At 72.5% G+C, this 57,671-nt stretch carries 29 protein-coding genes, 60 pseudogenes and 5 riboswitches (2 of these 94 running past the window's edge); of the genes and pseudogenes, 53 read left to right on the top strand and 36 right to left on the bottom strand.

Annotated features, from left to right (window positions below):
• From UK94_RS48905 to UK94_RS11925, 11 genes and pseudogenes are all read right to left on the bottom strand, one after another.
• Positions 1-195: pseudogene (locus UK94_RS48905) on the bottom strand (hypothetical protein); its annotated part reaches 54 nt to the left of the window's first position; the annotation flags it as partial.
• Positions 196-202: 7 nt separating this feature from the next.
• A pseudogene (locus UK94_RS48900) lies at positions 203-432 on the bottom strand (hypothetical protein); the annotation flags it as partial.
• 387 nt (positions 433-819) lie between these two features.
• A complete protein-coding gene (locus tag UK94_RS11955) occupies positions 820-1,065 on the bottom strand; it encodes a hypothetical protein (protein ID WP_157734209.1) in 246 nt (81 codons plus the stop codon).
• 979 nt (positions 1,066-2,044) lie between these two features.
• On the bottom strand, positions 2,045-2,397 hold a 353-nt coding region (locus UK94_RS48895; RefSeq protein WP_235487624.1), incomplete at its 3' end, for an ATP-binding protein.
• A gap of 1,705 nt (positions 2,398-4,102) precedes the next feature.
• Positions 4,103-4,494, bottom strand: a pseudogene (locus UK94_RS48890) (SAM-dependent methyltransferase); the annotation flags it as partial.
• Positions 4,495-4,524: 30 nt separating this feature from the next.
• Positions 4,525-4,756, bottom strand: a pseudogene (locus UK94_RS48880) (SAM-dependent methyltransferase); the annotation flags it as partial.
• Between the two features lies 1 nt (position 4,757).
• Positions 4,758-4,835: pseudogene (locus UK94_RS48875) on the bottom strand (hypothetical protein); the annotation flags it as partial.
• A gap of 1 nt (position 4,836) precedes the next feature.
• The coding region (locus UK94_RS73550; protein WP_268761312.1) for a hypothetical protein at positions 4,837-4,906 on the bottom strand (70 nt) is incomplete at its 3' end.
• Between the two features lie 559 nt (positions 4,907-5,465).
• Positions 5,466-5,870 (bottom strand): annotated as a pseudogene (locus UK94_RS48870) (SAM-dependent methyltransferase); the annotation flags it as partial.
• A gap of 1 nt (position 5,871) precedes the next feature.
• The coding region (locus UK94_RS48865) for an SAM-dependent methyltransferase (RefSeq protein WP_235487622.1) at positions 5,872-6,287 on the bottom strand (416 nt) is incomplete at its 3' end.
• Positions 6,288-6,508: 221 nt separating this feature from the next.
• On the bottom strand, positions 6,509-7,054 hold the full coding sequence (locus UK94_RS11925; protein WP_055749860.1) for a hypothetical protein: 546 nt from the start codon (positions 7,052-7,054) through the stop codon (positions 6,509-6,511).
• 662 nt (positions 7,055-7,716) lie between these two features.
• Between UK94_RS11925 and UK94_RS48860 the strand changes: the two are divergent.
• The 14 genes and pseudogenes from UK94_RS48860 to UK94_RS48805 all read left to right on the top strand — a co-directional run.
• Positions 7,717-8,016: pseudogene (locus UK94_RS48860) on the top strand (replication-relaxation family protein); the annotation flags it as partial.
• 527 nt (positions 8,017-8,543) lie between these two features.
• A pseudogene (locus tag UK94_RS48855) lies at positions 8,544-9,120 on the top strand (helix-turn-helix domain-containing protein); the annotation flags it as partial.
• 35 nt (positions 9,121-9,155) lie between these two features.
• A pseudogene (locus tag UK94_RS48850) lies at positions 9,156-9,645 on the top strand (short-chain fatty acyl-CoA regulator family protein); the annotation flags it as partial.
• A 1-nt stretch (position 9,646) separates the two neighbouring features.
• Positions 9,647-9,959, top strand: a 313-nt coding sequence (locus UK94_RS48845; protein WP_235487567.1) for a short-chain fatty acyl-CoA regulator family protein, incomplete at its 5' end; no start/stop codon positions are given.
• A 220-nt stretch (positions 9,960-10,179) separates the two neighbouring features.
• Positions 10,180-10,364 (top strand): annotated as a pseudogene (locus tag UK94_RS48840) (3-hydroxyacyl-CoA dehydrogenase NAD-binding domain-containing protein); the annotation flags it as partial.
• A gap of 1 nt (position 10,365) precedes the next feature.
• A pseudogene (locus UK94_RS48835) lies at positions 10,366-10,680 on the top strand (3-hydroxyacyl-CoA dehydrogenase NAD-binding domain-containing protein); the annotation flags it as partial.
• A 1-nt stretch (position 10,681) separates the two neighbouring features.
• Positions 10,682-11,259, top strand: a 578-nt coding sequence (locus tag UK94_RS76040; protein ID WP_313949488.1) for a 3-hydroxyacyl-CoA dehydrogenase family protein, incomplete at its 5' end; no start/stop codon positions are given.
• Positions 11,256-12,460 (top strand): annotated as a pseudogene (locus tag UK94_RS11900) (MmgE/PrpD family protein); the annotation flags it as partial. The gene UK94_RS76040 and the pseudogene UK94_RS11900, both read left to right, overlap by 4 nt.
• A 1-nt stretch (position 12,461) precedes the next feature.
• A pseudogene (locus UK94_RS48825) lies at positions 12,462-12,767 on the top strand (MmgE/PrpD family protein); the annotation flags it as partial.
• A 13-nt stretch (positions 12,768-12,780) separates the two neighbouring features.
• Positions 12,781-13,014 (top strand): annotated as a pseudogene (locus UK94_RS48820) (methylisocitrate lyase); the annotation flags it as partial.
• Between the two features lies 1 nt (position 13,015).
• Positions 13,016-13,071: pseudogene (locus UK94_RS48815) on the top strand (hypothetical protein); the annotation flags it as partial.
• A gap of 1 nt (position 13,072) precedes the next feature.
• Positions 13,073-13,695, top strand: a 623-nt coding sequence (locus UK94_RS11895; protein ID WP_235487563.1) for an isocitrate lyase/phosphoenolpyruvate mutase family protein, incomplete at its 5' end; no start/stop codon positions are given.
• A gap of 1,443 nt (positions 13,696-15,138) precedes the next feature.
• Positions 15,139-15,411 (top strand): annotated as a pseudogene (locus tag UK94_RS48810) (enoyl-CoA hydratase-related protein); the annotation flags it as partial.
• Position 15,412: 1 nt separating this feature from the next.
• A partial coding sequence (locus UK94_RS48805; RefSeq protein WP_235487561.1) for an enoyl-CoA hydratase-related protein occupies positions 15,413-15,642 on the top strand: 230 nt, incomplete at its 5' end.
• 29 nt (positions 15,643-15,671) lie between these two features.
• On the opposite strand, the pseudogene UK94_RS48800 reads toward UK94_RS48805, so the two are convergent.
• The 9 genes and pseudogenes from UK94_RS48800 to UK94_RS48755 all read right to left on the bottom strand — a co-directional run.
• Positions 15,672-16,011 (bottom strand): annotated as a pseudogene (locus tag UK94_RS48800) (ribonucleotide-diphosphate reductase subunit beta); the annotation flags it as partial.
• A gap of 1 nt (position 16,012) precedes the next feature.
• Positions 16,013-16,071: pseudogene (locus tag UK94_RS48795) on the bottom strand (hypothetical protein); the annotation flags it as partial.
• A 28-nt stretch (positions 16,072-16,099) separates the two neighbouring features.
• Positions 16,100-16,181: pseudogene (locus UK94_RS48785) on the bottom strand (hypothetical protein); the annotation flags it as partial.
• Between the two features lies 1 nt (position 16,182).
• Positions 16,183-16,362 (bottom strand): annotated as a pseudogene (locus UK94_RS48780) (ribonucleoside-diphosphate reductase); the annotation flags it as partial.
• Between the two features lies 1 nt (position 16,363).
• Positions 16,364-16,628 (bottom strand): ribonucleotide-diphosphate reductase subunit beta (locus UK94_RS48775; protein WP_235487620.1); only part of this gene is annotated, 265 nt, incomplete at its 3' end.
• 192 nt (positions 16,629-16,820) lie between these two features.
• Positions 16,821-17,323: pseudogene (locus UK94_RS48770) on the bottom strand (ribonucleoside-diphosphate reductase subunit alpha); the annotation flags it as partial.
• A gap of 1 nt (position 17,324) precedes the next feature.
• Positions 17,325-17,866 (bottom strand): annotated as a pseudogene (locus UK94_RS48765) (hypothetical protein); the annotation flags it as partial.
• Between the two features lies 1 nt (position 17,867).
• Positions 17,868-18,661: pseudogene (locus tag UK94_RS48760) on the bottom strand (ribonucleoside-diphosphate reductase subunit alpha); the annotation flags it as partial.
• Position 18,662: 1 nt separating this feature from the next.
• On the bottom strand, positions 18,663-19,258 hold a 596-nt coding region (locus UK94_RS48755; RefSeq protein ID WP_268761306.1), incomplete at its 3' end, for an ATP cone domain-containing protein.
• A gap of 239 nt (positions 19,259-19,497) precedes the next feature.
• Positions 19,498-19,725, bottom strand: a riboswitch (cobalamin riboswitch).
• Positions 19,726-19,876: 151 nt separating this feature from the next.
• Positions 19,877-20,065: riboswitch (cobalamin riboswitch) on the top strand.
• Between the two features lie 509 nt (positions 20,066-20,574).
• Between UK94_RS48755 and UK94_RS48750 the strand changes: the two are divergent.
• The 8 genes and pseudogenes from UK94_RS48750 to UK94_RS11850 form a co-directional block, all read left to right on the top strand.
• Positions 20,575-20,634: pseudogene (locus tag UK94_RS48750) on the top strand (hypothetical protein); the annotation flags it as partial.
• A gap of 1 nt (position 20,635) precedes the next feature.
• Positions 20,636-21,038: pseudogene (locus tag UK94_RS48745) on the top strand (ABC transporter substrate-binding protein); the annotation flags it as partial.
• A 1-nt stretch (position 21,039) separates the two neighbouring features.
• Positions 21,040-21,385: pseudogene (locus UK94_RS48740) on the top strand (ABC transporter substrate-binding protein); the annotation flags it as partial.
• Positions 21,382-22,515: an iron ABC transporter permease gene (locus tag UK94_RS11865; protein ID WP_235487560.1), complete on the top strand. Its 1,134-nt coding sequence runs from the start codon at positions 21,382-21,384 to the stop codon at positions 22,513-22,515. The pseudogene UK94_RS48740 and the gene UK94_RS11865, both read left to right, overlap by 4 nt.
• Positions 22,515-22,830, top strand: a pseudogene (locus UK94_RS48735) (ATP-binding cassette domain-containing protein); the annotation flags it as partial. The gene UK94_RS11865 and the pseudogene UK94_RS48735, both read left to right, overlap by 1 nt.
• Before the next feature lies 1 nt (position 22,831).
• Positions 22,832-24,578 (top strand): ATP-binding cassette domain-containing protein (locus UK94_RS31830; RefSeq protein WP_235487557.1); only part of this gene is annotated, 1,747 nt, incomplete at its 5' end.
• Positions 24,575-25,135: a hypothetical protein gene (locus tag UK94_RS11855; protein ID WP_055749852.1), complete on the top strand. Its 561-nt coding sequence runs from the start codon at positions 24,575-24,577 to the stop codon at positions 25,133-25,135. The genes UK94_RS31830 and UK94_RS11855, both read left to right, overlap by 4 nt.
• A gap of 138 nt (positions 25,136-25,273) precedes the next feature.
• Positions 25,274-25,450: riboswitch (cobalamin riboswitch) on the top strand.
• 371 nt (positions 25,451-25,821) lie between these two features.
• A pseudogene (locus UK94_RS11850) lies at positions 25,822-26,868 on the top strand (5-methyltetrahydropteroyltriglutamate--homocysteine S-methyltransferase); the annotation flags it as partial.
• 135 nt (positions 26,869-27,003) lie between these two features.
• Here the strand turns inward: UK94_RS11850 and UK94_RS73545 are convergent.
• From UK94_RS73545 to UK94_RS48705, 6 genes and pseudogenes are all read right to left on the bottom strand, one after another.
• Positions 27,004-27,069 (bottom strand): annotated as a pseudogene (locus UK94_RS73545) (5-methyltetrahydropteroyltriglutamate--homocysteine methyltransferase); the annotation flags it as partial.
• A 43-nt stretch (positions 27,070-27,112) separates the two neighbouring features.
• Positions 27,113-27,300, bottom strand: a 188-nt coding sequence (locus UK94_RS48725; RefSeq protein ID WP_235487555.1) for a hypothetical protein, incomplete at its 3' end; no start/stop codon positions are given.
• Between the two features lies 1 nt (position 27,301).
• Positions 27,302-28,737: pseudogene (gene metE / locus UK94_RS48720) on the bottom strand (5-methyltetrahydropteroyltriglutamate--homocysteine S-methyltransferase); the annotation flags it as partial.
• 1 nt (position 28,738) lies between these two features.
• Positions 28,739-29,085, bottom strand: a pseudogene (locus tag UK94_RS48715) (5-methyltetrahydropteroyltriglutamate--homocysteine S-methyltransferase); the annotation flags it as partial.
• A gap of 1 nt (position 29,086) precedes the next feature.
• Positions 29,087-29,193: pseudogene (locus UK94_RS48710) on the bottom strand (hypothetical protein); the annotation flags it as partial.
• Between the two features lies 1 nt (position 29,194).
• A partial coding sequence (locus UK94_RS48705) for a hypothetical protein (protein ID WP_235487618.1) occupies positions 29,195-29,325 on the bottom strand: 131 nt, incomplete at its 3' end.
• Positions 29,326-29,491: 166 nt separating this feature from the next.
• Positions 29,492-29,704: riboswitch (cobalamin riboswitch) on the bottom strand.
• Between the two features lie 188 nt (positions 29,705-29,892).
• Positions 29,893-30,094: riboswitch (cobalamin riboswitch) on the top strand.
• 99 nt (positions 30,095-30,193) lie between these two features.
• Between UK94_RS48705 and UK94_RS48700 the strand changes: the two are divergent.
• From UK94_RS48700 to UK94_RS73540, 4 genes and pseudogenes are all read left to right on the top strand, one after another.
• A pseudogene (locus UK94_RS48700) lies at positions 30,194-30,602 on the top strand (methylenetetrahydrofolate reductase); the annotation flags it as partial.
• Between the two features lies 1 nt (position 30,603).
• Positions 30,604-30,736, top strand: a pseudogene (locus UK94_RS48695) (methylenetetrahydrofolate reductase); the annotation flags it as partial.
• A gap of 1 nt (position 30,737) precedes the next feature.
• Positions 30,738-30,973: pseudogene (locus tag UK94_RS48690) on the top strand (methylenetetrahydrofolate reductase); the annotation flags it as partial.
• 1 nt (position 30,974) lies between these two features.
• On the top strand, positions 30,975-31,138 hold a 164-nt coding region (locus UK94_RS73540; RefSeq protein WP_268761311.1), incomplete at its 5' end, for a hypothetical protein.
• Between the two features lie 1,302 nt (positions 31,139-32,440).
• On the opposite strand, the gene UK94_RS76035 is transcribed toward UK94_RS73540, so the two are convergent.
• Positions 32,441-32,668, bottom strand: coding sequence for a hypothetical protein (locus tag UK94_RS76035; RefSeq protein WP_313949487.1), 228 nt, complete (start codon positions 32,666-32,668; stop codon positions 32,441-32,443).
• 2,177 nt (positions 32,669-34,845) lie between these two features.
• Here UK94_RS76035 and UK94_RS73535 point away from each other — a divergent pair.
• The 18 genes and pseudogenes from UK94_RS73535 to UK94_RS11780 all read left to right on the top strand — a co-directional run.
• Positions 34,846-35,171, top strand: a pseudogene (locus tag UK94_RS73535) (DUF2127 domain-containing protein); the annotation flags it as partial.
• 1 nt (position 35,172) lies between these two features.
• A pseudogene (locus UK94_RS48675) lies at positions 35,173-35,302 on the top strand (DUF2127 domain-containing protein); the annotation flags it as partial.
• Between the two features lies 1 nt (position 35,303).
• Positions 35,304-35,541: pseudogene (locus UK94_RS48670) on the top strand (DUF2127 domain-containing protein); the annotation flags it as partial.
• 461 nt (positions 35,542-36,002) lie between these two features.
• Positions 36,003-36,493, top strand: a pseudogene (locus UK94_RS48665) (amidohydrolase family protein); the annotation flags it as partial.
• A gap of 1 nt (position 36,494) precedes the next feature.
• Positions 36,495-36,788 (top strand): annotated as a pseudogene (locus tag UK94_RS48660) (amidohydrolase); the annotation flags it as partial.
• Between the two features lie 24 nt (positions 36,789-36,812).
• A pseudogene (locus UK94_RS11805) lies at positions 36,813-37,176 on the top strand (MSMEG_0572 family nitrogen starvation response protein); the annotation flags it as partial.
• 1 nt (position 37,177) lies between these two features.
• Positions 37,178-37,334 (top strand): annotated as a pseudogene (locus UK94_RS48655) (sulfur reduction protein DsrE); the annotation flags it as partial.
• Positions 37,335-37,338: 4 nt separating this feature from the next.
• A pseudogene (locus UK94_RS73530) lies at positions 37,339-37,417 on the top strand (hypothetical protein); the annotation flags it as partial.
• A gap of 1 nt (position 37,418) precedes the next feature.
• A pseudogene (locus tag UK94_RS48650) lies at positions 37,419-37,864 on the top strand (radical SAM protein); the annotation flags it as partial.
• 1 nt (position 37,865) lies between these two features.
• A pseudogene (locus UK94_RS48645) lies at positions 37,866-38,397 on the top strand (radical SAM protein); the annotation flags it as partial.
• Positions 38,397-39,848, top strand: coding sequence for an AIR synthase related protein (locus UK94_RS11795; protein ID WP_055749931.1), 1,452 nt, complete (start codon positions 38,397-38,399; stop codon positions 39,846-39,848). The pseudogene UK94_RS48645 and the gene UK94_RS11795, both read left to right, overlap by 1 nt.
• Positions 39,845-39,941, top strand: a pseudogene (locus tag UK94_RS48640) (carbon-nitrogen hydrolase family protein); the annotation flags it as partial. The gene UK94_RS11795 and the pseudogene UK94_RS48640, both read left to right, overlap by 4 nt.
• A 1-nt stretch (position 39,942) precedes the next feature.
• Positions 39,943-39,987: pseudogene (locus UK94_RS48635) on the top strand (hypothetical protein); the annotation flags it as partial.
• A 1-nt stretch (position 39,988) separates the two neighbouring features.
• A pseudogene (locus tag UK94_RS48630) lies at positions 39,989-40,046 on the top strand (hypothetical protein); the annotation flags it as partial.
• Between the two features lie 31 nt (positions 40,047-40,077).
• A partial coding sequence (locus tag UK94_RS11790) for a carbon-nitrogen hydrolase family protein (RefSeq protein WP_235487553.1) occupies positions 40,078-40,765 on the top strand: 688 nt, incomplete at its 5' end.
• A pseudogene (locus UK94_RS48620) lies at positions 40,752-41,028 on the top strand (FAD-dependent oxidoreductase); the annotation flags it as partial. The gene UK94_RS11790 and the pseudogene UK94_RS48620, both read left to right, overlap by 14 nt.
• Before the next feature lies 1 nt (position 41,029).
• Positions 41,030-42,161, top strand: a 1,132-nt coding sequence (locus UK94_RS11785) for an MSMEG_0569 family flavin-dependent oxidoreductase (RefSeq protein WP_235487551.1), incomplete at its 5' end; no start/stop codon positions are given.
• 90 nt (positions 42,162-42,251) lie between these two features.
• Entirely contained in the window at positions 42,252-43,382 is a 1,131-nt protein-coding gene (locus UK94_RS11780; protein WP_055749840.1) for an MSMEG_0565 family glycosyltransferase, read from the top strand.
• 165 nt (positions 43,383-43,547) lie between these two features.
• Here UK94_RS11780 and UK94_RS76030 read toward each other — a convergent pair.
• The 3 genes and pseudogenes from UK94_RS76030 to UK94_RS76020 all read right to left on the bottom strand — a co-directional run.
• Positions 43,548-43,949, bottom strand: a pseudogene (locus tag UK94_RS76030) (DUF2231 domain-containing protein); the annotation flags it as partial.
• Between the two features lies 1 nt (position 43,950).
• Positions 43,951-44,003 (bottom strand): annotated as a pseudogene (locus UK94_RS76025) (hypothetical protein); the annotation flags it as partial.
• A gap of 1 nt (position 44,004) precedes the next feature.
• Positions 44,005-44,051 (bottom strand): hypothetical protein (locus UK94_RS76020; RefSeq protein ID WP_313949489.1); only part of this gene is annotated, 47 nt, incomplete at its 3' end.
• Positions 44,052-44,192: 141 nt separating this feature from the next.
• Here UK94_RS76020 and UK94_RS11770 point away from each other — a divergent pair.
• The 3 genes and pseudogenes from UK94_RS11770 to UK94_RS11760 form a co-directional block, all read left to right on the top strand.
• Positions 44,193-44,633, top strand: coding sequence for a BlaI/MecI/CopY family transcriptional regulator (locus UK94_RS11770; protein ID WP_011607024.1), 441 nt, complete (start codon positions 44,193-44,195; stop codon positions 44,631-44,633).
• Between the two features lie 1,124 nt (positions 44,634-45,757).
• Positions 45,758-45,808 (top strand): annotated as a pseudogene (locus UK94_RS73525) (hypothetical protein); the annotation flags it as partial.
• A 1-nt stretch (position 45,809) separates the two neighbouring features.
• The coding region (locus UK94_RS11760) for a TIGR03620 family F420-dependent LLM class oxidoreductase (RefSeq protein WP_235487549.1) at positions 45,810-46,633 on the top strand (824 nt) is incomplete at its 5' end.
• 2,387 nt (positions 46,634-49,020) lie between these two features.
• On the opposite strand, the gene UK94_RS11750 is transcribed toward UK94_RS11760, so the two are convergent.
• Positions 49,021-49,905, bottom strand: a complete 885-nt coding sequence (locus tag UK94_RS11750) for an LLM class F420-dependent oxidoreductase (RefSeq protein WP_055749836.1) — start codon at positions 49,903-49,905, stop codon at positions 49,021-49,023.
• 920 nt (positions 49,906-50,825) lie between these two features.
• Between UK94_RS11750 and UK94_RS48610 the strand changes: the two are divergent.
• The 3 genes and pseudogenes from UK94_RS48610 to aat all read left to right on the top strand — a co-directional run.
• A pseudogene (locus UK94_RS48610) lies at positions 50,826-51,970 on the top strand (GGDEF domain-containing protein); the annotation flags it as partial.
• A gap of 1 nt (position 51,971) precedes the next feature.
• A partial coding sequence (locus tag UK94_RS48605; RefSeq protein WP_235487547.1) for an EAL domain-containing protein occupies positions 51,972-52,999 on the top strand: 1,028 nt, incomplete at its 5' end.
• Positions 52,990-53,862: a leucyl/phenylalanyl-tRNA--protein transferase gene (gene aat, locus UK94_RS11740; RefSeq protein ID WP_055749835.1), complete on the top strand. Its 873-nt coding sequence runs from the start codon at positions 52,990-52,992 to the stop codon at positions 53,860-53,862. The genes UK94_RS48605 and aat, both read left to right, overlap by 10 nt.
• A gap of 28 nt (positions 53,863-53,890) precedes the next feature.
• On the opposite strand, the pseudogene UK94_RS48600 reads toward aat, so the two are convergent.
• The 4 genes and pseudogenes from UK94_RS48600 to UK94_RS48585 form a co-directional block, all read right to left on the bottom strand.
• A pseudogene (locus UK94_RS48600) lies at positions 53,891-54,082 on the bottom strand (pyridoxal phosphate-dependent aminotransferase family protein); the annotation flags it as partial.
• Position 54,083: 1 nt separating this feature from the next.
• A pseudogene (locus tag UK94_RS48595) lies at positions 54,084-54,264 on the bottom strand (pyridoxal phosphate-dependent aminotransferase family protein); the annotation flags it as partial.
• Position 54,265: 1 nt separating this feature from the next.
• Positions 54,266-54,454: pseudogene (locus tag UK94_RS48590) on the bottom strand (aminotransferase class I/II-fold pyridoxal phosphate-dependent enzyme); the annotation flags it as partial.
• Position 54,455: 1 nt separating this feature from the next.
• Positions 54,456-55,024, bottom strand: a 569-nt coding sequence (locus UK94_RS48585) for an aminotransferase class I/II-fold pyridoxal phosphate-dependent enzyme (RefSeq protein WP_313949486.1), incomplete at its 3' end; no start/stop codon positions are given.
• Positions 55,025-55,646: 622 nt separating this feature from the next.
• Here UK94_RS48585 and UK94_RS48575 point away from each other — a divergent pair.
• The 3 pseudogenes from UK94_RS48575 to UK94_RS48565 all read left to right on the top strand — a co-directional run.
• Positions 55,647-56,104, top strand: a pseudogene (locus UK94_RS48575) (methyltransferase type 11); the annotation flags it as partial.
• 1 nt (position 56,105) lies between these two features.
• Positions 56,106-56,505: pseudogene (locus UK94_RS48570) on the top strand (methyltransferase domain-containing protein); the annotation flags it as partial.
• Position 56,506: 1 nt separating this feature from the next.
• Positions 56,507-56,630 (top strand): annotated as a pseudogene (locus tag UK94_RS48565) (methyltransferase type 11); the annotation flags it as partial.
• A gap of 159 nt (positions 56,631-56,789) precedes the next feature.
• Here the strand turns inward: UK94_RS48565 and UK94_RS48560 are convergent.
• Positions 56,790-57,671, bottom strand: a pseudogene (locus UK94_RS48560) (3'-5' exonuclease) (its annotated part continues 179 nt past the right edge of the window); the annotation flags it as partial.

Raw genomic sequence — 57,671 nt, 5'->3', positions numbered from 1 at the left:
GATTCGGGTGGACGTGTGCTGGATCTGGCCAGTCTGCCCAAGGATCAGATGGTCGGCGGGGGTGAGGTGTTCGCGGTCGTCGAGGTCGATCAGGTTGTGGATGCTGGTGTCGTAGACCTCGGCGAGCAGCGCGAGGAGCTGGGGGGTAGGCCGGCGGCGGTTGTTCGGCAGCGGCCAGTTCTCCAGCTCCGACAACCGCGGNGCGGTCATCGGAGCGGCGCCCTGGGGATCGAGGCCGACGCGGGCGGCGTGGGCGTTGATGTGGTTCGCGGCCTGCGCCTGGGTCCAGCCGCGGGCGTGGCGGTGGGCGGCGCGGGGGCGCAGCTTGTAGCGGCGGGCGAACTCGACGGCGATCTCGTCGTGCGACATGCCGACCGCACGCATCCGCGCCCGCAGCTCATCCTGCTCCACCCGCAGACTGGGTCTACTCACGCCGCATCCCCTCCAAACCCGCCTCGCAGACCGGCGCCGGTCCGCCGTTCCAGGATCAGCAAGATCGTCTCAATGATCCACCACCGCCGGGCCAGAGTCGATGGCGCACCTGTTATCTAGAGCGCTGTCCGCTCCACGGGAAAGCCGAGCAACCATAATCATCGCGTGGCCTGGGGGTGCACGTCATTCCCCCCGCCACGAACATGTTCTTCGGCTGCCGAGAGGCCCCTGAGCTGCGGAAATGGCGCCAGGNGGTGCGATCTGTTCGGCGCCAGGCGGTGCGTCAGTTCGCACGGCAGGCCGCAGATGCGGGCAAACGAGTCGCCATCGTTGCCGTCAGGTAACTCGACTGCGGTTTCGCGGTGATTGACGCGATGTGCGGGGCGTCTATCGGGCCGCTCGGTGCTCGTGGATGCCACTACTCGATTGGGGGTCAGCGCCGCCGCAGCGAAGGTGGAAGATCACGGCAGCGGCGTCGACCTCGTTGCGGGCCTCCTCCGCGCTCAGGCCGAACCGTGCCGCCTGGTCGTAGGCGTCCAGCGCCGAGCACAGGTCTGTCCCTTCTGGAGCCGTCGGGTCGACAGGCGGGGCGAAGGTGGCGAGTAGATCTGCCAGCCGCGCTGACGGGAGCATGTCGCGCATCCTGGCGAGTAGCACGATCGGACGGAGCGCGGGTGGGACGGTGTGGCGGTGAAGTGACATGCGGGCCGTTTCGTCGTCGCAGGTCTGCGGTCGTGAGGACGTCTCGCCGGAGGAGGCCGGCGGCCATGCCGGGACCGACCGCAAAGGGCAGTCCGCTGAGATCGGATTCCTGTCGGAAGCTGTGGGTTGAGTGAGTGGCGGCGCACCGCTGTTTGCTGGCTGGCTACCGTCTCTCCGGCCGCCGGAAGCGCCCGCAGTCCGTCAGGCACGCCGGGCGCGTTAGGCGCGGCCATCATCGTTGGGGGGCTGGGCTGTCTGACTGTTGCGGGCGGCGGCGACCGCGCGGGTGAGNGCCGCAGCGAGGGCGTCGGCTTCGTCGAGGGTGAAGGCTTCACTGTCGGGGTCTTCTTCCCCGACGCCGAGGGAGATCACCGGTTGGTAGGTGGTCGTCGCGGTGACGTACTGTTCGATCGCCACCTGGATCGCCGTCTGGTCACGCACCCCGGGGATGCCCGGCAGGTCGATCACCGTGAACTCGGAGACGTGGTAGTCGCCAGGGCCTGCGGGCTCGACATGGNGGTGGCCGGCGGGCTGCTCGCACCATGTTGGGCAGGAGCGGTTGACAGGGTCAGGCATGGCGTGCCCTTTCGGCTAGGTGGGTAGGCCGCGATGGGCAGAGCCCATAGGCGTGGTGTGGACGTCGAGCTTGCGCANGCCGTCGCGGACCCGGTGCAGCAGGTCGAGGTCGAAGACGTCCGGGCTGGCCGTGGTCTCGGCGTGCGTGACGAATCGTTCACGTCGTGGTAGGTCGTCGGTCAGGGTGGTCCAGACGTGCTGAGGGGGTGGGGTGTTGTGGGGCAGAGNGGCCCAGACGACCTTCCCCTTCCTCTGGAAGCTCCCGTCAGGGGTACGGACCCGGGCCCGGTAGTGTCCGGTGCGCCGGGCCAGGGCGGTGACCAGGTGCAGGCCNCGGCCGTCCTCGGCGTCGGGGTCACCGGCCCGGCGGGTCGGGTGGCCCGGTCCCCCGTCCCAGACCTCGACGATCACATGGTTGTCGCTGTAGGTCAGGCGCATCGCGATCTGGGACGTCAGGTCGCCGTCGCCGCGCAGGCTCGCGGTGAGCGCGTTAGTGATCAGTTCCGAGGTCACCAGGATGATCGTGTCGACCACATGGTCAAGGCTCCACCGGTGGAGTTGTGCGACGACGTTGTGGCGGGCGGCACTGGCGGACTGGGGTCTGATCGGGTAGTGCCAGACGCGATGCGGTAGCAGATGGACGGCCGGTTCGGGTGTGGTGGACGGGGCGATGGTCACGGTGGTCATGCGGCTCTCCCTGCTGCGGAGATCTGGACTGGCCTCGCCCTCGCGTCGAGGGGGCGTGGGCGGGTGGGACGAGATGCGGCTGCCCGCAGCCCTCAGCGGCACTGCTGCGCGGCCGACGCTGTCAGAGATGGCGGGGGCGGAGGCGGTGTCCTGCACGAGCGCGAGGTTGTTCTCGGCGAGCATCACGATGCAGCACGGCCACGCGCACCCGCACTCCTCGCACGCACCGTCCCGCTGGACGTGCCGGTTGACGAGGCGTACCGCCGTGTCGCGCAGCAGGTCGAACGCACGCTCGGGCGGGTGGTCGGTCGTCTTCCGACCGAGAGTGATCAACGAGTCGGTGGTTCGGCTGCGAACAGCGACGACCTGGCCGGGCGGAGAGGCGGGGGCGGAGCCAGACGGCGCAGGATGGGCGGGGTGTGATCGGCTGCCGGGTGGCCGGCTCAGGCTTATAGCCATGGACGTGCACCTTCGGTCTGCGAACGAGTGAAAGATCAGTGATCGGTGGAGTCGAGCTGCTGCACCGGCTGGCCGGCCGGGCTGTCGGCGAGCGCGCCGAGAGCGGCGTTCAGCGCCGCACCAGCCCCGCGGCGGCGTAGCTCGCGGGTGAGCACACCGAGGACGGACAGCGCCGACAGCGGCGGGGCCGGCAGATCGGCCGCAGCCGGGCCGAGGCGGAGGGCGACCGCCGGCAGCGTCAACTCGGTGACCACCTGGTCGTAGACGGTGGCCGCCCAGACGGTCAGGACGACGGACAGCCAGCCACGCCACTGCTCCCGGCAGGCGGCCAGCCGGCCGGACAGCCACGCCTCGACACCTTCGACGAGTTCCGCCCGGACCGGCGGCCAGCAGCCGAGGATCAGCAGGTGCAGATGACCGAGCAGTGTCCCGGTGTCCANGAGGTCCCCGCCAGGTTCGAGCGCGGGTGACACGAACACCGCCCGTGACGATCCGTCGGGATACAGCACGCCGCGCGGGCTGAGGTTCCCGAACGCGATGCCGCCGCGGCTGAGCACCATCGGGTCCAGCCAGGCGNCCAACCGGCCGAGCCGCGCCGACAGGCTCCCCGCGAGCGCCCGAAGCTCCCCGATCTCGCCTGCCGTCGTTCCGTCGGCGTGGAGGTGTTCCACCGGATGGCTCAAGGCTTCGGCGACGACCCGGGGCAGGGCATTGGCGGGCGCCGCGGCATGGCTCAGGTGCGCGGGNGGATCGCGGTGCAGCTCGCTCAGGTCGTCCATCAGCGCCGTCACCACCCCGGTGAGCCCTGTTGGCCGGGTCTGGAGCCGGCTGGCCAGGGTGGCGCCGTCCACCCAAGGGGTGAACATCACGCCCTTGGCCGTGGCGGTCGGGGCGGCCACCCGTAGGCGGGTGTAGGTCGCCAGCGCCGTGAGCTGTTCGGCCTGGCCGACTGCCGCGTTCACCGGTGCCCCGTCGCCGTCGGCCAGCACGGTAGCGAGATCGCCGTGGTCGCCGCGGACGAGGCGCGACAGTGCCCGGCCCGCCGGGCGGACCGTTGCGCACAGTGTCTCTTCGGCGGTCCGGACCTGCCGATACAGTGCCCCGCCCGCGGTGGCCATCGCCCCGAACGCCACCTCGGTGTGCGGCCACAGCTGAGCGGTCGCGGCGGTGATCCACCTGTCGGCGTAGAGGAGCAGATCGCGGATGTCGGCGTCTCGCCAGCAGGTCGAGCAGCCCGCGGGCGGGCTCACCGGAGGCGACCGACACCGGCGTAGACCGGCAGCCGACCCTCAGCCGTCGTCTGACGACGCTGCCGGTCCTGCGCCCAGCCCGGGAGCAGGACCAGGCCGGGCTCGACCAGCGCGCAGTCGTCGAAGAACGACAGCACTTCCGCGCGGCTGCGCAGCTGGAAGGGCGCGGTCGTGCGCCGGTACGCCTCGGCCGCCTCGGTGACCTCCTGGGACTGCCCGTCGCCGGTGGCGTGGGTCACGACCAGGTAGCTGCCCGCTGGCAGGGCGTCGCGCAGCTGCGCGACCAGGCGCCGCGGGCCGGAGTCGTCGGGGAAGAAGTGCAGGACCGCGACCAGGAGCAGCGCGACCGGCTGCCCCAGGTCCAGCAGCCTGGACACCTCCGGATGGTNCAGGATCTCGTCCGGCCGCAGCAGATCCNCCTCCACGGCCACGGCCAGCGGGTTGGGCGCGAGCAGGATCTGGCTGTGCGCGACCGCGACCGCATCGTTGTCCACATAGACGACCTGGGTGTCCGGGGCCAACTGCTGGGCGACCTCGTGGACGTTGCCCATCGTCGGCATGCCCGACCCGATGTCGAGGAACTGGCGGATGCCGACCTCGCCGGCGAGGTACCGGACCGCCTCCCCCAGGAACAGCCGGTTGACCCGCGCNCTGTCGCGGATCTGCGGCCACGTTTGCTCGACCTTCGCCGCCGCTTCCCGGTCGGCCGGGAAGTTGTGTGCGCCACCGNGGAAGAAGTCGTAGACCCGTGCCACGTTCGGCCCCTCGACCCCCACTGCGGCCACGCCGTCCGCCCGCATCAGGACCGCCCCCGCGACCAGCGCGNCGTTGTGGCGATGCCTCTCCTCGGCTGGCGTAGCCGGCTTGACCGGCGGTCGATCAAGCCGGGTCTGGGATTGGAGAGGTGGTCACGGTGCGTCGCCCAGGTGATCCTCAACATGGGAACGTTCCTCACTGACGGTAGGCAAATCGAACCGTTCCACCATCGTCCAAGCGGCGTCAGNCAGTCGTCCCCCTCACCACGAAGAAGCTGTTCACCCGTTCCAACCCCGCTTGAGCTGGGAAAACGCCGAGAGGAACGGCAGTCGTTTCGCGCGCTGTCGGCCCCAACTCCCCGAAGCGTGATCGATTCACTACCGTGGAGGTGTTGCGTGCACGGCGTGGAGCGGGTTCGGACCGGCTGGCCCTGTCAGGGCACCGTGCCCGACGACCACCCCGGACGGGCCGACCAGGGACANGGCCGCCNGCGTCTGCATCCCCTCGTCAGCACCGGGGCCGAGCACTTCGAGCGGTCCCCGGGACCGTGCGTCGTCTCTGGAACCTGGTCCGTCACCTTTGACGCCCTCGCGGACAGGGGGCTCACGAGACTCGGGCCACCGCGCCGAGCAGCCACACCGCCCGCTGCGCGACGTCTGGCTCCCCCTCCGGGCGCCACAGGGCGATCGGCACCACGCCCGGCTCCTCCAGAGTGCATCCGGCCGCCTCCACGATCCCGGCGAGTTGCGCGGCCGTACGCGCCTTCAGGGGAATTCCCGCAGCCTCATAGCGGCGGGAAACCTGCTCCGCCGTGGCGGGATTCATCTCCGGGGTGATGTGGGACAGCACCAGGTAGCTGCGGGTCGGCAATCCGGCCACGAGCCCCGCGACGATGCCCGCCACTTCGTCGTCGTCTACGACGAAATGCAGGATCGCGTTGAGGGATAGCGCGACCGGCCGCTCCAGATCGAGTGTCTCACGCAACTCGGGAGCGTTGATGATCGACTGNGGGTTTTGCAGGTCGGCGTCGAGGCAGGCCGTCCGTCCCTGCGGCGTACTGGTCAGCAGCGCGCGGGCGTGCACGAGGACGATCGAATCGTTGTCTACATACACGACCCGGGCCTCCGGGGCGATGCCCTGGGCGATCTCGTGCAGATTCGGCGACGCCGGAATTCCCGTGCCGACGTCCAAGAACTGGCGGACCCCGACCTCCCCCGCGAGCCACCTGGTGGTACGCGCGACGAAGGCCCGGTTCGTCCGCGCAATGAAACCCGCGTCAGGCTCCACGGCCAGAATCTCCTCGGCCGCCTCCCGATCGGCCGGGAAGTTGTCCTTCCCACCGAGGAAATAGTCGTAGATCCGCGCCGAATGCGGCTGGCCGACGTTCAGATCCGAGGGCTGCTTCACGGCGGTGGACTCGTCCATGATTTCTTTCTGGTCGTGGGTGGAAGGCATCGCGGAGTCCACGAGCCTCGGCGGGGGTGGGTGGGACGCCGCCCCCGGCTCTGACCGGGGGCGGCGGTCCTGGGGAGCAGCCCATCCCGCTGCTACAGCGATGCTCCAGCGACCAGGGGACGCTGCGGCGCGGAACGGGCGGGCACGTCCGCCCGCCGCCCTCGACGAGTCAGCGACGCCGTGCGCGGGGGTCAGACGAGCGCGGGAAACACGCCCGTCGGCTCGTCGTCGTAGGGGTCGACCGGCCGATGGACCCCCTCGGGGTCCTCGGCCAACAGCGCGAACGCGGGCGCGACCCCGGCGGCCAGCGCCGGGCCAAGACGGTTCAGCCGTGCGGTCACCTCATCGAGGTACACCGACAGCAGGTTCGCCCACCCCTGCTCGCCCAGGATCGTCCTCACCCGGTCGTAGTAGGTCTCGGCGCGCCTGTCATCCTCGGCGAACAACGCCGCCCGGCGGGCGAAGTGCTCGCGGCGTTCGGCGGCCTGCTCGGGACTGGGCGGCGTCGGCACGGGGCTGACCTTGTGTCCGAGCAGCGCGAACTCGTCCTCGGCCGCCGTCCTCTCCTGGCGGTACTCGCCGGCCAGGTCGAGCAGCTGACGGATCGTCTCGTCCGTCAGCCCAATCAGCTTGTAGTGGACCAGCACCCGGTCCACCAGGAAGTCCGGCGACATGCTCCTCATCCGCTGGTCCAGCAGACCCAGGCGGTGCGGAGCCTTCTCATCGTGCGGAGGCATAGAACCTATCCATCTCGCGATCAGGGGTGTGATGTGCCGATTCCGACCCGCCCACGGCAGCCGCGCCGGAGGTGGCGGGAGGCGTCCGGCCGTTCGCTCGGAGGGTGCGAGCGACCGGACGGATCACAGAATGCCCGGATCTGCCGCGGCAGAGAATCCACGCGCAGCGAACATCCAATTCGATGATCGATATCTCTGTGACCTGCAAGAACGAGGCCGCCCGAGGTGACTTCTTCGTCGTCGAACCCGTGATNTGAACGGGACGGTGCAAGCCGGTGAGGGTGAGGTGCATCGCCGCGTGGTCGCCGAGGCCCCTGCGGCGAGGGGTATGAACGTAGTCGCACGCGTTGACGGTTGAGCGGTGCGCGGCGGGAATGAACGTGTGGTCGAAGCGGTAGCCGTTTCCACTGCGGCTGAATACCGGGGGTGCGGGACGCGGCTCGACGACGTTGAGATCACCGGTCACGACGACCGGGCCATCGACCCCGCTGAGGAACCCAAGCAGCGCCCGGGTCACGACACGTGGGAAGGCACGCTTGCTCTCGTTGCGGCGGCGCTGCGGGCTGTAGCCGGCGCCGTCCGGCCGTAGGCCACCGGCCGGACGGAGAACTACGCTGCCTGGAAGATGATCACCTACGCCCGGACCTAGCCGGAGTTCCGCTGGGTGCCGATCCCGCAGAAGACCGGCTCCAGACCACAGCGGGCGGCGCGTCGCGGTCAACGGGATGTTCACCCGACTCATCCACCACGCCCGCCAGCCCGAGGCGCCCGGCCGACTCACGGCATGGTGGTCGGAAGAACGGTGCGCAGGACTGTACGGGTACATCGTCCGCCCGGACGGCTACGGCCGGTGGGCACAGCGCGGCGCCGAGATCGAATGGTTCCTCGAACTGGACTTCGGCACCGAACCGCTACGCCGCCTCACCCTCAAGCTCGACGCCTACCACCAGCTCGCCAAGGAANCCCGGATCACCACGCCGATCCTGATCTGGACCACCACGACCCGCCGCGAAGCCCGGATCCGCGAAGTGCTCGCCGAGGCGCTGCGCCACCTCGAACAGCCCGCGCGGGTACCCGTCGCGACCACGGCCGCGGACATCGCCGAACCCGACCACCACCTGGACGCCACCCTCGCCCGCTGGCTCCCCTTGACCCGAGCCGGCACAGGCCGACTCGGACTCGGCCAGCTGGCCGCCGTCTGGCCACGCCCAGCCGGCGCCAAAGATCACCAAAAGAAGATCGACATCGCCCAGCGTCCCAACCGGCTCCACCCGCCGCAGCCCATGCCTCCCACCGACACCGACCGCCAGCAGCACGCAGCCTGATCCCGGGCACCTCCCAACGGTGGTCCTGTCGGTATCTACTCGCCTCGCTGAAGCCTGCGAAGTCTAGACAAACCGGGCGTTGAATTAGCCAATCTTGTTAATCCGAGGGTTCGCTACCGAGGGGTAGCGTCGGCCGCGGAGCGGGTAGATCGAGGGAGGGGTGGGTGGAGAAGACGTTCGCCGGCGCTCGGCTGCGTCGGCTGCGGGAGGGCCGGTCGATGAGCCAGGTCGATCTGGCCCGCGTCCTGGCGATCTCGCCCAGCTACCTGAACCAGATCGAGCACGACACCCGGCCGTTGACCGTGCCGGTGCTGCTGCGGATCAGCGAGGTCTTCGGCGTCGACGCCGCGTTCTTCGCCTCCCAGGACACCGCCCGCACCCTGGCCGAGCTACGCGAGGCCCTGCTGGGCGAGTCGCGGGGCGGCGAGATCTCGGCGTCCGATCTGCACGACTTCGCGACAGGTCAGCCGGAACTCGCCGAGGCGGTGCTCGGCCTGCACCGCCGCTACCGGCACCTGCTCGATCAGGCCGAGACACTCGCCGAGTCCCGAACCATGGTGTTCGAGGCCGATCCGCACCAGCAGGTCCGGGACTTCTTCTACCGACACCAGAACCACTTCGCCGAGCTCGACCAGGCGGCGGAGGCCACCGCCGGGCGCATCGGGGCCCGCCGCGGGGAGGTCCGGACCGCGCTGCGCCGCCACCTCGAGGAGGCGCACTCCATCCGATCCACCCACCTGANCCGAACGGCCGTGNAGACCGGCGCCGGTCCCGACATGCACTACTATGACGAGGCTGATCGCACCCTGCATTTCTCCCCCCACCTGCGTCCAGGCCAGCAGGCTTTCCGGATGGCGACACAGGTCGCCTTCCTGGAGCAGGACGGGCTTATCGAGAAGGTTCTGAACGCGGAGCACTTCGAGTCGTCCGAGGTCCGCCAGCTGGCCCGGATCGGCCTGGCCAACCATTTCGCCGGAGCGATGATTCTCCCTTACACGGCGTTTTATCGGGCCGCCGAACATTTCCGGTACGACATCGAACTTCTCGCCGAGCACTTCGGGGTCGGCTACGAGACGATCGCCCACCGGCTGAGCACCTTGCAGCGGCCCGGCGCCCGGGGAGTGCCGTTCATCTTCGTTCGCGTCGACCGGGCCGGCAACATCTCCAAACGCCAGTCGGCGACCGGATTCCACTTCTCCCGCACCGGCGGCACCTGCCCCCTCTGGAACGTCTACGAGGCGTTCGCCGCACCCGGACGGGTCGCGGNGCAGATCGCCTCCATGCCCGATGGGCAGCGCTACCTGTGGGTCGCCCGCACGGTCACGCGCCACCGTGGTGCCTTCGGTGAACCGGCGAAGACGTTCGCGATCGGCCTCGGGTGCGAACTGCGGCACGCCCCGCGGCTGGTCTACTCCCGGGGCATGTCGCTGGACGACCCGATGGCCGCCACTCCGATCGGCCCTGGCTGCCGCACCTGTGACCGCCCTCGGTGCCCGCAGCGCGCGGCCGCGCCCATCGGCCGGCCGCTGGCGATCGACGAGTCCCGCAGCACCTTCGTCCCCTATCCCGTCCAGTCCTGATCGTCCGTCCCGTACCCGTCCAGGCCCGCCCGCCGTCGCGGCGCCGGGATCCGCCCGGGCGCCGCCATTCGCGAAGCCGATCTTCACAAAGTTGGNAGTTCCGGTCCCCACATTCACAAAATATTACTTCTTCACTTTCTGGACCGACCTCCCGACCGCGTGCCACAGTGAGTCCCGTCGCCGACGAATTCATTTGTTGGCAGAGGATCGNAGTAAGTAGATGTCCGGGATCGAAAGGATCGGCGTTGTCGGTGCCGGTGCCATGGGTGCCGGGATCGCCGAGACATGTGCGCGGGCCGACCTCGACGTCCTGGTGTGTGAACGCGATGACCGGGCCGCATCGGCCGGGCGGCGCCGCGTGTTGGAATCGCTGGAGCGTGCGCTGCGCCGGGGGGGTCTGACGGCNCATGAGCGTGATCGGTCCACCTGGCGGTTGCGGTTCACCGCGGACCTCAACGATCTTTCCGACCGTCAGCTCGTCATCGAGGCCGTCACCGACGACGCGCCACTGAAGCTGGAGATCTTCTCCGCCCTCGATGAGGTGGTCAAGGACGAGGAGGCGATTCTCGCCTCGACGACCTCCGCCATGTCGATCACCAAGCTGAGTAGATCGACGACGCGGGCCGCGCACGTCCTCGGGCTGCACTTCTTCAATCAGGTACCGATGATGCCGCTCGTCGAGGTGGTGAGCACCGTGCTCACCAGCCCAGCGGCGCGCGTCNCCGCCGAGGACTTCGTGAACATGCTTGGCAAGCAGGTGGTGCGGTCGGGGGACCGAGCCGGCTTCGTCGTGAACGCGCTGATCATCCCCTATCTGCTGGGTGCGATCCGGATGGTCGAGGCCGGCCACGCCACGGTGTCCGATGTGGACCGGGCAGTGGTGCTGGGCTGCGCCCACCCGATGGGCCCGCTGCGGCTCGCGGACCTGATCGGCCTGGACACCCTGCACGCCATCGCCACCGCCATGTACGACGAGCTGCGTGATCCGGGGCTCGTCCCGCCGCCGCTGCTCACCCAGATGGTCGACGCCGGACTGCTCGGTGGGAAGGCCGGGCGCGGCTTTCATGTGCATCCGGGCCCGGACCCGACGGCCGCGCCCCGCCTGCGCCGCGAGGCCGGGCTGTGGGCCGACGGCCGCGATGACAGCACGTTCGTGATCGCGGCGCCGGATCCCCGCACCCGCGGGGATCCGGCCGCCCGGTCCGGAGTCCGGCTGACTGAGCGGAGCCCCGAAGCAGGGGTTGCCGCCCCGTCGTGGGCCGAGGCCCACGTCAATGTGAGGAACGAGGTGCCCGCATGATCGAGCACAAAGTGCGTGTCCACCGCAGCGAGGAGCGGCTGTCCCGGGAGGAGCAGCTCGCCTGGAAGATCGCCGAAGTCGCGGCGGACCCGGTGGAGGTCACCGAGGACGTCGCCGAGATGGTCGTCAACCGGGTGATCGACAACGCCGCCGTGGCGGCCGCGTCGCTGGCCCGAGGGCCGGTCACGGCGGCACGGGAGCAGGCGACGCGGCACGCGCCGCCGTCCGGCCGGGCCGGCGCCACGGTGTTCGGCCTGCCGCCCGCGACCCGGGTCTCGCCCGAGTGGGCGGCCTGGGCCAATGGCGTCGCGGTGCGTGAGCTGGACTTCCACGACACGTTCCTCGCCGCCGAGTACTCCCATCCCGGCGACAACATCCCACCGATCCTCGCGGCCGCCCAGCACACCGGGCTCGGGGGGCGCGAGCTGCTGCGCGGCATCGCGACCGGCTACGAGATCCAGGTGGCCCTGGTCCGGGCGATCTCCCTGCACAAGCACAAGATCGACCACATCGCGCATCTCGGCCCGTCGGCCGCGGCCGGGATCGGGACGGCGCTCGGCCTGCCGACGGAGACGATCTACCAGGCGGTCGGGCAGGCGCTGCACACCACGACGACGACCCGCCAGTCCCGCAAGGGCGAGATCTCGAGCTGGAAGGCGTACGCCCCCGCGTTCGCCGGCAAGATCGCCGTCGAGGCGGTCGACCGGGCGATGCGCGGCCAGGGCGCGCCGTCGCCGATCTACGAGGGCGAGGACGGCGTGATCGCCTGGCTGCTCGACGGCCCGCAGGCGCAGTACGTCGTCGGCCTGCCCGGGCCCGGCGAGCCCAAGCGGGGCATTCTCGACACCTACACCAAGGAGCATTCGGCCGAGTACCAGAGCCAGGCTCTCATCGACCTGGCCCGCCGGCTCGGCCCGCGCCTCGGCGACGCGCTGGCGAGTGTGCGGTCCATCGTCCTGCACACCAGCCATCACACCCACCACGTCATCGGCTCGGGGGCGAACGACCCGCAGAAGTACGACCCGACGGCGAGCCGGGAGACCCTCGACCACTCGATCCCGTACATCATCGCCGTCGCCCTGCAGGACCGGGACTGGCATCACGAGCGCTCCTACACCCCCGAGCGGGCCGCCCAGCCCGACACCGTCGAGCTGTGGCAGAAGATCACCACGGTCGAGGACCCGGAGTGGACGCGCCGCTANCACGCGACGGATCCCGCGGAGAAGGCGTTCGGAGGTCGGGTCGTCGTGACCCTGGCGGACGGTTCGATCGTCGAGGACGAGATCGCCGTCGCCGACGCGCATCCCCTCGGCGCCCGCCCGTTCGGACGGGCCGAGTACGTGACGAAGTTCCGCCGCCTCGCCGAGGGCATCGTCTCCCTGCACGAGCAGGACCGTTTCCTCGACGCCGCGGTCCGGCTCGGGACGCTGCATCCCGACGAGCTCGGTGAACTTACCCTCGCCCCAGCCTGGCCGCAGCCCACCGGGTCCACCAGCGGGCTCTTCTAAGAAGGGGATCGTCATGCTGCACGCCCAGACGACGGCGGCGAGCCGGCGGGTGACGCTGCGCGAGGCGCTGGCTGCCTCCGGGGGCCCGGACGGCGGGGTGCTGCGTTTCCCCGGAGCGTTCAACCCGCTGACGGCGCTGCTCATCGGGCAGCTCGGCTTCGACGGGGTGTACGTGTCCGGGGCGGTGCTCTCCGCCGACCTGGGGCTGCCCGACATCGGGCTGGCCACGTTGACCGAGGTCGCCGGGNGGTCCGGTGCGATCGCCCGGGTCACCGACCTGCCGGCGATCGTCGACGCCGACACCNGGTTCGGTGAGCCGATGAACGTCGCGCGGACCGTCCAGGTGCTGGAGGACGCCGGTCTCGCCGGCTGCCACCTGGAGGACCAGGTCAACCCGAAGCGGTGCGGCCACCTCGACGGCAAGTCGGTCGTCGGCACCGAGGAGATGGTCCGCCGGATCCGGGCGGCCGTCGCGGCGCGGCGCGACCCGAACTTCGTCCTGTGCGCCCGCACCGACGCCCGTGCGGTCGAGGGCCTGGGCGCGGCGGCCGAGCGGGCGAAGGCCTACGTCGACGCCGGCGCCGACATGATCTTCCCGGAGGCGATGACCGGCCTGGACGAGTTCGCGGCGATGCGCGCAGCCGTGGACGTGCCGATCCTCGCGAACATGACCGAGTTCGGGAAGAGCGAGCTGTTCACGGTGGAGCAGCTGGGCTCGGTCGGCGTGAACCTCGTGATCTATCCGGTGACCCTGCTGCGTCTGGCGATGGGCGCCGTCGAGGACGGCCTGCACCGGATCCGCGACGAGGGCACCCAGGCCGGGCTGACCGACCGGATGCAGCACAGGGCCCGGCTCTACGAGGTGCTCGACTACGCCAGCTACAACGTCTTCGACGACTCGATCTTCAATTTCCGGCTCTCCGACTGAGCGCCGAGCATGTTCCCCTCCGAGAGGAAGCACTGCCATGGCCGCCGCTGACGCATCCGTACGCAAGGGCCTTGCCGGCGTCGTCGTCGACACCACGTCGGTCTCGATGGTCAATCCGGAGACGAACTCGCTGACCTACCGCGGCTATCCGGTCCAGCAGCTCGCCGCCGAGTGTTCGTTCGAGGAGGTCGCCTATCTGATCTGGCACGGCGAGCTGCCGAGCACCGAGCGGCTGCGGGCGTTCGCCGACGCCGAGCGGGCCCGCCGGCAGATCGACCGGACGCTGATCGGTCTGCTCGCCCGGCTCCCCGAGACCTGCCATCCGATGGACGTGCTGCGCACCGCCGTCAGCTACCTCGGCGCGCAGGACCCCACTGAGGACGACGGCTCGGTGGCCGCGAACCAGATCAAGGCGCTCGACCTGCTGGCCAGGCTGCCCACGGTCGTCGCCCTCGACCAGCGGCGCCGGCGCGGCCAAGACCCGATCCTGCCGGACCCGGCCCTCGGTTTCTCGGAGAACTTCTTCCACATGTGCTTCGGGGAGGTTCCCGAGGCGGACGTCGTCCGCGCCTTCGACATCTCGCTCATCCTCTACGCCGAGCACAGCTTCAACGCGTCCACCTTCACCGCCCGGGTGGTCACCTCCACGCTGTCCGACCTGTACAGCGCGGTGACGGCGGGCATCGGCGCGCTGAAGGGCCCGCTGCACGGCGGCGCCAACGAGGCCGTCATGCACATGATGGACGAGATCGGCGACCCGGCGACGGCCGAGCAGTGGATGCTCGACGCCTTGGCGAACAGGCGCACGGTCATGGGCTTCGGTCACCGGGTGTACAAGTCCGGCGACTCCCGGGTACCGACGATGCGCGCCGAGCTCGAACGGCTCGCCAAGGCCCGCGGCGCCGACGGCGAGCGGCTGCTGGCCATCTACGAGTCCCTGGCGGCGGTGATGATCCGAGAGAAGAACCTGCACCCGAACCTGGACTTCCCGACTGGCCCCGCCTACCACCTGATGGGTTTCGACATCCCCACCTTCACCCCGATCTTCGTGATGTCCCGGATCACCGGCTGGACCGCGCACATCATCGAGCAGCTCGCCGCCAATGCCCTCATCCGCCCGCTGTCGACCTACGTCGGCCCGAACGAGNGCAGCGTCCCCCTCGCCGCCCGCCGCCTCGCCGGCTGATCGCCTGCCGGNTGACCCCCTGGCCGGCCGCAAGATCGGCCCAGGAAGACCCGCTCAGCCCGGGACGCCGCCCACAGGCTCCAGACCTGTCGGCAGCGCCCCGGGCTGAGTGCTGTCCACCTGCTGTCCACCGCCCCCTGACCGCCACGCCGCGAGGTATACGACGTCTCCTCGCTTTCGACCGGGGCACGCCTCGACGCGCGGCGCCGGCGACTGGACATGGTCGGTGCTCTCGCCTACGGTCCCCAACCAGGTCCATGGTGCAGGGAAGCCCGCTGGTCGCGGCGGTCGCGGGCTACGCCCTCGGCGGTGGCTGCGAACTGGCCATGATGTGCGACGTGCTGCTCGCCGCCGACACGGCACGGTTCGGCCAGCCGGAGATCACCCTGGGCGTCCTGCCCGGCATGGGCGGCTCGCAGCGCCTGACCAGGGCGATCGGCAAGGCCAAGGCCATGGAGCTGTGCCTGACCGGGCGGACGATGGACGCCGAGGAAGCCGAACGCGCCGGCCTGGTCTCCCGAATCGTGCCGNCCGACCACCTGCTCGACGAGGCCGTCGCCGTCGCGTCCACGATCGCCGGCATGTCCACCCCGGCGGCCATGATGGTCAAGGAGGCGGTCAACCGCGTCTTCGAGACCTCGCTCGCGGAGGGCATCCTCTTCGAGCGACGGCTGTTCCACGCGACCTTCGCCACCGCCGACCAGAAGGAGGGCATGTCAGCCTTCCTCGAGAAACGCACGCCGACCTTCCGCGACGCCTAGCGCGCCCTCGCCGGCCGCCCGGACGCGGGTCAGAAGTCCTCGTCGAAGGAGACCGTGCCGACGACGCCGACCTGGTAGGCGGAGACGCGACGTTCGAAGAAGTTCGACAGCTCCTGCACGTCCTGCAGTTCGAGGAACGGGAACGGGTTGGCGGAGCCGAACATCGGGGCGAAGCCGAGCTGGCCGAGCCGGCGGTCGGCGACATGCTCCAGGTAGGTCCGCACGTCGGCGACCGTCATCCCGGCGACGCCGCCGGCCAGCAGGTCTTGGGCGAAGACGGTCTCGGCGTCGACGGCCTCGGCGATCATCCGCCGGACGGCGTCCTCCAGTTCGGCGTCGACGAGGTCCGGCTCCTCCGCCCGGACGGTGNGCACCACGTCGAGGGCGAACTCCATGTGCATCGACTCGTCGCGGAACACCCAGTTGGTGNCGGACGCCAGCCCGTGCAGCAGGCCCNGGGACCGCAGGAAGTAGACGTAGGCGAACGCGCCGTAGAAGAACAGCCCCTCGATGCAGGCGGCGAAGCAGATCAGGTTGAGNAGGAACGCACGGCGATCCGCGCGGGTGCGCAGCCGGTCCAGACCGCCCAGCGAGTCGATCCACCGGAAGCAGAACCGGGCCTTCGCCTGGATGGACGGGATGGTGTCGATCGCGGCGAACGCCTCGGCCCGCTCGTCCGGGTCGGGCAGGTAGGTGTCGAGCAGGGTCAGGTAGAACTGGNCGTGCACCGCCTCCTCGAACAGCTGGCGGGACAGGTACAGCCGCGCCTCGGGCGCGTTGACGTGCCGGTAGAGGTTGAGGACCAGGTTGTTCGCGACGATCGTGTCGCCGGTGGCGAAGAACGCGACCAGCCGGTTGACCAGGTGCTGCTCGGCGGGGCTCAGCCGGTGCAGGTCGGCGAGGTCGGCGTGCAGGTCGACCTCCTCCACTGTCCAGGTGTTGCGGATCGCTGCCCGGTAGCGGTCGTAGAAGTCGGGGTAGCGCATCGGGCGCAGCGTCAGGCTCATCCCCGGGTCCAGTAGCAGCGCTCGCGCGGACGGGTCCGGCAGGGCGGGCGTGGAGGTGGTCACTGGCATGCCTCGCAGATCTCCGGGTTCTCCAGCGAGCAGGCGACGGACGCGGCGCCCCCGCCGCCCGCCGGCGCCCCCTGGGCGAGCGGCGGTCCCTGCACCTGGGGNGATCCCGGGGCCTGGGGTGATCCCTGGAGCGGGATGGTGTGGGCGGCGTCGGTGGTGACCGTCGCCTGCTGGATGCGGGTGGCGGGGCGCGAGCGCAGGTAGTAGGTCGTCTTCAGGCCGACCGACCAGGCGTGGGAGTACATCGACGACAGCCGGCCGATGTTCGGGTCGGCCATGAACAGGTTCAGCGACTGGCTCTGGTCGAGGTAGGGCATCCGGGCCGCGGCCAGGTCGATGAGCGCCCGCTGCGGCAGCTCCCAGGCGGTGCGGAACACCGTACGGACGTCGTCCGGCAGCTCGGCGAGCCCCTGTACCGAGCCGTCCGCCGCCCGGATCCGCTCCCGGACCCGCTCGGTCCACAGCCCGCGGCGGCGCAGCTCCTCGACGAGGTAGGTGTTGATCTGCAGGAACTCGCCCGACAGCGTCTCGCGTTTGAACACGTTGGACACCTGCGGCTCGATGCACTCGTAGCAGCCCGCGATGGACGCGATGGTGGCGGTCGGNGCGATCGCGAGCAGCAGGCTGTTGCGCAGGCCGTGCTCGGCGACGGCGGCCCGCAGCGCCGCCCATCGCTCCGGCTGTGTCGGCGTCACGTCGAAGTGGTCCGGGTGCAGCACCCCGCGGGCGGCCCGGGTCTGGGCGAACGCCGGATGGGGGCCGTGCTCGCGGGCGAGCTCCACGGACCGCTCCAGCGCGGTGAGCGCGATCTCCTCGGCCAGTCTGGTGGACAGCTCCCGGGCGGCGGGGGAGTCGAACGGCAGCCGCAGCGCGAAGAACACGTCCTGCAGGCCCATGACGCCGAGGCCGACCGGCCGCCAGCGGGGGTTGCTCGCGGCGGCCTCGCCGGTCGGGTAGTACGTGATGTCGATCACCCGGTCGAGGAACGTCACCGCCGTGCGGACGGTGGCGCGCAGCCTCGCCCAGTCGATCCGCGTCGCGGGGTCCGTGGGCGGTCCCGCCGCCGCATCCCCCGCCGCATCCACCGTCGGGTTTGCGATCGGGTCCGCCGATGCTGACGGGTCGCCGTCGCCGGGCGACAGCGCCAGNAGGTGGCGGGCCAGGTTCACCGAGCCGAGGTTGCAGACGGCGGTCTGGCTGTCGCTGGTGACCTCGAGGATCTCGGTGCACAGGTTCGACAGGTGGATGACGTTGGCGGGCTCGGCGGTCTGGTTGCCGGTCCGGTTCGCGGCGTCCTTGAAGGTCATCCAGCCGTTGCCGGTCTGCGCGAGGGTGCGCATCATCCGGGCGTAGAGGTCGCGGGCGGGCAGCTGGCGGACGTAGCGCCCGGCGGCCTCCGCGGCCCGGTAGGCGCGGTCGAACGCGTCGCCCCACAGGTCGGTCAGGTCGGGGACCTCGTCGGGATCCATCAGCGACCAGGTGTCGTCGGCGTGGACGCGGCGCATGAACTCGTCGGGGATCCAGTGCGCGAGGCTGAGGTTGTGGGTGCGCCGGGCGTCCTCGCCGGTGTTGTCGCGCAGTTCGAGGAACTCCTCGATGTCGGGATGCCAGGGCTCCAGGTACACGCAGGCCGCGCCCTTGCGCCGGCCGCCCTGGTTGACGGCGGCGACCGACGCGTCGAGGGTCCGCAGCCACGGCACGATGCCGTTGGACCGGCCGTTCGTGCCGCGGATCAGCGCGCCGCGCGAACGCACGCGGGAGAAGCCGATCCCGATGCCGCCGGAGAACTTCGAGAGCCGGGCGACCTGCCCGTACCGCTCGTAGATCGACTCCAGCTCGTCGCGCGGCGAGTCGACCAGGAAGCAGCTCGACATCTGCGGATGCGCGGTGCCCGCGTTGAACAGCGTCGGTGAGCTGGGCAGGTAGGCGAGCGACGCCATCAGNCGGTACAGCTCCCCGGCCTCGGCGACGTCGTGGGCCAGCCCGCAGGCCACCCGCAGCAGCCAGTGCTGCGGCGTCTCGATGACGAGGCGAGTGCGCGGGTGGCGCAGCAGGTAGCGGTCCTGCACGGTCCGCATGCCGAAGTACTCGAAGGCCCGGTCGGCGGATGGGTCGACGAGTGCGTCGAGCTCCGCGGCGTTCGCGGCGACGAACGCGGCGGTCGGGTCCCCGACGAGGCCGAGCCGATGGCCGTGCGCGACACCGAGGCTGAACGAGCTGATCCCCTGGCCACCGACCTCGTCGGCGATCAGGGCGGCAAGCAGCCGGGCGGCGAGGCGGGAGTACTGCGGTTCCGTCCCGATCAGCTCGGCGGCGGTCTGCACCGCCAGCCGGTTGACCTCCTCGGTCGTCACCCCGTCGTAGAGGCCGCCGGCGGTGCGGGCCGCGACCCGCTGCGGGTCGACCCGGTCGAGGTCGCGCGCGCAACGCGCCACCGCGGCGACGATCCGGCTCACATCGACGGGTACGAGCGCGCCGTCGCGACGGCGGACACGCAACGCCTGGGTACCGATCGGGGACGACTCGGTGACGGTCAACATCGCTCCTCGCGCGGGTCCGGGGACGGGCTGGACCGGCGGCACGAGGGAGGCGGCCACCGCCCGGCAAGCTCCGAGGAGCGGGCACCTGACGGTTTGGCACACGGCGGCGACGCGGCGCGACGCGTCCGGCGTACGCGACAGCGCCGGGCCACGGCGATGACCGGCGAGGTGCCCGTGCCCGGGCCAGCTCCGGCACGGTGATCCAGGCCCTCCCTCGGGGCCGGCGGACCGCCGCACGCCTTCGCGCGCGGCACGCTGGCAGGTCTTCGGACTCGCGGGCTCCCGCCGGCATCCCTCTACGCCGACGGACCTACTGGCCGTCGCTTCCCAGACGCTCATCGCGTCCAGTGCACCTGACGGCGGTCGTTCCCACTTACCGCTGCGGGGCAGCCCCGGCCTTCCACCGGATTCCCTCTTACGACGACCACCCATGGCGGAGCGGCCGAACCAGCGCGAGGCACACCCTACATATGCGAGTCACACGCCTGCAAGTAACCCACATGTTGTGTCGAGCGGGCGCCGGGGTGAGAGCGCGACGGCAATCCGTATCCGGTGGCCCGGNGCCTCTCGCCCGAGGTCTCCCGTCCTGGGCGACCTTGCCAGCGTTGCGAGGCACGCGTAGTCTTCGGTCGCCGTGGTGCTCGGGAATCCGGTGTGACACCGGAGCGGCCCTCGCCACTGTGATCGGGAAGTCTCCGGCNCTGTCCGCAATGGTGCGGAAGTCACTGGACGTTTTTCGTCTGGGAAGGCTGGTCCGGAGGCGTCGACCCGTCAGCCAGGAGACCGGCCACGGCACCGAGAGTCCTTCCACGAGGTGCTGGAAAGGCGGTCCGCGTGCGCGCGCCCGTTCATGCCGTCCCCAATCGTCGCCGTCACCTCTCCCGTCCGTTCGGCGGCCCAAAGCGGCGTCCCGGTCGCCGCGCGGCACTCGGCGCCCTGGTCACGGCGCTGCTGGCCGCTCTCGGGCTCGTCGCCTGCGGCTCCTCCACCACGGGCGGACCCGCGGCGGCCGGCGCCGGCACCGACTCCCGAGGCTGCGTCAACCACTTCAACCCGGACACGGACTATTTTCCGGAGAAGTCGACGTTCACCCGCGCCAAGAACGTCACCCTGAGCTACCACAAGAGCTATCAGGTGCTGACCGTCAANCAGCCGTTCCCCGGCGGCCGGCCCGAGTCGTACGTGCTCGTTCGCTGCGGCGCGCCCGCCCCCGCGCTGACCGGCGACCTGGCGAAGGCCCAGCGGATCGAGGTGCCGATCCGCAGCCTGTACTCGGGATCGACGACCCATCTCCCGCTGCTGGTCGACCTGGACCNCACCGACGTGCTGACCGGCGTCGCCAGCGCCACCACCGTCGTCAACGCCGACATCCGGCGNCGGATCAGCGAGCACAAGGTCACCGAGTACGCAGCCGGCGGGAAGATCAACGTGGAGAAGGTCGTCACCGGCCATCCCGACGTGCTGCTGACCGACGGCACCGACATGCCGGAGTACTCCGCCGTGCGCCGCGGCGGTGTCCCCGTCGTCGCGGACGCCGAATGGCTGGAGGGCGACCCACTCGGCCGCGCCGAATGGATCAAGGTGATGGCCGCGCTGACCGGCGACGAGGCGAAGGCCGCCAAGGTGTTCGACCGGATCGTCGGTGACTATCAGGCGGTCGCGCGGACGGTCAGCGACGCGCACGAGCCGCCGGTCGCCATCCTGCCGGGCTCGATGTACCAGGGAACCTGGTACATGCCGTCGGGCGCGAGCTACGTCGGCCGGCTGCTCGCCGACGCCGNCGCCAGCTACCCGTGGTCGGGCAGCCGGGACAGCGGCAGCCTGGAGCTCGCGTTCGAGGCGGTGTACGCGAAGGCCGGCACCGCGCGGATCTGGCTCGCCGACGGCGAATGGCACACGCTCGGCGACGCGACGAAGGAGGACACCCGCTACGGCACGCTCGCCGCGACCCGCCCCGGCGGCCAGGTCTGGACGAACACGCTGGTCATAGGCCCCGGCGGCGGCAACGACTACTGGGAACGCGGCGTGACCCGCCCCGACCTCGTCCTCGGCGACCTGGCCGCGATCCTGCACCCCGACCTCGCAAAGAACCACACGTTCGCCTTCTACCGCCGGCTGTCCGGGTGACGCGCGCCCCCAAGGCGCCCGCCGCGCGCGGCGGCGGCGCCGTGGTGGACCCGGCCGAGAGCGCGCCCCCGGTCGACGCCGCGGAATGGGGCGGGCGGCGGGTGATCGTGGCGCTGGTGGGGCTCGGTGCGACGGCAGTGGTGATGTTCCTGCTCGCCGTCGCGGTCGGATCGGTGTGGGTGCCGCTGCCGGACACCCTGCGTGTCCTCGGCGGGGCGGATCCGTCGGACCCGCGCTGGTCAGTGGTGATCACCCAGGTCCGGCTGCCGCGCGCGGCCACCGCGGCGCTCGCCGGGGCGGCGCTCGGCGTCGCCGGCCTGCAGATGCAGACCCTGTTCGGCAACCCACTGGCCGACCCGTACTCGCTGGGAGTGAGCGCCGGGGCCAGCCTCGGGGTGGCGCTCGTCGTCACCGGGGCCGGCGGGTCGGCCGGGGCGTTCACCGCGGGCGCGCTCGGTACGGGCCGGGTCGGTGTGGTCGCCGCCGGCGCGCTGGGGGCGGCGGTCGTGCTCGCCGCGGTGCTGCTCCTCGCCCGCTGGGTCCGTTCGATCGTCACCCTGCTGGTGATCGGGGTGCTGGTCGGCGCGGCGGTGTTCTCGTTCATCGGGCTGCTGCTGACCTGGACGGCCCCGCAGCGCGCCATCCAGTACTGGACCTGGCAGCTCGGCAGCTACTCGGGCGTGTCCCCGGGGGATCTGGTGGTGCTCGCGCCCGCCGTCGGCCTCGGTCTTACGGTCGGGATCGCGTCGATGAAGCCGCTCAACGCGCTGCTGCTTGGCGAGAACTACGCCCGCACCCTCGGCGTGCGCGTCCGCCGGCTGCGCAGCGTCACCCTGCTCGGCGCGTCCCTGCTCGCCGGGTCGGTCACCGCGTTCTGCGGGCCGGTCAGCTTCCTCGGCATCGCCGTGCCGCACCTGGCCCGCCGGCTGCTCGACACCGCCGACCACCGCGCCCTGCTGCCCGGGTGCGCGCTGGCCGGCGCGGTCGTGTCGCTGTTCTGCTCGATCGTCACCCAAATGCCCGGCACCGACCTGACCCTGCCCGTCAACATCGTGACCTCGCTGATCGGCGCGCCGATCGTCATCGCCGTCCTGCTGCGGGCCAGCTCCGCCGTCGCCCGGACCGTCTGATGACGCGCCAGCCGCACGGCGGCCGCGGACCGGACGTCGGATCTGGACTGATCGGCGAGGACGAACCGAACGCCGGGCCGGGGACCGAGCCCGGACCGGCCGGCGACGGGCTCGTCCTGGCCGATCTCGCTGTCGGCTACCGACGGGGACGGCGGCAGCGGGTGGTGCTGCGCGGCCTCACGGCCGCCGCGCGCCGCAGTGAACTCACCGTCCTGGTCGGCCCGAACGGCACCGGCAAGTCGACGCTGCTGCGGACCATCGCCGGCCTGCAACCGCCGCTCGCCGGACAGATCAGCCTCGACGGCGCCGACCTCGNCGCGTCGCAACCCCGGGAACGCGCCCGGCGGGTCGGCGTCGTGCTCACCGACCGCGTCGACATCCCGCTCGCCCGCGGCCGCGACCTCGTCGCCCTCGGCCGCCATCCCCACACCGCTCTCACCGGCCGGCTCACCGAGCACGACCGGCGCCGGGCGGACTGGGCGATCAGCGCGGTCGGCGCCGCGGCGCTCGCCGACCGCCGGCTCGACGAACTCTCCGACGGCGAGCGGCAGCGGCTGTTCGTCGCCCGGGCGCTCGCCCAGGAGCCGTCCATGATCCTGCTCGACGAGCCGTCCGCCTTCCTCGACGCACCCTCCCGCGTGGCGCTGACCGCGCTGCTGCGCCGCCTCGCCCGCGACCGCGGCCTCGCCGTCGTCGTCTCCACCCACGATCTCGACCTCGCCCTACGGGTCGCCGACCACGCCTGGCTGCTCGACCGCGCCGGCACCCTGCACGCGGCGAGCCCCGAACAGCTCATCCTCGACGGCCGGGTCGGCGCCGTCTTCGACACCGACGAGCTCCGCTTCGACCTGGTCACCGCCTCCTTCGTCCCCCGCCCCCGAACCATCGGCACCGCCCGCGTTCGCCGCGCCGCCCCCGTCGAGGCGCCCACCGACGCCGCGGTGGAGGGAGCCCTCGACCGTGCGCTGCGTCGCGACGGCTGGCTGCCCGCGGCCGACGGCCCGGTGGACCTGGAGATCGCCGTGGCCGGCGGCACCGAGCCCGGCCGCACCGGCGCCTTCCGGTGTGCGGCGGGTGGACAGGTCACGACCCTGCCCGACCTGGCGGCCGTGCTGGACTGGCTTCGAAAGCGCACCACCGCGCGCCCCGCGGACGGCTGGCCGGTGCGACGCGCCGACCCCGCCGACACCCGCGCGAGGCTCACCGAACTCGCCGCCGCCGGCCCCTACTTCGCCGTCGACACGGCGCCGCCGCCCACCAGCGCCCCGCCGTCCGGCGAGGTGCTCGCCGGTGGCCCGCGGTCCGGCCCGATTCCGATCGGGGAGCTCTACCGGGACACCGGTCGGCTCGCCCCCGCCCTCGACGATCTCGGCGTCCGGCTCGGCAGCAGCGAGCGCCGGGTCGCCGCGTCCACGCTTCAGCTCGGCCACGCCGCCCGGCTGTGGTCGATCGCCCTCGGCTGCTGGGTGTCCGGCGGAGTCGTCCCCGACCTGGACGCCGAGCGTCTCCTGCTGGTCTCGATGACCAGCTCGCCGATCCGCCTGCGGCTCACCGACGCCGGCGGCTGGCAGCCGCGCGACCCGGGCGATCTCGCCACCGTCGCCGATCTGCTCACCCGCGCCATCCTCGAGGCCCATCTGCGCCCCTTCGCCGAGGCCCTGCGCGCCGAGACCCACATCGCGTCCGGCCTGCTGTGGGGCAACGCCGCCTCCGCCCTCGTCGGCGCCGCCCGCGTCCTCGCCGCTGGGCCGTCCCTCCCGGACCGTCCCGCCGGACACGAGGGGCCGCCCGGGCCACCGGCTGATCCGGACGGCCGGCGGCGGCTCACGGAGCTGGCGCCGCTCGTCGCGACGGTCCTCTCCCGGCCCCCGCTCGCGGACGCCGGACGCTTCCTGCGCCTGGGCGCGGGCAGTACTCCACAGCTGGGCTCCTTCCGGCGTCGCAGCTGCTGCCTGTTCTACCGGACCCCGCGGGGCGGCACCTGCGGCGACTGCCCCCTGCTCGCCACAGCCACCACTGCCACCACAGCCACCGATCGCCGGCGGCGAAGGGAGACCGCGTGACCAGCCCCGCCGCCTATCGCACCGTTGAGGAGTTCGGGACCGGCACGCTGCACGTGTTCGCGCTGCCGATCGACGAGCGCACCTTGCTCGACATCATCGGCTACCTGTTCACCGAGCAGTGGGCGCACATCAGCTTCGGCGTCCTGGTCCAGGGCGCCGCCTGGGAGATCACCATCGCGGAGCCCGCCCGACGGATCTCCACCTACGACGGGTACGCCACCGTCGACCTCGGTCGCTGGCACTTCCACCTGTGCGTCGGCGAGCACACGGCGAGCGGTCCGGAGCTCGGCCGTGCCCGCCGCTGCGCCCGCGCCGAGCTCTACCGCCGCGTCGACGCCGCCGGCACTCCGATGAGCTGGGCGTTTCGCATGGTCAACGGCATCGGCGAACAGATGATGACGGTGTTCCTGCCCAACCCGTTCCTCGGCGACGACCAACACCCCCTGCGCCCGCCGGACTTCGGGCGCCTCGCCGCCTGGGACCACCTGCGCGCCGTCCACCTCGGCCTGCCTCCCGACCCCCTCGACCGTGCGGGCACCGGCTTCCACCACGGCTGATCCCCGACGGCCGCCGTGGGACGCACCCGTGGTGCGGGCCCGGGCGGTAAGATCAGCGGCGCGGTGGGTTCGCCCCTGAGTTGTACGCCGGCCGCCGTGGATGCGGGTAGACGACGCGTCGCACGGNGGCGGGCGGTCGTGCGCCTCGGTGGCGTCGCAAGAGGGAACCCGGTGTGAGTCCGGGACTGCCCCGCAGCGGTGAGTGGGAACGAGCGTCGTCACAGCGCACTGGGCGGAAGGTTCCGCCTGGGAAGCGACGGCCAGTAGGTTCGCCGGCCAGCAGGCCGGCGGTCGCCCGCGAGTCCGAAGACCTGCCCCCGCCCGTGCGCGGCCAGCGCGCGGTGGTCCGTGACCTCGCGGGTGGGTCGACGGCCGACGGTGGGTGCTCTGAGGCAGTCGGCCGGCGTCCATCAGGCGCGGCTTCGCCCGGCAGACCTGTCCGGCGCGCATCATCCGCGCCGGTCACGGCAGCGCCACCCGGCCGGTCGGTGTCGCGTTCTCCCACGATCTCGGGCCCAGGGCGTTTCCCGAGGGAGGAAACCATGCCGGCCTTCGCGAGCGATGGCGGCCGCCGCAGGGCAGGGCCGGGCCGGGTGGGTACGGTCCGCACGACGGTCCTCGGCTACCCACATCTGGGCCGCCGCGGGGAACTGTGCGCGGCGATCGAGTCCTACCTGGAAGGGTGNATGGACGCCGCCGTGTTGGAGCGGACGGCCGCAGCGCTGCGCGCCGACGTATGGACCGAGCTGGCCGGCGCCGGGCTCGACAGCGTCCCGTCCAACATGTTCACCTACCATGACCATGTTCTGGACACGGCGGTCCTCTTCGGCGCAGTTCCGCGGCGTTATCGTGCCGTCGGCACGTTGCGAGCCGCAGGCCGATCCCCGGCGCTGGACGTCTACTTCACAATGGCCCGCGGCGCGGGTGGACTGCCGCCGCTGGCCACCGCCCGGTGGTTCGGCAGCAGCCTGCGGACCGTCGTCCCCGAACTGGACGAGGGCACCCGGTTCCGACTGGCCGAGGACGTTCCCAAGCCGTTACGGGAGTTCTTCGAGGCCCGCCGGCTCGGCCTGTTCACCCGCCCGGTGCTGCTCGGCCCGCTCACGTTCCTGCTGCTCGCCAGACCATCGCCGGCCGCCTCGCCGGACTTCACACCGCTCGACCTGCTCGACGATCTGGTCGCCGCGTACGTCGAGCTCCTCACCCGTCTTGGCCGGGCGGGCGTCGAAGGGGTGCAACTCGACGAGCCGGCGCTGACGGCCGGGCCCGGTACGGCGGATCTCGCCGGCCTGCGTCGGGCCTACCGCCGGCTCGTCGACACCCCCGGGCGCCCGCGCATCCTGCTGTCGACCTTCTTCGGCGAGCTCGGTCCGGCGCTACCGGTGATCGCGGACGTCGGCGTGGAGGCGGTGGGGCTGGACTTCGTCGCCGGCCCGGGCAACCTCGCGACACTGGCGGGTGTTGGCGGCCTGGGCTCCACCACCGTCGTCGCGGGCGTCGTCGACGGGTACACGACCCAGGCCACGGACCTGCCATCAGCTCTGTCAACCTGCGCGGTCCTGCTCGGGCTCGCCGGGGATGTCGTGGTCAGCACGTCCTGCTCGCTGGTGCACCTGCCGCCCGAGGCGGACCCGCGGGTGGTCGACCTGACGGCGCCGGCACGGCGAAGGGTGGACGAGGTGATGCGGCTCGGCCGCGCGTTCCACGAGGATCGCCCGGCGCCCGCGCCGTGATGCGACGTGACGTGACGTGATCCTCGGATTGGGGGTCCGATGCTGGGCGGCATGGACGGCGTGGGTGGGGCCGGGACGCGCGCAGCCGCGCCCCGGCCCCTCACTGACCGGCCCCCAGTGCTGGGGCGGGATCGGTCAGAGCTGGGCCCGCAGCTGGCGGGTGGCGGCGACGAGGTTGGTGAGGGTCGCGCGGACCTCGGGNNNNTCGCGNNNCTTCAGGCCGCAGTCGGGATTCACCCACAGNCGCGCGGCGGGGAAGGCGTCGGTCGCGACCCGCAGGTGCTCGGCGATCTCCCCGACGGACGGGACGCGCGGGGAGTGGATGTCCCAGACGCCGGGGCCGACCTCGTTCGGGTAGTCGGCACGGGCGAGGTCCGCGACGATGGCCATCTTCGAGCGGGCCGCCTCCAGGCTGATGACGTCGGCGTCCATNTCGATGATGGCCTGCAGCACGTCGCCGAACTCGGCGTAGCACATGTGCGTGTGGATCTGCGTCTCGTCGCGTACGCCGGAGGTGGCAAGGCGGAACGACTCGACCGCCCAAGCCAGGTAGCCGGACCGGTCGGCCTGGCGCAGCGGCAGGGTCTCGCGCAGGGCCGGCTCGTCGACCTGGATCACCCGGATGCCGGCGGCCTCCAGGTCGCGCACCTCGTCGCGCAGGGCGAGGGCGACCTGGCGGGCGGTGTCGGCGCGGGGCTGGTCGTCGCGGACGAACGACCAGGCCAGCATGGTGACCGGACCGGTCAGCATGCCCTTGACCGGCTTGTCGGTGAGGCTCTGGGCGTAGGTGGCCCAGCCGACGGTCATCGGCTCCGGCCGGGACACGTCGCCGAGGATGATCGGCGGGCGGACGTAGCGGGAGCCGTAGGACTGCACCCAGCCCTGCGTCGTCGCCAGGTAGCCGTCGAGCTGCTCGGCGAAGTACTGGACCATGTCGTTGCGCTCGGGCTCGCCGTGCACCAGCACATCGAGGCCGAAGTCCTCCTGCGCGGCGATCACCTGACGGATCTCGGCGCGCATCGCCTCGACGTAGCGGTCGGAGCTCAGGGTGCCGGCGCGCAGCGCGGCGCGGGCCTGGCGCAGGCCGGTGGTCTGCGGGAACGAGCCGATCGTCGTCGTCGGCAGCGCGGGCAGGGCGAGCCGCTCGGCCTGCACCTGGTGGCGCTTGCCGTAGGGGCTGGCGCGGTGCAGGTCGTCGTCGGTGACGGCGGCGGCGCGTGCCCGCACCGCGTCGACGCGGACCAGCGGCGAGGCGGCCCGGGCGGCCAGGCTCTCGGCGCGCGCCCGCAGCGGCTCGGCGACGGCCGCGCGTCCGGCGGTGAGCCCGGTGGTGAGCAGGACGATCTCGTCGAGTTTCTGGCGGGCGAACGCCAGCCAGCCCGCGACCTGTGGGTCGAGGTCGCGTTCGAGGGCGACGTCCAGCGGGACGTGCAGCAGCGAGCAGGACGCGGCGACGTCGACCCGGCCGGCCAGCCCCCGCAGGGCGTCGAGCGTGTCGAGCGCGGCGGCGAGGTCCGCGGCCCAGATGTTGTGCCCGTTGACCACACCGGCGACGAGACGCCGCTCGCCGAGCCCGCCGAGCGCCCGCAGGTCGTCGAGGTTCGCCGCCGCCGGCCCGACCAGGTCGAGCGCGACGCCCTCGACGTCGCTGTCGCGCAGGACGCCCAGCGCGTCGCCGAGACGGTCGAAGTAGGTGGCGACCAGCAGCTTCGGGCGCCGGTCCGCCGGCACGGAGGTCAGCCGGGCGTAGGCGCGGGTGAGTTCGGCCAGGACGTCGGCGGGCTGGTCGAGGACCAGCGCCGGCTCGTCGAGCTGCACCCACTCGGCGCCGGCGGCGCGCAGCTCGCCGAGCAGCTCGGCGTAGAGCGGNAGGATCCGGTCCAACAGCGACAGCGGCTCGAACCCGGCGGAGCCGTCCGGAGCCGCCTTGGCCAGCAGCAGGAAGGTGATCGGGCCGACCAGCACCGGGCGGGTGATCACTCCGGCCTCGCGGGCCTCGGTGAACTCGGCCAACGGCTTGGTGGCGTCCAGCGCGAACGCCGTCTCAGGGCCGAGCTCGGGCACCAGGTAGTGGTAGTTGGTGTCGAACCACTTCGTCATCTCCAGCGGGGCGGCCTGCGCCGTGCCGCGCGCCATGGCGAAGTAGCGGTCAAGCCTGCCCTTCGCCGTGCTCACGTCCGGCACCGCCTCGCGGTGGCGGGCCGGGATCGCGCCGAGNAGGACGGCGGTGTCGAGCATGTGGTCGTAGAGGGAGAAGTCGTTGCTCGGGATCTCCTCGATCCCGGCATCGCGGAGCAGGGCCAGCCGCTGGCGGCGCAGGTCCCGNGTGGTCGCCAGCAGCTCGTCGGCGCTGACGGTGCCGGCCCAGTAGGCCTCGGTCGCCTTCTTCAGCTCGCGGTCGTCGCCCTGGCGCGGATATCCGTACACCGTCGCGCGGCTGGTCTGGGTGGTGCTCATCGGCTCTCCTTCGCGAGTCCGCTTCACCCCGNGACAGGCCCCGACACGACAGCGCCACCCTGGCCGGACCTCGACGAGCACAGGCCTGGATGGTGCCGACGGCGCGGACCCGCCCACGAGGTCACAGCCAGGNGCGCCCACACGGCCGCGGGCACGCACAGCGGGCAGGTCTTCGGACTCGCGGGCGTTCCCGATCCCTGATCGGACCGGGGTTCCTACTGGCCGTCGCTTCCCAAACCCGGACCCGGCCCACGCACCTACGGCCGAGCCACCAGTTCAGTGCTGTCCCGCCGGACCCCAAAGGGGATTCGGCATCGGACGGCGGTCGTTCCCACTCACCGCTGCGGGGCAGTCCCGGACTCGCACCGGGTTCCCTCTTGCGTCTCNCCCCNCCTCACCGCCGAGGACGGCGCAGACACGGGGATCGAACCAGCTGTGCCTGCCAGCCTAGCAACGACGCTCCCCGTCTCTCGTACCGTCCGCGCGAAGGCACGCGTCTATCGCGCCGACGTCCGGCCGGGCACGGCTGGCCTGTCAACGTGACAAGGAATGACCTTGTCGTCACCGAAGCCCACACAGTAGCGTGGCCGGGCCGTGGTGTTCGGGAAGCCGGTGCGGTGCCGGCGCGGCCCTCGCCACTGTGATCGGGAGCCTCCGGCCTTCTCTGCGGCGACGCGGAGGTCACTGAGCTGGTTCTCCAGCCCGGGAAGGCTGGTCGGAGGAGCGACGCCCGTCAGCCAGGAGACCGGCCACGGCACCAGATGACGCTTCCACGAGGTGCTGGAGGACGATCCGCATGAGCATGACCGCGGCCCGACCGATCCATTCCGTACCCGCCGTCGGCGGGCGGCCCGCCCGCCGACCGACGGTGCGCGAGTTCCTGGCGTCCGGCGCGACGTCGTACTCGTTCGAGTTCTTTCCCCCGAAGACCCCCGACGGCGAACGCCACCTGTGGCAGGCGCTGCGCGAGATCGAGCAGCTGCGGCCGTCGTTCGTCTCCGTCACCTACGGTGCCGGCGGATCGACCCGCGACGGCACGTTGCGCAACTGCGAGCGGATCGCCACCGAGACGTCGCTGACGCCGATCGCGCACCTCACCGCCGTCAACCACACGGCGGCGGAGCTGCGCCAGGTGATCGGCGCGTTGGCCGGCGCGGGCATCCGCGACGTGCTCGCGCTGCGCGGGGACCCGCCGGGCAACCCGCTGGGCGAGTGGGTCCGCCACCCCGCCGGCTTCAACCACGCTGACGAACTCGTCCGGTTCGTCCGCTCGCTCGNCGACTTCTGCGTCGGCGTCGCCGCGTTCCCCGACAAGCACCCCCGCGCCACCGACCTCGACAGCGACGCCCGCGCCCTCGCCGGCAAGTTCAACGCCGGCGCCAGCTACGCGATCACCCAGTTCTTCTTCGACNCCGACGACTACTTCCGCCTCGTCGACCGGCTGTCCCGGCTGGGCCACGACGAGCCGATCCTGCCCGGCATCATGCCGGTGACCAACGTCGCCCAGATCACCCGGATGGCGCAGCTATCCGGCGCCGCGTTCCCGCCCGCCCTCGCCCGCCGGCTGGAGGCCGTCGCCGACGACCCGGAGGCCGTGCAGGCAGTCGGGGTCGAGGTCGCCACCGCGCTGTGCGCCCGCCTGCTCGACNCAGGCGCGCCGGGCATCCACTTCATCACCCTCAACCGGTCGACCGCGACCCGCGAGGTGCATCGCAACCTCCTCGGGTCCAGCGCGACCCCAGCCCGGCAGGCACGAGTTGATCGGCCGCGACGGCATGGGTTCGGCCTACACCACGGGCAGAGCGTCGACTGACTCACCAGGCAGGCGGCGTCTCGGCCCCCGTCCCGGTGGCTTTGTCCAGCGGCACCGGTCATCGGTCAGGCCAAGGCGGGCCGAGCTGATGTGGCGGGTCCTGCCACTCGGGCCCCGTGCCCGGGGTGGCGGGACCACTGATGGAGATCGACGGAGCGCCAGGCTGCATGCTACTGGCGGTCGGCGGCGGCGGGGGGCGCCGGCCGGGCGTGGCCGGACAGCAGCCAGCTGGCCCAGTGTGAGGCGACCGATACCAGCCTGGGTCAGGGGGAGCCAGCGNACGAGGGTGGCGTCCAAGTGCTGGTGGTGTTCGGCGAGATTTGCGGCTGTCGTCGCGACGGGTACCCGTGCGGGCTGGTCGAGGTGGCGCAGGGCCTCGGTCAGCACCTCGCGGATCCGTGCCTCTCTGCGGGACGTGGTGGTCCAGATCAGGATCGGCGTGGTGATCCGGATCTCCTTGGCGAGCCGGTGGTAGGCGTCGAGTTTGAGGGTGAGGCGGCGTAGCGGCTCGGTGCCGAAGTCCAGTTCGAGGAACCACTTGTCAGCCACCAGGATGATCAGCCATCGTTACGCATCGCCGCCGCGGGAACCGCCGCAACGTGTCCGCGAAGCTCGGACGACACAGTAGGTACTGAAGCCCTTCATCTACTGCCCCCGCCAGACGGCCAAGAGAACCCCCAGTACAGCCACGAGGAGAGTGAACGCGGCGCCAAAGGCCCGACCCCCGGCACGCACTGTAGCGGGCACACTGGNGTGATCCTTGCGATGGAGGATCACGACCACCAAGGCGATGATGGTGGAGATGGCAACCACGCAGGCCGCCACGAAAACAATCATGACTGTGACGTCGACGTACACGACGGTGCTCCCACACCCGCCCCCGCACGTCCCGGTACGGCGAGGCGCTGGTTTGAGGGGCAGCGTCCGACCGTCGAGCCTGGCCGCGTCTCGACAGCTCCCACCGCGCAATGAAGACACGGCGGGCGCTCCCGTTCGGAGGGGAGGTCGCTTTGGGGCATCAATACCCCGCGAGCAAAGCGCTCGCTGGACCGGGCCGGCGAGCTACCTCCGACGGGAACACGGCCACCCGTTCCGCTGCTACGCCGGGATGTGTCCCACTACATGGAGAACGGGCTGCTTGCCGCCGATCCTATCGGGTCAACCTGGGTGCCCGGCAACCGGCGCACCCGCCCCTCTGGTCTGGAGCTGTCAGTTGTCTTGCTGTCTTGCCGCCTCGGCAGCGGACCCGCGCCCACCAACGCCAGGCGCTCGTGGGCGCGGAGACCGCCGCATTACCGCTAGTCACACCGCCTGCTGGGGCTCCCCCTCGACGAGGTCCGCGGTGCCTTCGATCTGGGTGTGGATGTCGCTGCGCAGCCGCGCGACCAGCCTTCGCGCGGCAGGAGCGCCGACATGCAGGCGTTTGCGGAGCGTCTCCGCGGAGATCGGCCGCTGATGCTGCTGCCAATGCAGCACGTCCTCGGCCCGAGCCCGATGCAGCAAATCCTGCTCGCGCGCCCTGCTATCCACCCGCCGCCGTTCCCCCGTCGCCGAGTGCGCCTCGGTAGCAGCCGGGCGATCCTCCTGCCCGCGCCGTTCCGCTACAACCCCACCACCCGCGACATCAGCTCGTTGCGGATCTGGTAGCGCAACCCCCGCCCCGACAGGCCGCATAGCGTGAAGCAGACCCGTCCCTACCTCTGCCCAACCGATCAGCAGAAGAGGACCAACGGCATCAAACGCTGCCTTGCCCGGGTGCCCTGCGGCGATAGGCTCGGNGACGTTGAGCGCCAGCGTTACCAGGCTCGCGAATACCAGAAGTCGACGAGCAGGCCGGATCTCTTCGCGAGGCGCGCCCCGCAGCNCAAGCTCCCGGATCGCGATAAGCAGGCCAAGTACGGACAAGTCCACCGCTGGTGCTACCAACGGCGCCACATAGCGCGGCACACCCAGCCGCAGGCCGAGCAGCCAGACATTGCCGAAGCCAAACAAAAACGTCAGGCCGACTACGGCGCCCATGATCACAGTTACGGCCCGGAACGCTACACTACGCCCGTCCGTATCAGGCGCCGAAGCAGGAGTCGTAGTGATCACCGCGCACCACGCGGAACCTCGAAACTGGCCTCCACGACCAGTTCCCCGGTAGGAACTCCCAGGTCAGCGCCTCCCCCTTCTACGTGGTGTCCCGCCGGGGGCACGCGCGACCTTCCATGCTTGTCGCCCTTGGGGCGACTGCGGCTTTGCCCGTGATGTTTGCCGGGGGGCCGAGCCCCCCCGAACCCCCCACGGGGCGACCTTCCATGCTTGTCGCCCTTGGGGCGACTGCGGCTTTGCTCGTCATGTTTGCCGGGGGGCCGAGCCCCCCCGAACCCCCCACGGGGCCAGTGGCTTTGCTCTGGCTTGGTGGGGTGGGGGCGGATCTGGGGCCGATGCAGACCTGTCATCCGAGTGGGGCGGGACATGGATGGCGTGAGGTGCCCTTTGCCGCCCGGGCAGTCTGGTGGGCTCGGCGGCTGCCGACAATGACGGCGGAGCCGGCGGTGCAACGCCGTCGCCTGCTGATCGTTCGCCCGGAGTTACGCAGTCGAGCGACTGCCCGCCGCGGAGCTACCGATCCCCCCGAGCAGGGGGCGCAGTTCGTCGATCAGCGCGTCGATGATGGCCTCGCGCTCGACGTCCCGGGAGATCACGCAGGCCACCGACGGCTGTGCAACGGCCTCGACCAGGTCGGGTCGTTCTTCCCGCCAGGCAACGCCCGCCGCCCCGCGGCCTGGGCGCCGACAGAAATAGTGACAGCTCATCAGGAGCCCGGTCACCGCCTCGACCACTTCGTCGGCGGGTCCGACGACGGTGCAGCTACGGCGGCTGATCTGAGGCCCCAAAAACAGGCAGCAGGGNTCCACGTTCGTGAACAGGACGTGATCCCGAACCACGACGTCCTCATGCCGGGTGGTGCTCTGCCGCTCCTCCGCCGTGCGGATCGAACTCCGGACGCCCGGGTAACGCAGGTTGCTGGCCCGCACAAGCGATAGAGAGTTTGGTTTGCACGGCGGGGAGGAGACGCTCAGCGGACCGTGCAGATGTGCAGGGCGTTCGTTTGTCCAGTTTCAGGTCGCGTTTGTGGTTGTGATCAGGCGGCGTGTCGGCGCCACTGACCCCGGACCGTCGAGGCACCGCCGTGGGAACGTCTGGTCACGGGCGCCGGGGTCGCCGGTGACGTCGGGCTCACCTCCGACGGCGCCGGCCCGGTTCCGCGGAACCGCGGAACTGCGGAACTGCGGAACTGCGGAACTGCGGAACTGCGGAACTGCCAGGACCGTGCCAGACCCTCGCGGTGGCAGACCGTACCGCGGAGCACGGTTCCGCGCGCGCAACGATCATCCAGGTCGGATGCGGGAGGCGCTTTGCGGTACGGAATGCACGGTCTGCGGTCCCAGACCGTGCAGAACGCACCGCAATGCGGCCGCGGTGGGCCCCGGCGCCAGGGAACACCATGATCGCCAGGGGTGGGTTCGGGTCGGTCGGGCGGGCTCGGTGGCGTGGGCTGGCCTGAATGGGCGGCACGGTGTCGGATTCGTGTCAAAGCCAGGTCGGCGGCCTGGGTCCGAGCCAGACTCTGCGGCGGCGTGCTGACCGGCTCGCGGCCGGTAGGCGCGGGCGGGCACCGGTTGGCGTGGGTAGAACGCGGTGATGAGGAGCGGGCCGGGATGCGGGTGGACTGGGAGCTTCGGGCCTGCGCGCGCAAGGGTCACGCCACCTATCGGCCCGACGAGCCCGAGCTGGCCGAACGGCTGACCGCTCGGACCGCCGTAGGGGTGAGCTGGCGATGCCTGCGCTGCGGGAACTTCGTCGTCGGCGAGCCGGCGCTCGGCGGGCCGGCGCAGGACGCGCCCGTGCTGCTGCGGGGACGGGCCCTGCGCGACGCCACGGTGCTGCGGCTGCTTGCGGTGGAGCGCCTGGTCCGGGCGCTGCTGATGGTGCTGATCGGCTACGCCATCCTGCGGTTTCGCCGGTCCGAGGACGCCGTGCAGCGNCTGTTCGACCGGGCGGTGCCCGCGGCGCGGCCGCTCGCCGACGTCCTGCATCTCGACCTGGACCACTCCCCGACGGTCGAGCACCTGCACCACCTGCTCTACACCCGGCCGCGGACGCTGCTGCTGGTGGNGGTGCTGCTGTTCGGCTACGCGGCGGTACAGATCGTCGAGGGGATCGGGCTGTGGCTGCTCAAGCGCTGGGGTGAGTACTTCGCGGTGGTGGCGACCTCGGCGTTCCTGCCGCTGGAGATCTACGAGCTCACCGAGCGCATCACGGTACTGCGAATCGGCGCCCTCGTCGTCAACCTCGGTGCGGTGGTCTATCTGGTCGCCAGCAAGCGGCTGTTCGGGGTACGCGGCGGGGTGAAGNCCTTCGAGGCAGAGCGACACGCCGAGTCACTGCTCGAGGTCCAACAGGCCACCCGCGCCGAGGCCCGGACGAGCGGNGACCGTGCGGAAAGCCCCGGCGAGGACANCCCCGGCGAGGACAGCGCCCGCATGGACACCACCCACATGGACAGCGTCGACCGCTGATCGCGGCTCTGCCGGAGCGCGCATTGCCGCAAAGAGCGGCCCCACATTACGGCCACATGTGCCGGATGCGCGTTTGCCGGNGCGATACGGTGCATCATCCGGCAGAATGGTCCGGATCACTCCGACAGCGAGGGTGATCCCCCCATGGATTCCACCGAGGGCCCCCAACCTGCGGCGGGAGAAGCGATGCGCACGTCACGCGACTTTGTTCCGAGAGCTATGGAACAAACATGTTCAAACTTTGNACTAATTACATGACATTCGCCGGNCTCGCCGATGCGCACCGTCACCTTGGTGTGCTCCCGGCCCACCCGTTCTACGGGGGGCCGGCGGTGCACCCGGACGTCTCCGCGCGCGCCACCGTCGCCCAGCTCATCGCGGACCTCGACCGCGAGGGTACCGAGCGGGCCCTGGTCATCCCGAACTACGGAGTGCCGGAGGTCGCGCGGACCTTCGCGTTCAACGAGCTCGTGCTGGAGGCGGCCGCCCGCGACGATCGGATCCGAGCCGGGATCTTCGTCTCGCCGCGGCCGCGGGACGCCGAGCTCAACGCCCGCGCCCTGGCCCTCGCCGGTGAGCCGGGCGTCCGAGCGCTCAAGACGACGTTCCTGCTCGGCGGGAGCGTCGACGACGCCGGCTGCCTCGCCCAGCTCGACCTTCTCTTCGCCACCGCGGTCGAGCGCGACCTCATCGTCCACGTCCACACCTCGCCCGGCGCGGCCAGCGACATCGACCAGGTCGGAAAGCTGGTGGATCGCTTCGGCGACCGGGCGAAGATCCATCTCGTNCATTTCGGTGGCGGGACGAGTGGACACATCAAACTCGCCGGCGGGCGCTTCTTCGACTGGATCGCCGCGGGAAAGCGGGTCTACACGGACCTGAGCTGGGCAGTCGGCTTCGCGCCACGGTGGCTTGCCGCCGAGATGGACCGCCGCGGTGTCGGCCACGACCGGTTGTTGTTCGCCTCCGACGAGCCGTGGGGCGACCACCCCGGCGAATATGCCCGGCTCGCCGCCGCGGTGGGCGACGGCGAGCTCGCCCGCCACGTCTTCACCGCCAACTTCGCCGCCCTCTACGACTGATCCCACCGCCACGAAGGAAACCCGATGACCCTGGACGACACGATCGCCGAGAACATCGCCCGAAGCCTGGCGGAGATCCCGCACCCGTCGCTGCCCAAGGGCAGCAACCTCTACGGCACCACCAAGATCTTCCCGGACTACCAGGCCGAGAACGGCGAGTGCTACTTCACCCTCGTCCACGGCATCGCCCACGAGTCGTCGGTGAGCTTCGTCGCGGTGCTGCAGGCCACCCGCGCGCTGCGCAAGGGGTTCGAGTCGGCGATCTACTTCTACGGCCCCGGCGCGATCAACTGCATCGCCAACCGCGGTTTCCCGACGACCGGCGACGCGGCCTTCCCCGGCGAGACGAACATCAACCTGGCGCTGGAGACGTTCATCGCCGAGGGCGNCACGGTCTACTGCTGCCGCTTCGGGCTCGCCCTGCACGGCGCCCGCGAGGAGGACCTCATCAGCGGGGTCGTCCCGGCGCACCCGCTCGACGTCCAGGACGCGCTGATCCACTACGCCCGCAAGGGCGCCATCATCAACTCCACCTACCTGGTGTGAGCACATGACCAGCACCGCGCTGAGAAGCGATCTCGCCGTCCACGGGGTGGCGGTGGACGCGCCCGTCGCGCGCCGCGGCGGGGNGGGCCCGTCCGACGACGGTCATGTCCTGCTCGGTGGGGTCGGCACCGCGCTGCCGATCGTCCCCACCAGCCCGTACCGGGTGAGCGAGGGGCGCCTGCTGCTCGACGGGGCCGATCTCGGCCTGACCGTCGAGCCGGTTCGCCGGCCGGCGTTCTACGACCTGCGCACCGCCGACGGCGTCCCCTACGACCAGCTCGCCCGCCTGCACGGCGCGGACGTGCTGGCCACCACGGTCGTGCAGACCTGCATCCGCTATCGGGCCGAGGAGCGCTGCCGGTTCTGCGCCATCGAGGAGTCCCTGCGCCACGGCGCGACCACCGCGGTGAAGACCCCGGAGCAGCTCGCCGAGGTCGCCGAGGCCGCGGTCCGCCTCGACGGGGTCCGCCAGATGGTGATGACCACCGGGACCACCGCGGGGCGCGATCGCGGGGCCCGCCACCTGGCCCNCTGCGTGCGGGCGGTCGCCGCCGCGGTGCCGGGCCTGCCCGTGCAGGTGCAGTGCGAGCCGCCCGGCGATCTCGCCGTGCTGACCGAGCTGCGCGAGGCCGGCGCGGTGAGCGTCGGCCTCCACGTCGAGTCGCTGGACGACGCGGTACGCCGCCGCTGGATGCCGGGCAAGGCCACCGTGGCGATGGCGCAGTACCGGGCCGCCTGGCGGGAGGCGGTGCGGGTGTTCGGCCGCAACCAGGTCTCCACCTACCTGATCGTCGGTCTCGGGGAGAACCCGGACGAGCTGGTCGCGGGCGCCGCCGAGCTCGTCGAGATGGGCGTCTACCCGTTCGTCGTGCCGCTGCGGCCGATCGCGGGGACGCTGGCGTTCGACGTCGACGGGGCGAGCCCTCCCCCCGCGGCGACCGTCGCCGACGTGACCGTGCGGGTCGCGGCGCTGCTGCGCGCCGCCGGCATGGCCGGCTCGGGTCAACGCGCGGGCTGCGCCGCCTGCGGCGCGTGCAGCCCGCTGCCCTCGGCGGGTGCCTGATGGATCTGGGGGGCGTCCTGCTCGGCGTGCCCGCGCCGGCGACCCGGCCACCGGCATGGACGATCGACGTGGCGACCGAGCGGGCGGATCTCGCGGCCTATCGGCGGCTGCGCCGTGACGTCTTCGTCGTCGAGCAGGGGCTGTTCGGCGGCACCGCCCGCGGCGGCACCGATCATGACGATGCGGACGACGACGAGCGCACCGTCGTCCTGCTCGCTCGCGCGGCGGGCGGGGAGCTGCTCGGCGGCGTCCGGCTGCACTGCGCGACCGGCGCCGATCTCGGCTGGTGGAGGGGCGGGCGGCTGGCCGTCGTCCGGCCCGCCCGCGGCGGCGCGGGACATGGCGCGGGACATGGCGCGGGACATGGCGCGGGGATCGGCTCGGCGCTGGTCCGGGCGGCCTGCGCGTTCGCCGAGCAGGCCGGGGTGCTGCGGTTCGAGGCGACCGTCCAGGCCGCCGGCGAGCCGGCGTTCCAGCGGCTGGGCTGGCGCTCGGTGCGTCCCTGCACGGTCGCGGGCAAGCCGCACGTGCTGATGCGCTGGCCGATCGACCGCCTCGCCCGCCAGGCCGCGGCGACCAAGGCACCCCTCGGCGCGCTGCTCGGCGGCCTGCGGCCCGGCGGTGCCGGCTTCGTCGGCGACGACGGCGCCCCCGTGCCGGGCAGCGACCTCGTCGCCGCCTGCGACGCCATCGTGCCCTCGCTTGTCGAGCGGGATCCGGAATGGGCGGGCTGGTGCGGGGTGCTCGTCAACGCCAACGACCTGGCGGCGATGGGGGCCGATCCCGTCGGACTGCTCGACGCCGTCGGAGCCCGGGACGCCTCCTTCGCCGCCCGGGTGCTGTCCGGGCTGCGCGCGGCGGCCACGGCCTACCGGCTGCCGATCCTCGGTGGGCACACCCAGTTCGGCGTCCCGGCCGCGCTGACGGTCACCGCGCTGGGCCGCAGCGCGCGGCCCGTGCCGGCCGGCGGTGGGCAGGCCGGGCACGCCGTCTCGCTGACCGCCGACCTCGGCGGGACCTGGCGGCGCGGTCACACCGGGCGGCAGTGGGACTCCACCACCTCCCGCGGCGCCGACGAGCTCGCCGCGATGACCGGGTTCGTCGCCCGCACCGCCCCGGCCGCCGCCAAGGACGTCAGCATGGCCGGCCTGGTCGGCACGCTCGGCATGCTCGCCGAGGCCAGCGGCTGCGGGGCCGTGCTGGACGTCGCCGCGGTGCCCCGCCCGGACTCCGCCGGCGTCGCCGACTGGCTGTCGTGCTTCCCGGGCTTCGCGATGCTCACCGCGGACGCGCCCGGCCGCGGCGTCGCGGACGCGGGCTGCGCCACCTCCAAGGTCTGCGGGGCGCTGACGACCGGCGCCGGGGTGGCCCTGCGCTGGCCGGACGGCGAACTCACCGAGGGCGTGCCCGGCACCGTCACCGGGCTGGGACCGGCCGGTGAGGTCGAGTGATCACCGTCGCCGCGGTCGCGGCCGACTTCGGCCGGGACCTGACCGACGCCTTCGCCCGCATCGCCTCGATCCTCGACGCCGCGCGGGCGCGGGNCGCGGGGCTGGTCGTCCTGCCCGAGGCGGCCCTGGGCGGCTATCTNACCACCCTCGACGGCGCCACGGCCTCGGCCCCCCACGCAACCAGCACCGATGGGACGANCACCGATGGGACGAGCGGCGACGGGACCANCTCGCTGCCGCCGGCCCTCGACCTCGACGGCCCCCAGGTGCGCCGGCTCGCCGCACTGGCCGGGGATCTGGTCGTCACCGCGGGCCTGTGTGAGGCCGACGGCGACCTGCGTTACAACACCGCGGTCGCGGTCAGCGGCGACGGTCTGCTCGGGGTGCACCGCAAGGTGCACCAACCCCTCGGCGAGGGCGCCTCGTACCGGGCGGGCGACAGCTTCGCCGCGTTCGACACCCCGCTGGGCCGGATGGGGATGCTGATCTGCTACGACAAGGCGTTCCCCGAGGCAGCGCGGGCGCTGGCCCTCGACGGCGCCGAGATCGTGGCCTGCCTGTCGGCGTGGCCCGCGGCCCGCACCTTCCGCGCGCCCGACCTCGCCGACGACCGCTGGACGCACCGGTTCGACCTGTTCGACCGGGCCCGCGCGCTGGAGAACCAGGTGCTGTGGGTGTCGGCGAACCAGTCCGGGAGCTTCGGGTCGCTGCGGTTCGTCGCCAGCGCCAAGGTCGTCGACGCCGGCGGCGCGGTGCTCGCCACGACCGGGACCCGGCCAGGCGTCGCCTACGCCACGGTGGACCTCCCGGCGATGCTGTCGTCCGCCCGGGCGGGCATGTACCACCTGCGCGACCGCCGTCCCGACGCCTACCTCGGGGTCGCCCGACAGGGAAACGCCCGACGTGGGAGCGCGTGACGTGGGAGCGGCCGGCCGGGAATCGCCCGACACGGTCGAACACCTCCCCGTGGCCGTGATCGGCGCCGGTCAGGCCGGGCTCGCGATGAGCTGGCATCTGACCGCCGACGGCGTCGACCACGCCGTCCTCGAACGCGACACCGCCCTGCACACCTGGTCCGACGCTCGCTGGGACAGCTTCTGCCTGGTCACGCCGAACTGGCAGTGCCGGCTGCCCGGCCACGCCTACGACGGGCCCGACCCGAACGGTTTCATGGTGAAGTNCGAGATCGTCGCCTGGCTCGACGGCTACCGCGCGAGCTTCGATCCGCCGGTCCGCGAGCACACCGCGGTGAACTCCCTGCGCCCGCTCGGCGACGGGCCCGGCGCCGCGGACCCGGCCGGCGGCTTCGCCGTGCGCACCACCGCCGGCGAGCTCGTCGCCGACCAGGTCGTCGTCGCCACCGGCGGCTACCACACCCCCGCGATCCCGCGGCTGGCCGAGCGGCTGCCGGCCGACCTGCACCAGGTGCACTCCGCGCGCTACCGGCGCCCCGCGGACCTGCCCGCCGGACCGGTGCTCGTCGTCGGCACCGGACAGTCGGGCGCGCAGATCGCCGAGGACCTGCACCTCGCCGGCCGGCAGGTGCACCTCGCGGTCGGCTACGCGCCCCGGTTCGCCCGCCGCTACCGGGGCCGCGACGTCATCGCCTGGATGCACGACACCGGCCACTACGCCAGGCCCGTCACCGACAGGCCGGTCGAGGAGCGCAGCGCCGACCGCACCAACCACTACGTCACCGGTCGCGACGGTGGGCGCGACATCGACCTGCGCGCCTTCGCCCGCCAGGGGATGGTGCTGCACGGCCGGTTGACGGGCGTCGACGCCGGCCGGTTCGCCTTCGCCGACGACCTCGCCGCGAACCTCGACGCCGCCGACGAGGTCTACAACGGCATCAACGAGCTGATCGACGCCCACATCGCCGCCAACGGGCTCGACGTGGCGGTCGGCCCGAGTCGCTACACGCCGGTCTGGCAGCCCCCGAGTGCCACCGGGCCGGCCCTCGCCGTCACCGACGTGGCCGCCGTCGTCTGGGCGACCGGGTTCACCCGCGACTACCGCTGGCTACACGCCGGGATCTTCGACGGCGCCGGGCATCCGCAGCACCGCCGCGGGGTGACCGCCGTGCCCGGGTTGTACCTGCTCGGCCTGCCGTGGCTGCACACCTGGGGGTCGGGCCGGTTCGCCGGCATCGCGCGGGACGCCGCCTACCTCGCCGAACAGGTCCGTGACCGCCGCGCGCGCCAGGTCCGCGCGCACCAGGTCCGCGCGGGCACGCTCGCCGGGCCGACGGCGGACGGCGCTCGGATGGTCGGGCAGACCTGGGGCGGCCCCTGGTCGCCGATCGGACGATGAGCGCGATCCGCGGAGAACGCCACCGCGAGCTGCACCACCGCGAGCTGCACCACCGCGCCGGCCGGGAGATCCGGTGAGACGGGAGATCCGGTGCGGGTCGCGCTGCTGACCTACTCCACGCGGCCCCGCGGCGGGGTCGTGCACACCCTGGCGCTGGCCGAGGCACTCGTCGACCTCGGCGCCGAGGTCGACGTGTGGACCTTGGCCCGCGGCGGCGACGGCGGCTTCTTCCGCGCCGTCGATCCCCGCGTCGGCGTGCGAGCGGTGCCCTTCGGGGAGGTGCCGGACGAGCCGGTGGGCCCGCGGATCCTGCGCTCGATCGCCGTCCTGGCCGCCGCCTTCGACGCCGCCGGCTACGACGCCGTGCACGCCCAGGACTGCATCAGCGCCAACGCCGTGCTCGACGCCGCCGGTCCCCCCGGTCCCCGCGGGCCGGCCCACGCCATCCGCACGATCCACCACCTCGACGCGTTCACCACGCCGGAGCTCGCCGCCTGCCACGAACGCGCGGTCGTCGCCCCGCGGGCACACGTCTGCGTCTCCGCCGCCGTGGCCGCCGAGGTCGAGCGCGGCTGGGGAATCCGCCCGACGGTGATCCCGAACGGCGTCGACGCCGCCCGCTTCGCCGCCGCCGCGGGCGACGGCGCCGCCCGGCGGGCCTGGGCGGACCGGCTCGGTCCCTACGTCCTGGCCGTCGGCGGCATCGAACCGCGCAAGGGCACCGCCGACCTGGTCGAGGCGATGGCGCTGGTCCGCCGGGCCCGCCCGGAGCTGGCCCTGGTCGTGGGCGGCGGCGAGACGCTGTTCGACTACCGCGGCTACCGCGAGGCGGTGCTGGCACGTGCGACGGAGCTGGAGGTGACGCCGCTGATCCTCGGCCCGGTCGACCACGGCGCGCTGCCGGCACTGGTCGCGCAGGCGGCGGCGTTCGCGTTCCCGTCGACGAAGGAGGGGTTCGGGCTGGCCGCCCTGGAGGCGCTCGCCGCCGGGGTGCCGGTCGTGGCCCGGGACCTGCCGGTGCTGCGCGAGGTCCTGGGACCGGCGGTGCGCTACGCGAGCACCCCGAACGAGCTGGGCGACGCGCTGCTCGCCGCCGCCGGCGCCCGCGACCCGGCGGCGACCGAACGTGGCCGGACCCTGGCCACCGGCTACACCTGGGCCGGCGCCGCCAGCGCCCACCTGACTCTGTACGCCCGGCTCATCGGCGCGAGCGCCGGCTGAGCGGCACGGGCAGCCGGACGCGGCACCTCGGCAGGCGGCGAGGCGGCGAGGCGGCGGGCGGCGAGGCGGCGGGCGGCAGGCGAGGCACGTGGCCCTGTTGACGCCGGCACGGCGAGGACTGACGGACCGGCGTGGGCTGACGGCCTGGCGAGGTGTCGCGCAGGTTCAGCCGTGTTCGCCAGGTCCGGGGTTCGGACTGAAACTGTCGTGCCAGACGGCCTTCGCCCCGCTGTCACCGATCCGGTAGATCTGCACCACCGAGCCGACCGCGACAACCACGCTCAGGACCGCGAGCACGATCATCACGGCCAGCCCACCGGGGCGGGCGGCCGCGTGCGTCCCGCCGTCGGCGGACCCGCCGAGCTCGCTGCGCCGACCCCACAACCAGACCGCCGCCGCCAGGACGAACAACCCGATCGCCCACGGCAGCAGGCCGTCGCCCAGCTCGGCGTGCCGGCGGACCAACGCATCCGGAGGGACCCGAGCCTCGAGCCATTCCCCGGCATGGGTGGTCAGCGGCACACTCACGACCGCGACCAGGGCCACCAACGGCGTGAGCACACCGAGNCGGCGCCGGGCGGCGGGCCAGACGGCCGACAGCACGACCAGCAGCGCGGTGAGNGGCACGAGCACGACGACGACATGCACGAGCAGCGCATGCGCCGGCAGGCCACNGATCTGCGTTGGTCCCACCGTGACTCCGATCAGGGCCGGCACCGCACATGGGCGGCGACACACATAATCTATTCATGTAGTACTACAGAAATAGTAGCACTACCGTTGTCGTAGTCGGCGGCTAGACTTCCGGCCATGCGTGACAGGGGGCCCGGGCGGCGGGTGGCCGGCGAGCTGGAGTCCGCCGTCCTCGCCGTGCTGTGGGAGGCCGGCGGGCCGCTCACCCCGAGCCAGACCCAGGAGGCCCTGGTCCGGGACGGCCACGAACTCGCCTACACGAGCGTGGCGACGACGCTCGCCCGGCTGCACGGCAAGGGCATGCTGGAACGGACAGTCGCCGGCCGTGGTCACGCCTACACCCCGACGGCGGCGGCGGCCCGGCAGCTCGCCGATCGGATGCGCGGGCTGCTCGGGGACGGCCGCGGCCGGACCGAGGTCCTCAGCCACTTCGTCGCCGGGCTCACGGCCGACGACGAGGCCACCCTCCTCGCCTTGCTGGCCGCCGCCGAGGATGAACCCCCGACCGGCGGTGGCCCGCCGCCCGCCGCCGGCGAGCCACCGGGCGCGCGATCATGAGTAGGACTTCGGCGGGGTCGCCGAGTCCCGGCCCGCCGTCCGCGCGGCAGGCCGGGCTGATGAGTCACCGGGGGCACCGGTGAGGTACATGGTCTGGGTTCCCCTGGTCGTCAACNTCATCGTCGCGGTGTGCGCACCGGCCCTCGCCCGACGGCTGCCCTACCGGGTGAAGCCGGCGGCGCTTACCACCGGCGCCGTGCTCGCGGCGGCGGGCTGGGTGTCGTCCCTGACATTGCTGGCGGCCAGCTTCGCCGATCGGGTGCCGGCTCTCGCGCACCGGCTCGGCGCGACCGTCAGGGCACCGCAGGCCGAGCTTCCGCCGTCACTCGCGGGCGCGACGGCCGTTCTGGCCGTCGGTGCCGCCGCCGGCATGCTGCTGACCGCGGCCGCTCGGATCGGCCGGGACCTGATCAGGGCGGAGCGGCTGGTCCGCCGGCTGCCGCCCGGTCGGGTCCATGTCCTCCCGCAGCGCCGGCCCGACGCCTGTGCGGTCGGTGGCGTCACCGGGGGACGGGTCGTCATCACCGCGGGCATGCTCGACTGCCTGGACAGCGCCGAGCGGGAGGCCGTGCTCGCCCACGAGCNCGCCCACCTCACCGGTGGACATCACTGGCTGCGGATGGTCGTCGCCTGCTGCGCGGCGGTGGACCCGCTGCTCAGACACCTGCCCGGTCTCGTCGAGAGCGCCTGCGAGCGGTGGGCGGACGAGCACGCGGCCCGCGCGACTGGGCAGCGGCGCGTCCTCGCGCAGGCGCTCGGGAAGGTCTCGCTGGCGACGCTGCGGGAGACCCAGGGGCACCGACCGGGCGACGCGGGAGTATCCCGGTCAACGCCGACCACGTGCGGCTTCGACCACAGCGGCGTCACGGAAAGGATGGTGGCACTCCTCGACGGGTCAGCCAGCGCCACCCGGGTGCCCGCGACGGTCCTGCTGGCGACCAGCGCGCTCACGGCGATCATGATTGGTTCCGCGGTGCACGCCAGCACGGACTACCTCGCGCTGCTCCGCTAGCCCGCCTCATCATCCCGGTCGCCGTGCGGGAGGCGTCGAGCACCGGTCGCGCGCAGGCTTGAGGGGCGTAGCCACACGACCGGGTACGGGGGCGCGCCGGAGAGGCGGAGCGATGACGGTCAGGACCGGACGGTTCGGGGTGTGCACGGGCCAGCACCAGTGGNCGGCAGAGGCGAGTGAGCGGGCGGAGATCGCGGGCGAGCTGGAGGACCTGGGATTCGGAGCGATCTGGTTCGGCAATGCCGCGGGCGATCTGGACCTGCCGGCGCAGATCCTCACGGCGACGTCGCGGATCACGGCGGCGACCAGCATCATCAACGCCTGGACCGAGCCGGCCGAGCTCGTCGCGCGCCGCCGCGTCGCGATCGTCAGGGATCATCCGGACCGGCTGCTGCTCGGCATCGGCGCCGGGCACAAGGAGTCCGTCGAGCCTCGGACCGGACGCCGCTACGAACGTCCCTACCAGGCCGTCGTCGACTACCTGGACCGACTCGACAAGGCGATCCCGCCGGTGCCGCCCGCCGAACGGGCGCTCGCCGCCCTCGGCCCGCGCCTGCTCGGCCTCGCCCGCGAGCGCACCGCCGGGGCCGTGCCATACCTGGTCACCCCGGCGCACACCCGGCAGGCCCGGGAGATCCTCGGCGACGGCCCGCTGCTGGCCCCCGGCCAGATGGTCCTGCTGGAATCCGACCCGACGGCCGCGCGGGGCGCTGCCCGAGCCGCGCTAGCCGTCTACCTGAGGCGGGTCAACTACACCCGCAACCTGCTACGCATCGGCTTCACCGCGGACGACCTCGCCGACGGCGGCAGCGACCGTCTCGTCGACGGGCTGGTGGCCTGGGGCGACCCGGCGACCGTGGTCGACCGCCTGACAGAGCATCATCAGGCCGGCGCCGACCACGTCAGCATCCACCTGATCACTGCTGGCGGGACGCCGCCCCTGGCGCAGTGGCGCAGGCTGGCCGCGGCCCTGTCGCCGCCCGGCTAGCCTCAGTGCCGTTCAGTCCCGGCGGGAACCGGGCTGCCCGCCGATCTCGCCACGGCCGGAGTCCCCCGACCGGTCGATGCCACCGGTTCGGTTGCGCCGGAGCGGGCCGCGGGGGGCGGCGCGGGCCGCGGCGCCTCGGCCGGTTCCGGGCGCGGCCGACCGCCGCCGGGGACCGTCTCCCGCAGCGTCCGGTAGACCTCGTCGAACTCGCGGACCGCCCGCACGGAGCGGTACCCGCCGAGCCGGCGGGCCAGCATGCGCAGGNGTTCGGCGGTGCGCGCGGAGTTCACCCGGGCGTCGAGCCGGGCGGCGCGGACGGCACGCTCGCAGGCCTGCTCGACGTCGCCCCGCTGCAGGTGGGCCTCGGCGAACCACGTCTCGTACAGCGAGATCTCCCGGGCGCGCAGCGGGTCGTAGCCGGTCAGGCCGTGGCGCAGCCGATCCTCGGCCCGGTCGGGGCGGCGCAGCTCGGTCCAGCACCGGCCGGCCATGACGTCGATCTCGCGGGCGTCCAGCCAGTAGACCCATGNGGGGTCCGCGGCCGGATCGGCGCGGTCGTAGAGCCGTTCCACGACGGCGAGCGTCTGCTCGCAGGCCCGTCGCTCCCCGGCTCGGGCATGCGCCCAGGCGAGCCTGTCGGCGAGCAGCGCCCGGGTGGTCGCCGACGCCGAGCGCCCGACCCCGGCGCACGCGGTCTGCGCGAGCANCACCCCCTGCCGGGCATCGGCATGGTTGACCATCTGGTAGGCCTGGGTGGAGATCAGGTTCGCGGCCAGCGCGGTGTCCCCGCCGGCGTGCGCGGCCCGGATGNCGCCGGTGAGGAAGCGCACCGCCGCCCCGTGCCGCCCCGCGTCGGCGGCGATCCACCCGGCGAGCTGGCAGAGCTGGGCCACCGACGACAGCAGCCGGCGACCGACCGCGGCGTCGTAGACCGCCTCACGCAGCATCGTCACGGTGCCGAGAAGCTCCCGTTCGACCAGACTCACGAGGTCACGCCCGCCGACATAGTCGTCCAGCCGGCGAAACTGCCCGACCCGTCCCTCCACCTTCTCCGCCAGGGCCGCGCCGACATGCCGCCCGGCGGCGAGCTCCGCGACCTGGGGCGGTTCCAACAACAGCCACTCGTGGGCGAGGCGGACGGCATCCCACTCGTCTGCCTGCGCCGGCCGGGTCGCCGCCGCGGCAGCGGGCGCGGGAACCGGCCGTGCGCGCGCCGGCCCGGCGCTGCGGGCCGCGGGTACCACGATCGGCGCGCCGGACGCCGATCCCCGGGCCGGCACTGCCCCGGCCGACGGCCGCGCGCCCGTCGGGCCCTGCACCGCGGCGGCCAGGTAGGCGGCCAGCAGCTCGGTGCTGCGCCGTGTCCACGTTCCGGAGGAACCCACCGCCTCTGGCTGCCCTCCGCCGGTCGATCCAGGCAGCACCGCACCACCGGACACCCCACCAGCCGGCACCGCACCGGCTGCCACCGCACCGGCCGGCACCGACTCGGCCGTCGCCGCCACGCCTGGTCTGCGACCTGATTCGAGCCGCCCCGAGTCGGGCGGTTGCGGGCGGCTGCCCGCCAGGCTCACGAGTCCCGACCAGGCCACGTCCACGTCCGCGTGCACGTCCACGTCCGTGTCCACGTCCCCCGCCGGCGGCCCGGACCTGCCGGTACGCCCGGCGGCGACGGACTCCCCCGGCAGCGGTGGCCGGAAACCCAGCTCGGGCTCCGTGACCCCGAACAACTGGGAGTAGGAGCGCCGATAGGCGACCCCAGGAAAAACCCTGCCAAGCTCGTGCCGACGAATCATTTCCGCGGTCGCCGCCGGCGGGGTGAATCCGCTCTTTTCCGGCAACCCGCGCAGCCGTTCGGCGAGGCCGTCCTGCGTCAGGCCGTGCGCCTCACGAAAGCGCCGGAGAATGTTCGGCGCCCATCCCGGATGCCTATCGACCGACACGCCGACTCCGTTCTCTCGCCACCGCCGCGCCCCGAGATCAGGGTAGTCAGTGGGATGAGACGAACGGGCAGAAATACCGGAAACGGAAGCGGTGCGGCCCTGATGTCCCTTTCCTGTCCGGTCGCCGGCCGACCCGGCCGACGCGGCCGGCCCCGGCCGTGGGTCTGCCCGGCCGATCGCCTCACCGATGCTCTGGTCAGGCCGCCCGGGGCGCGGTGAACTCGAGATCGCGCGGCTGCGCCCGGGTGGACGGGAGGTCCCCGGCCGTGGGGCCGCACTCCGGGTGCCGGTCGGCAACGAGTTGCCCCCTCGAAGACCGGCACCCAGGTCGGTTCCGGGTGGGTGCCCACGGGCCACGCCGGCCCACCCGGAGCCGGCCGCTCGGCGCCGGTCCCGCCCACGGCCCGCTCTCAGGGCCATCCGCGGGGCCCGGCAGGGCCGGCCTCAGGCAGCGGTGCCGAGCCCCGCCGCGACCGGGATCACCCGCTCGCCGAGGATGTACAGCGGCTCGAGCCGCCACACGTCCCGCACACCGCCGATGACCGCCTGCACGCCGAGTTCGGCCAGCCGGCCCAGGTCGTCGAGAATTCTTTCGACGCGTTCCCCGTTCGGTCCGACGTCGAAGGAATAGGTCGTGGTCTTCAGAATTTCGCGGTAGTCCCGGCCCTCGGTCTCGCAGTGCGCCCGCAGGATGTCGAGCTTTCGCGGCAGCTCCGGGCCGGGAAAGAGATTGCACGCCTGGGCGTAACGGGCCACCAGCCGCAGCGTCTTCCGTTCTCCGCCGCCGCCGATCAGGATGGGCGGGTGTGGTCGGGCCAGCACCTGCGGTGAGTTGAGCGGCCGGGCGAGCCGGTGGTGCCGGCCGTGATAAGGGCCTTCGTCGTCGCTCCACATCCGCAGGCAGATCTCGAGGGTCTCCTCGAGGCGTTCGAAGCGTTCGGCCAGCGGCGGGAACGGCAGGCCCAGGCCCGCCGCCTCGGCCTCGTACCAGGCCGCCCCGATGCCGAGCCAGGCCCGACCGCCGGAGAGGACGTCGAGCGTGGTAATGATCTTGGCGAGGGCGCCCGGCTCTCGGTAGACGGCTCCGGTGACCAGGGTGAGCAGCTTCACCCGCCGGGTGTGGGCGGCGAGAAAACCAAGGGTGGTGTACGCCTCCAGCATCTCGTTCTCGGCCGGGCCGACCAGCGGGATCTGGAAGAAGTGGTCCATGACCGACAGGTGGTCGAAGCCGGCCGCGTCGGCGGTGCGGGCCACGTCGGCCAGCTCCTCGCCGAGCCGCTCCGGGCCCTGCGGTGAGGTGAAGTCGGGCAGGGACAGGCCGATCTGCATGGGTGCTCCTCTCCGCCACCGCCGGCGCGGAGGCGGACCGTGGTTTCTCCCTCAAAGCGACCGGGACCCACGACGGACAGGATCCCGCCGGTGACGACAGCCACCCATCCGTACACGGAGAGTCGCTCGTAGAACGTCATCCCCGCCGTACCGGCCCGCCAGACCCAACATCACCACAGGCATCCCGCGACGGACTTCCACCCGTAATGCCGGGAAACCCGGATGTACGACAATCCAGGCATGTTCCGTCCGGTAGCCGCCAGGACGGCCGTCGGGTGTCCGGGTGGNGGGGCCTGCGGGGTGTCCGTACCCTTTTGCACGAAGGCGCTGGCATCGTTACGCCCGCCCCACAGGCGATCACACAGCGTGCCCGCCGGCCGGACTCCGGGGCGCAGCCCAGGCCGACGGGGGCGGGCACGCGGCCCGGTCCGCGCCCGGCGGTCTGCTCGGCGGGCGGCGCGCCGCGGCGGCCGGTCGACCGGCTCGCGCACACCGATCGCGCCGGGCCGCAACCGGGAGCCCGGCTCGCGGCTTCGCAGGCAGCTACCGGCGGGGGGATGACCGGTTGACCACATCGCCACCTCCCCCGCGCCGCTTCCGGCTGATCCGGCTTGCCCAGCTCCTGCTCATCCTCGCCACGCTCGCCCTGTCCGTCGCCTCGTTCGTGGACATGCCGCGCTTTGGCGACGAGGCCCGGTCGCTGAGCTGGGGCGTCGCCATCGGCTCCGGCCTGATCTGCGTGTCCCGCGCCGTCCTCGTCCGCGGCGAGCGCGCCCCCTGGGCACTGCTCGGCGCCGGGCTCATCAGCTACGGCTGCGGGACGATCTACCACAACGTCGCCGTGGACGGGCGGGGCGACGACCTCCAGCCCTCGCTGGCCGATCTTGCCTGGCTGCTGTTCTACCCGGCCTGCTACGTCNCCGTGATCCTGCTGCTGCGCCGACGGCTGGTCCGGCTGCACCGCAGCATCTGGCTGGACGCGTTCGTCGGGCTGCTCGGCGTGGCCGCCCTGACCAGCGGCATCGGGGTGGCGATGGCGCGGGCCAACCCCGAGCACAGCGCGTGGACGATGACCGTCAACGTCATCTACCCGCTGGCGGATCTGCTGCTGGTCCTGCTCGTCGTCACCGTGTTCGGGCTGCTGGGCTGGCGCCCGGGGCGAGTGTGGTGGCTGCTGGGCGCCGGGCTGGTGAGCTTCGCCCTGGCCGACTCGCTGCTGCTCGTGATCGTCACCGCCGGGCACACGCCGTCGAACGGGGTGCTGTCCAGCCTGTGGCTGCTGTCGGTGCTGATGCCGGCGCTGGCGTCCTGGCTGCGCCCGCGCTGGCAGCCGCCGGCGAAGATGTCCGGGTGGGGCGTGATCGCCGTGCCGCTGGTGCTGGCGACGGTCGCGCTGGGCCTGCTGGTGCTCGGCGCCGCGATCGACCTGCCGGCGGTCACCGTGGCACTCGCGGCGGCGACGGTGCTCTCCGCCCTGGCCCGCGCGGCCTTCACCTTCATCGAGGTCCAGCAGCTCGCGGAGAGCCGGGTGCTGGCCCGCACCGACGACCTCACCGGCCTGGCCAACCGCCGCGGCTTCATCGAGCGGCTGACCCGGGCCGAGCAGCACACCACCGGGCCGGACACCTTCGCCCTGCTGCTGCTCGACCTCGACCGGTTCAAGGAGATCAACGACTCGCTCGGCCACCAGGTCGGGGACGCGCTGCTGACCCAGGTCGGCACCCGGATCTCCGACGCCCTGCGCCCGGGCGACCTGCACGCCCGCCTCGGCGGCGACGAGTTCGCGGTGCTGCTCGAACACGCCGACGCCGACGCCGCCCGCCGGGTCGCCGACCGGGTGCTGACCGTGCTGGCCGATCCCTTCGACGTCGGAGGTGTGACGCTGCACGTGGGCGCGAGCATCGGGGCGGCCGTCTACCCGGACCACGCCCAGGACGCGCACACCCTGCTGCAGCGCGCCGACGTGGCGATGTACGCGGCGAAGTCGGGCCGCACCGGCGTGGAGTCCTACCGGCCGGGCGCCGACGTGAACAGCCTCGTCCGACTCGACCTGATCGAGTCCCTGNGGGCCGCCCTCGGCACCGGCCAGCTGGAGGTGCACTACCAGGTCAAGGTCGATCTCGGCTCCGGACGGATGGACGCGGTCGAGGCCCTCGTCCGCTGGCGGCACCCGACCAGGGGCCTGCTCGGCCCGGAGGAGTTCGTCCCGCTGGCCGAGCAGGCGGGGTTCATGCGGATGCTCACGATCGAGGTGCTCCACACCGCTCTCGACCAGTGTCGACGTTGGCACGCCGCCGGCCTCGAGGTCGCCGTGGCCGTCAACCTGTCCGCCTCCGACCTGCTCGATCGGGGCTTTCCCGCGCAGGTCAGCGGGATGCTCGCCGGTTTCGGCCTGAGCCCGGCGGCGCTGGAGCTGGAGATCACCGAGACGACGCTCATGCTCGACCGGGTACGGTCGGCCACCGTGCTCGGGGAGCTGCGGGCGCTGGGCGTCGGCATCGCCGTCGACGACTACGGCACCGGCTACTCGTCGCTGGCGCGGCTGCTCGAACTGCCGGTGAACGTGCTCAAGCTCGACAAGTCGTTCATCCAGCGGGTGGCGGACGACAGCCGGGCCGAGGCGATCGTGCGGTCCACCGTGAGCCTGGCCCACGCCCTCGACCTGCGGATCGTCGTCGAGGGGGTGGAGACCGCGGCGGCGGTGCGGATGCTGCGCGATGTCGGCTGCGACCTCGCCCAGGGCTACTTCCTCGGCGAACCCGGCCCGTCCGAGCTGGTTACCGAACAACTCCGGCAGGCCGCGGCGACGGCTGGCACGATCGACCTGGAGACCGCGACGCGGGAGCCGGTCGGGCTCGCGACGCCCCGCGAGGCGAACGCCCGCGAGACGAGCGCACGGGAGACGAGCGCACGGGAGACGAGCGCACGGGAGACGAGCGCACGGGAGACGAGCGCCCGGGAGGCGACCCGCGATCCCGCGGCCGACCGCGGGGCTCGCCGCACCGGCGGCCGCGCCCCGACGAGGGAGGGTGGCGTGCGCAACACACCGGTGGCCCCCGGACCGACGACGCCGGCAGGCAGCCCGTGGCGGTGACCGCGGCGCCCCGCCCGGTGGGTCCCACCGTGTGGGACGGCTTCTCGCTGCTGCGCAGTCCCGGGCGGGCACCGGTCGCGGTCGGGGGCACGCTGGACCCGGCGACGCTCGTCGGCGCCTACCGGGCGGGGGCGTTCCCGTGGCCCACCGGCGACGAACCGGAGGGCGCAGCGGGCGCCGAGGGTGTGGGGGCCGCCGAGGTCGCCGAGGTCGGCGAGCCGGCGCCGGCCGGCGCGGGTGGCCTGCGCGCGCTGTTGCGGGCCGCCGTCGCCGCCCGCCGGGTGCGGCATCTGTCCCCCGGCCGCCCCGGCGGCTACGACCTGCCCTGGTGGAGCCCCGATCCGCGAGCGGTGATCCCGGCCGGCGGGGTCCGGGTGAACCGGTCGCTGCGCAAGCGGCTGCGCAACTGCGGGTGGACGACGACCGTCGACGAGTCCTTCGTCGAGGTGGTCCGCGGCTGCCAGCGCGACGGCACGTCGGGCTGGATCACCGACGAGCTGATCGACGGCTACGCGCGTCTGCACGCCCTGGGCTGGGCGCACAGCCTCGAGGTCTGGGACGGCGACGACCTCGTCGGCGGCGTCTACGGGGTCGGGGTCGGCGGCGTGTTCGCGGGCGAGTCGATGTTCCACGCCCGCACCGACGCCTCGAAGGTCGCCCTCGCCGACTTCGACGCGCGGTTCACCGCCGCCGGGGGCGTGCTGCTCGACGTCCAGATGACGACGGACCACCTCGTCGACCTCGGCGCGCTGGAGATCCCCCGGGCCGACTACCTCGCGGTGCTGGCGCGGGTGCGCGACGCCGACGTCCGGCTCGACCGCGACCGGCGGCCGGTCGCCCGCCTCGCGCCGCCCGCGGGCTGACCGGCCGCCGTCGCCGCCTGCCGGCGGCTCAGCCGGGATCGGGCGGGTCGCTCGCCGCCACCAACGGGAAGCGGTCGCCGGCCTCGGCGAGGACGGCGAGAAGATGATCTATCTCGTCGTCGGTGTTCGCGGCGGTGATCTGCACCCGCACCCCGACCTGGTCGCGGGGGACGACGGGGAAGGGCACCACCGACGCGAAGACCCCCCGCTCGTACAGGAANCGGCCCAGCGGGTCGGCGTTGTCCGCGTCCCGCAGCGGGATCTCGACGATCGGGAATCCGCTGGTGTTCAGCGTGCCCACGCCCAGCCCGCGCAGACCGTCGAGAAACCGACTGGTCAGCCGGTACAACCGGGCCCGCAGCGCCTCGCCTCGTTGCTCGTTGACCCGCAGGCCGACCAGGCNGGTCGCCAGTGACGCGACCGGCGACGGACCGGAGAAGATGTACGGCCCGGCCGCGGACTTCAGGTACTCCTTCACCTCGGTCGGGCAGGCGACGAACGCGAGCAGCGACGAGTACGCCTTGGAGAACCCGCCGACGAGCACCAGGTTGTCGTAGCCGGCGCCGAGATGGCGCACGATGCCGTTGCCGCGNCTGCCGTACGGGCTCGACTCGTCGGGGCCGCGCTGCCCGACGACCCCGAAACCGTGCGCGTCGTCCACGTAGACCAGCGCGTCGTGGGCCCGCGCGAGCGGGAGGAGCTCGTCGAGCGGCGGCCCGTTGCCCGTCATGCTGTGCACCCCGTCGACGCAGATCACCCGGGGGTGGGGCGCGGCGCGCAACAGCCGGTCCAGCCGGTCGAGCCGGTCCTCGCGGAACCGCGCCACGGTCCCGCCACGACTGGCGACCATCGCGGCCCCGTCGTGGGCGGTCTGGTGGGCGTGGAGCTCGACGAACAGCGCGCCCCGGCCGACCAGCGCCGGCAGCACGGAATGCTGGATATGGGTGATGGTCGGCAGCAGCAGCGCATCCTGCGCGCCGAGCAGCTCCGCCAGCGTGCGCTCGATGTCGTCGTAGGGCCGCGGGCTGGCAATCAACCGCGACCAGCTCGGATGCGTGCCCCACAGGTCCAGGTACGCCGGAACCGCCTCGATGATCTCCCGATCGAGATCAAGCCCCAGATAGTTACAGGAGGCGAAATCGGTGAGCCAGTGATCGCCGATCCNTATCCGGCGACCGTCGATCTCGTCGACCGTCGCGTCGTAAAAGGGCGCCTGCCGGCGCATGCGGTCGAGTTCCGTGCGGATACCCAGCGGACGGTCGAGTACGTGCCGCCAGGCCGGCGAGAATGCACTCTGCGCAGGTGGCAGGGGTCGACCCAGGGTTTCAAAGGTCTGGGACATCCCGGCCGCTACCTGGCCGGACGAGGGCTTGCGGGGATCACGCGACCTGNCCTGACGATCGCGGATAGCACAGAATTTCGCGGGGATCCGAGTTTTTGGAAATTCATCGGATCCGACGTGGTGGTCGGGCGCGCCACTACCATCACCCATCCTTGGGTTCACCGGGAACGCACGTCGCCGGGTCAGGGAACGAGGAGAAACCAACGGAACCAAGGGAACGTTGAGCAAGTAAACGATAAACCTCCCGACCCGCCGATTCCACACATCGCGCGCGAGCTGGGCAAACGCATAGCGAGACGCTCCGTCCACCGCACCCGACGCCCGCGCGGCGATACACCGGGGACGGCGCATCTCACCTCGCGCGACCGCCGCCCGCGAGGCACCGACCGGCCCTCGCCCGGGGCCGGCGGACCCCCGTGGCCGGAGTGTTATCGTCCCCGCCATGTCTGACACGGCGGCATCCGCGGCGACCTCCGCCGAGCCCACGACAGCGACAGCGGGGCCCTCCTCGTCGGACGCGGCGCGGTCCGCGGCCCTCCCGGCGAAGGAGGCGACCCCGGCGAAGGGGGCGACCCCGCCGACCCAGGCGGCACCGGCCCGGCAGGCGGCCCCGATCCAGCCGGCGGCACCGGCCCAGCAGGCGGCCGCGGGCAGCGCCGCGGACAGCCCGGACGGCGAGGCGCCCCTCGTGCGCACCCTGCCGTACTCCGGCTGGGGCCTCGGCCGGTCGAAGACCCTCTTCCTCGCCCACCGCAAGGAGCCCGTCGACCCGGCGGGGTTCTACTCGCTCATCGCCGCCGACTCGGTGCGCCAGCTCATGCGGTACACCTCGCTGACCGGCCAGCTCGTGCTGGACGTCGGCGGCGGCCCGGGCTACTTCCGCTCGGCCTTCCTCGACGCNGGCGCCCGCTACGTATGGGTCGAGCCGGACGTCTCGGAGATGGAGGCCGGCGGCATCGAGGTCCCTGGCCGGGTCCGGGGCAGCGCGCTGGACCTGCCGTTCCTGTCCGGCAGCGTCGACCTGTGCTACACGTCCAACGTCCTGGAGCACGTCCCCGACCCGTGGCGGATGTGCTCGGAGCTGGTCCGGGTCACCCGCCCCGGCGGACTGATCTTCCTCAGCTACACCAACTGGCTGTCGCCGTGGGGCGGCCACGAGACGGCACCGTGGCACTACCTCGGCGGTGACCGGGCGGCAGCCCGCTTCGAGCGCCGCAAGGGTCAGGCACCGAAGAACATCTACGGCCGGACGCTGTTCCCGGTGTCGGTCGCCGACACGCTGTCCTGGGCCCGCCGCCGCGNCGACGTCGACATCCTCGACGCGATGCCGCGCTACCTGCCGGACTGGGCGAAGGTGATCCTCAAGGTGCCCGGCGCCCGCGAGATCGTCACCTGGAACCTCGCGATGGTGCTCCGCAAGCGCTGAGGCCGCCGCGAACGGACCCTGCGCCGCGACCCGAACGTGGCCCGGCGCAGGGGAGCGGCGCCACCTGTCTCTTCCACAGGGACACATCGGACGCCGAGCCCTGTGGAAGAGCCACGGAGGCGCTCTCCCACGCCTCCCCCGCCGGACCGGACGCGCGGTTCAGACGAGCCTGAGCTGCTGGCCCGTCGATGGACGGCGGGCCCGCGGGCGCGTGCTCGCGGCCTCGCCCGTCGACAGCAGGGCCGGGCCGATGTCGGCGAGGAACGGCGAGGGCCGCGTCTCGGCGTCCGTGCCGGCGCGGCGGCGCGCCGCGGAGGTCAGGATCAGCCGGTGGCGCGCCCGGGTGACGCCCACGAAGAACAGCCGCCGCTCCTCGGCCTCGGCCAGCAGCGCCGCCGCGGCCGGGTCGGCCTGCTCGCCTGGGGCCCGCTCGCCAGGGGCCACGGTGGCGCGGCCGGCGGGCCCGAAGCGCATCGGCAGCAGCCCGTCCTCGCAGCCGACGATGAGGACCAGGCCGAACTCCAGCCCCTTGCTCGCGTGCAGGGTGAGGAGGCTGACGCGGTCCGCCCGCGGGTCGAGCCCGTCGACCTCGCTGGCCATCGTGACCGACGTGAGGAAGCCGTCCAGGTCGGTGCCGGCGGCGGCCGCGACGGGCGAGAGCAGCTCCACGGCCAGCCGCAGCTCGGCCTCGGTCGGCACCCGCCCGCCGGGGAAGCCCGCGAACCCCGCCGGCAGCGACGCGCCCAGTTCGGTGCCGAGCGCGGCCGCCAGCTCCACCGCCTGCGCCGCCGCGTCCCGCAGCAACCCGGACACCGCCCGCCCAGCCGCCGCACCCGCCGCACGGACCCCACCGGCCGCACCCGCCGCACCACCCCCATCGGCGGCGCCGACCGCACCGGCCGCGTGCGCTGCACCGGCCGGGCGCAACAGGGCCAGCAGGGCGGCGACGGCCGGGGCATCGGCCAGCGGCAGGTGCGAGCGGCGTTGGAAGGGGAAGCCCCGCTTCGCCAGCGCCTCCATGATCGGTTCGGCCTGGCGGGC

It is taken from the genome of Frankia sp. AvcI1 (assembly GCF_001420875.1).
GTDB classification, from domain to species: domain Bacteria; phylum Actinomycetota; class Actinomycetes; order Frankiales; family Frankiaceae; genus Frankia; species Frankia alni.
The sequence above is the reverse complement of the archived record's forward strand: the minus strand, read 5'-3'. Positions and strand labels throughout refer to the sequence as shown.

Bases quoted from the DNA above. Each gene is read 5' to 3' on its own strand.
- UK94_RS11925 (WP_055749860.1), bottom strand. From the start codon at position 7,054: ATGCCTCCGCACGATGAGAAGGCTCCGCACCGCCTGGGTCTGCTGGAC.
- UK94_RS11795 (WP_055749931.1), top strand. From the start codon at position 38,397: ATGGATCTGGGGGGCGTCCTGCTCGGCGTGCCCGCGCCGGCGACCCGG.
- UK94_RS11750 (WP_055749836.1), bottom strand. From the start codon at position 49,905: ATGCAGATCGGCCTGTCCCTGCCCGACTTCACCTCACCGCAGGGCCCG.
- UK94_RS11955 (WP_157734209.1), bottom strand. From the start codon at position 1,065: ATGCTCCCGTCAGCGCGGCTGGCAGATCTACTCGCCACCTTCGCCCCG.
- UK94_RS11770 (WP_011607024.1), top strand. From the start codon at position 44,193: ATGCGTGACAGGGGGCCCGGGCGGCGGGTGGCCGGCGAGCTGGAGTCC.